The 55345-nt window shown below is 63.7% G+C and carries 51 protein-coding genes, 1 other RNA gene and 4 pseudogenes (2 of these 56 cut by a window edge); 28 read left to right on the plus strand and 28 right to left on the minus strand.

Annotated features, from left to right (window positions below):
- Window positions 1–584 carry the 3' portion of an ATP-dependent RecD-like DNA helicase gene (locus MTHMO_RS03800; protein WP_202213601.1) on the plus strand. It extends 1633 nt beyond the left edge of the window, so only the last 584 of its 2217 coding nucleotides appear in the window; its start codon lies off the left edge, out of view; its stop codon occupies window positions 582–584.
- Here the strand turns inward: MTHMO_RS03800 and queA are convergent.
- Window positions 557–1606: a tRNA preQ1(34) S-adenosylmethionine ribosyltransferase-isomerase QueA gene (gene queA, locus MTHMO_RS03805; RefSeq protein ID WP_237394747.1), complete on the minus strand. Its 1050-nt coding sequence runs from the start codon at window positions 1604–1606 to the stop codon at window positions 557–559. The genes MTHMO_RS03800 and queA overlap by 28 nt on opposite strands.
- Window positions 1603–2454, minus strand: a complete 852-nt coding sequence (locus MTHMO_RS03810) for a hypothetical protein (protein ID WP_202213602.1) — start codon at window positions 2452–2454, stop codon at window positions 1603–1605. The genes queA and MTHMO_RS03810 overlap by 4 nt, the downstream gene beginning before the upstream one ends.
- 77 nt (window positions 2455–2531) lie before the next feature.
- Here MTHMO_RS03810 and MTHMO_RS03815 point away from each other — a divergent pair, with 77 nt between their 5' ends.
- Together MTHMO_RS03815 and MTHMO_RS03820 are read left to right on the plus strand one after the other, a co-directional pair.
- Window positions 2532–3443, plus strand: a complete 912-nt coding sequence (locus tag MTHMO_RS03815) for a GntR family transcriptional regulator (protein ID WP_370568215.1) — start codon at window positions 2532–2534, stop codon at window positions 3441–3443.
- Window positions 3440–3946, plus strand: coding sequence for a DoxX family protein (locus tag MTHMO_RS03820; RefSeq protein WP_202213603.1), 507 nt, complete (start codon window positions 3440–3442; stop codon window positions 3944–3946). Before MTHMO_RS03815 ends, MTHMO_RS03820 begins: the two co-directional genes overlap by 4 nt.
- A 6-nt stretch (window positions 3947–3952) precedes the next feature.
- Here the strand turns inward: MTHMO_RS03820 and MTHMO_RS03825 are convergent, their stop codons facing one another.
- Complete coding sequence (locus MTHMO_RS03825; RefSeq protein ID WP_202213604.1) at window positions 3953–5680, minus strand: NADPH-dependent assimilatory sulfite reductase hemoprotein subunit; 1728 nt, start codon at window positions 5678–5680, stop codon at window positions 3953–3955.
- Window positions 5681–5780: 100 nt separating this feature from the next.
- Complete coding sequence (locus tag MTHMO_RS03830; protein ID WP_202213605.1) at window positions 5781–6350, minus strand: thioredoxin family protein; 570 nt, start codon at window positions 6348–6350, stop codon at window positions 5781–5783.
- Window positions 6351–6520: 170 nt separating this feature from the next.
- Between MTHMO_RS03830 and MTHMO_RS03835 the strand changes: the two genes are divergently transcribed.
- Together MTHMO_RS03835 and MTHMO_RS03840 are read left to right on the plus strand one after the other, a co-directional pair.
- Window positions 6521–7348 (plus strand): MOSC domain-containing protein, encoded by an 828-nt coding sequence (locus MTHMO_RS03835; RefSeq protein WP_202213606.1) that lies wholly within the window; start codon window positions 6521–6523, stop codon window positions 7346–7348.
- 119 nt (window positions 7349–7467) lie between these two features.
- The gene (locus MTHMO_RS03840) at window positions 7468–7641 is read left to right on the plus strand and encodes a hypothetical protein (RefSeq protein ID WP_202213607.1); all 174 of its coding nucleotides are present in this window, start codon (window positions 7468–7470) and stop codon (window positions 7639–7641) included.
- 361 nt (window positions 7642–8002) lie between these two features.
- Here MTHMO_RS03840 and MTHMO_RS03845 read toward each other — a convergent pair whose 3' ends face one another.
- Window positions 8003–9553: an IS1182 family transposase gene (locus MTHMO_RS03845; RefSeq protein ID WP_370568216.1), complete on the minus strand. Its 1551-nt coding sequence runs from the start codon at window positions 9551–9553 to the stop codon at window positions 8003–8005.
- Between the two features lie 475 nt (window positions 9554–10028).
- On the opposite strand from MTHMO_RS03845, the gene MTHMO_RS03850 reads away from it, so the two are divergent.
- The gene (locus MTHMO_RS03850) at window positions 10029–11180 is read left to right on the plus strand and encodes an NAD-dependent formate dehydrogenase (RefSeq protein ID WP_202213608.1); all 1152 of its coding nucleotides are present in this window, start codon (window positions 10029–10031) and stop codon (window positions 11178–11180) included.
- Here the strand turns inward: MTHMO_RS03850 and MTHMO_RS03855 are convergent.
- On the minus strand, window positions 11177–12202 hold the full coding sequence (locus MTHMO_RS03855) for a LysR family transcriptional regulator (RefSeq protein WP_202213609.1): 1026 nt from the start codon (window positions 12200–12202) through the stop codon (window positions 11177–11179). The genes MTHMO_RS03850 and MTHMO_RS03855 overlap by 4 nt on opposite strands.
- Window positions 12203–12360: 158 nt before the next feature.
- On the opposite strand from MTHMO_RS03855, the pseudogene MTHMO_RS03860 reads away from it, so the two are divergent.
- The 4 genes and pseudogenes from MTHMO_RS03860 to katG all read left to right on the plus strand — a co-directional run.
- Window positions 12361–12687: pseudogene (locus tag MTHMO_RS03860) on the plus strand (catalase-peroxidase); the annotation flags it as partial.
- A 57-nt stretch (window positions 12688–12744) separates the two neighbouring features.
- Window positions 12745–13306, plus strand: a pseudogene (locus MTHMO_RS03865) (IS607 family transposase).
- Window positions 13299–14927: an IS200/IS605 family accessory protein TnpB-related protein gene (locus MTHMO_RS03870; RefSeq protein ID WP_202213610.1), complete on the plus strand. Its 1629-nt coding sequence runs from the start codon at window positions 13299–13301 to the stop codon at window positions 14925–14927. The pseudogene MTHMO_RS03865 and the gene MTHMO_RS03870 overlap by 8 nt, the downstream one beginning before the upstream one ends.
- A gap of 33 nt (window positions 14928–14960) precedes the next feature.
- Window positions 14961–16817, plus strand: a pseudogene (gene katG / locus MTHMO_RS03875) (catalase/peroxidase HPI); the annotation flags it as partial.
- Window positions 16818–17037: 220 nt separating this feature from the next.
- Here the strand turns inward: katG and MTHMO_RS03880 are convergent.
- The 7 genes from MTHMO_RS03880 to MTHMO_RS03910 form a co-directional block, all read right to left on the minus strand.
- The gene (locus MTHMO_RS03880) at window positions 17038–17385 is read right to left on the minus strand and encodes a hypothetical protein (RefSeq protein WP_202213611.1); all 348 of its coding nucleotides are present in this window, start codon (window positions 17383–17385) and stop codon (window positions 17038–17040) included.
- A 104-nt stretch (window positions 17386–17489) separates the two neighbouring features.
- On the minus strand, window positions 17490–18089 hold the full coding sequence (locus MTHMO_RS03885) for a cytochrome c (RefSeq protein ID WP_202213612.1): 600 nt from the start codon (window positions 18087–18089) through the stop codon (window positions 17490–17492).
- A gap of 113 nt (window positions 18090–18202) precedes the next feature.
- Window positions 18203–19468 carry an HlyD family secretion protein gene (locus MTHMO_RS03890; protein WP_202213613.1) on the minus strand — a complete coding sequence of 422 codons (1266 nt, stop codon included), beginning with the start codon at window positions 19466–19468 and terminating at the stop codon, window positions 18203–18205.
- Window positions 19469–19483: 15 nt separating this feature from the next.
- A complete protein-coding gene (locus tag MTHMO_RS03895; protein WP_202213614.1) occupies window positions 19484–20950 on the minus strand; it encodes an efflux transporter outer membrane subunit in 1467 nt (488 codons plus the stop codon).
- A complete protein-coding gene (locus MTHMO_RS03900) occupies window positions 20947–22503 on the minus strand; it encodes an MFS transporter (RefSeq protein ID WP_202213615.1) in 1557 nt (518 codons plus the stop codon). The genes MTHMO_RS03895 and MTHMO_RS03900 overlap by 4 nt, the downstream gene beginning before the upstream one ends.
- A gap of 132 nt (window positions 22504–22635) precedes the next feature.
- Complete coding sequence (locus MTHMO_RS03905) at window positions 22636–24492, minus strand: sigma 54-interacting transcriptional regulator (RefSeq protein ID WP_202213616.1); 1857 nt, start codon at window positions 24490–24492, stop codon at window positions 22636–22638.
- Between the two features lie 15 nt (window positions 24493–24507).
- Window positions 24508–24852 carry a hypothetical protein gene (locus MTHMO_RS03910; RefSeq protein ID WP_202213617.1) on the minus strand — a complete coding sequence of 115 codons (345 nt, stop codon included), beginning with the start codon at window positions 24850–24852 and terminating at the stop codon, window positions 24508–24510.
- Between the two features lie 322 nt (window positions 24853–25174).
- Between MTHMO_RS03910 and MTHMO_RS03915 the strand changes: the two genes are divergently transcribed.
- From MTHMO_RS03915 to MTHMO_RS03930, 4 genes are all read left to right on the plus strand, one after another.
- On the plus strand, window positions 25175–26131 hold the full coding sequence (locus tag MTHMO_RS03915) for an NnrS family protein (protein ID WP_202213618.1): 957 nt from the start codon (window positions 25175–25177) through the stop codon (window positions 26129–26131).
- Complete coding sequence (locus MTHMO_RS11095) at window positions 26062–26436, plus strand: NnrS family protein (protein ID WP_202213619.1); 375 nt, start codon at window positions 26062–26064, stop codon at window positions 26434–26436. The genes MTHMO_RS03915 and MTHMO_RS11095 overlap by 70 nt, the downstream gene beginning before the upstream one ends.
- A 73-nt stretch (window positions 26437–26509) precedes the next feature.
- A complete protein-coding gene (locus MTHMO_RS03925; RefSeq protein ID WP_237394748.1) occupies window positions 26510–27541 on the plus strand; it encodes a multicopper oxidase domain-containing protein in 1032 nt (343 codons plus the stop codon).
- Window positions 27522–28028 (plus strand): hypothetical protein, encoded by a 507-nt coding sequence (locus MTHMO_RS03930; protein WP_202213621.1) that lies wholly within the window; start codon window positions 27522–27524, stop codon window positions 28026–28028. Before MTHMO_RS03925 ends, MTHMO_RS03930 begins: the two co-directional genes overlap by 20 nt.
- Before the next feature lie 17 nt (window positions 28029–28045).
- Here the strand turns inward: MTHMO_RS03930 and MTHMO_RS03935 are convergent, their stop codons facing one another.
- The gene (locus tag MTHMO_RS03935; protein ID WP_202213622.1) at window positions 28046–28606 is read right to left on the minus strand and encodes a DUF3455 domain-containing protein; all 561 of its coding nucleotides are present in this window, start codon (window positions 28604–28606) and stop codon (window positions 28046–28048) included.
- Between the two features lie 274 nt (window positions 28607–28880).
- Here MTHMO_RS03935 and MTHMO_RS03940 point away from each other — a divergent pair, with 274 nt between their 5' ends.
- Complete coding sequence (locus MTHMO_RS03940; protein ID WP_237394749.1) at window positions 28881–29273, plus strand: hypothetical protein; 393 nt, start codon at window positions 28881–28883, stop codon at window positions 29271–29273.
- Window positions 29274–29350: 77 nt separating this feature from the next.
- On the opposite strand, the gene MTHMO_RS03945 is transcribed toward MTHMO_RS03940, so the two are convergent.
- The 3 genes from MTHMO_RS03945 to MTHMO_RS03955 form a co-directional block, all read right to left on the minus strand.
- Window positions 29351–29917 (minus strand): hypothetical protein, encoded by a 567-nt coding sequence (locus MTHMO_RS03945; protein WP_202213624.1) that lies wholly within the window; start codon window positions 29915–29917, stop codon window positions 29351–29353.
- A 110-nt stretch (window positions 29918–30027) separates the two neighbouring features.
- Window positions 30028–30204 (minus strand): hypothetical protein, encoded by a 177-nt coding sequence (locus MTHMO_RS03950; protein WP_202213625.1) that lies wholly within the window; start codon window positions 30202–30204, stop codon window positions 30028–30030.
- 60 nt (window positions 30205–30264) lie between these two features.
- Window positions 30265–30897 carry a class I SAM-dependent methyltransferase gene (locus tag MTHMO_RS03955; RefSeq protein WP_202213626.1) on the minus strand — a complete coding sequence of 211 codons (633 nt, stop codon included), beginning with the start codon at window positions 30895–30897 and terminating at the stop codon, window positions 30265–30267.
- 477 nt (window positions 30898–31374) lie between these two features.
- On the opposite strand from MTHMO_RS03955, the gene amoC (MTHMO_RS03960) reads away from it, so the two are divergent.
- The 8 genes from amoC (MTHMO_RS03960) to MTHMO_RS03995 all read left to right on the plus strand — a co-directional run bounded on the left by amoC (MTHMO_RS03960) (window position 31375) and on the right by MTHMO_RS03995 (window position 38814).
- Entirely contained in the window at window positions 31375–32217 is an 843-nt protein-coding gene (gene amoC, locus MTHMO_RS03960; RefSeq protein ID WP_202213627.1) for a bacterial ammonia monooxygenase, subunit AmoC, read from the plus strand.
- A gap of 100 nt (window positions 32218–32317) precedes the next feature.
- Window positions 32318–33082, plus strand: a complete 765-nt coding sequence (amoA, locus tag MTHMO_RS03965; RefSeq protein ID WP_202213628.1) for a bacterial ammonia monooxygenase, subunit AmoA — start codon at window positions 32318–32320, stop codon at window positions 33080–33082.
- Between the two features lie 24 nt (window positions 33083–33106).
- Window positions 33107–34357, plus strand: coding sequence for a bacterial ammonia monooxygenase, subunit AmoB (gene amoB, locus MTHMO_RS03970; protein WP_202213629.1), 1251 nt, complete (start codon window positions 33107–33109; stop codon window positions 34355–34357).
- Window positions 34358–34714: 357 nt separating this feature from the next.
- Window positions 34715–35557 carry a bacterial ammonia monooxygenase, subunit AmoC gene (gene amoC / locus MTHMO_RS03975; RefSeq protein WP_202213630.1) on the plus strand — a complete coding sequence of 281 codons (843 nt, stop codon included), beginning with the start codon at window positions 34715–34717 and terminating at the stop codon, window positions 35555–35557.
- Between the two features lie 101 nt (window positions 35558–35658).
- Window positions 35659–36423, plus strand: a complete 765-nt coding sequence (gene amoA, locus MTHMO_RS03980) for a bacterial ammonia monooxygenase, subunit AmoA (protein ID WP_202213631.1) — start codon at window positions 35659–35661, stop codon at window positions 36421–36423.
- Between the two features lie 24 nt (window positions 36424–36447).
- Entirely contained in the window at window positions 36448–37698 is a 1251-nt protein-coding gene (amoB, locus tag MTHMO_RS03985) for a bacterial ammonia monooxygenase, subunit AmoB (RefSeq protein WP_202213632.1), read from the plus strand.
- A 267-nt stretch (window positions 37699–37965) separates the two neighbouring features.
- Complete coding sequence (locus MTHMO_RS03990) at window positions 37966–38574, plus strand: hypothetical protein (RefSeq protein ID WP_202213633.1); 609 nt, start codon at window positions 37966–37968, stop codon at window positions 38572–38574.
- 42 nt (window positions 38575–38616) lie between these two features.
- Complete coding sequence (locus tag MTHMO_RS03995; protein WP_202213634.1) at window positions 38617–38814, plus strand: hypothetical protein; 198 nt, start codon at window positions 38617–38619, stop codon at window positions 38812–38814.
- A gap of 56 nt (window positions 38815–38870) precedes the next feature.
- Here MTHMO_RS03995 and MTHMO_RS04000 read toward each other — a convergent pair whose 3' ends face one another.
- The 4 genes from MTHMO_RS04000 to MTHMO_RS04015 all read right to left on the minus strand — a co-directional run bounded on the left by MTHMO_RS04000 (window position 38871) and on the right by MTHMO_RS04015 (window position 42647).
- The gene (locus MTHMO_RS04000; RefSeq protein ID WP_202213635.1) at window positions 38871–39032 is read right to left on the minus strand and encodes a hypothetical protein; all 162 of its coding nucleotides are present in this window, start codon (window positions 39030–39032) and stop codon (window positions 38871–38873) included.
- A gap of 607 nt (window positions 39033–39639) precedes the next feature.
- Window positions 39640–40086: a DUF3347 domain-containing protein gene (locus MTHMO_RS04005; RefSeq protein ID WP_237394750.1), complete on the minus strand. Its 447-nt coding sequence runs from the start codon at window positions 40084–40086 to the stop codon at window positions 39640–39642.
- A gap of 171 nt (window positions 40087–40257) precedes the next feature.
- Window positions 40258–41943, minus strand: a complete 1686-nt coding sequence (locus MTHMO_RS04010) for a multicopper oxidase family protein (protein ID WP_202213637.1) — start codon at window positions 41941–41943, stop codon at window positions 40258–40260.
- An 80-nt stretch (window positions 41944–42023) separates the two neighbouring features.
- Window positions 42024–42647 carry a hypothetical protein gene (locus tag MTHMO_RS04015; protein ID WP_202213638.1) on the minus strand — a complete coding sequence of 208 codons (624 nt, stop codon included), beginning with the start codon at window positions 42645–42647 and terminating at the stop codon, window positions 42024–42026.
- 384 nt (window positions 42648–43031) lie between these two features.
- Between MTHMO_RS04015 and MTHMO_RS04020 the strand changes: the two genes are divergently transcribed.
- Window positions 43032–43661 carry a hypothetical protein gene (locus tag MTHMO_RS04020; RefSeq protein WP_202213639.1) on the plus strand — a complete coding sequence of 210 codons (630 nt, stop codon included), beginning with the start codon at window positions 43032–43034 and terminating at the stop codon, window positions 43659–43661.
- A 21-nt stretch (window positions 43662–43682) separates the two neighbouring features.
- Window positions 43683–44180: a universal stress protein gene (locus tag MTHMO_RS04025; protein ID WP_202213640.1), complete on the plus strand. Its 498-nt coding sequence runs from the start codon at window positions 43683–43685 to the stop codon at window positions 44178–44180.
- A gap of 78 nt (window positions 44181–44258) precedes the next feature.
- Here the strand turns inward: MTHMO_RS04025 and recR are convergent, their stop codons facing one another.
- From recR to MTHMO_RS04050, 5 genes are all read right to left on the minus strand, one after another.
- Window positions 44259–44858: a recombination mediator RecR gene (gene recR, locus MTHMO_RS04030; RefSeq protein WP_202213641.1), complete on the minus strand. Its 600-nt coding sequence runs from the start codon at window positions 44856–44858 to the stop codon at window positions 44259–44261.
- Window positions 44859–44879: 21 nt separating this feature from the next.
- On the minus strand, window positions 44880–45188 hold the full coding sequence (locus tag MTHMO_RS04035; RefSeq protein ID WP_202213642.1) for a YbaB/EbfC family nucleoid-associated protein: 309 nt from the start codon (window positions 45186–45188) through the stop codon (window positions 44880–44882).
- Window positions 45185–46924: a DNA polymerase III subunit gamma/tau gene (gene dnaX, locus MTHMO_RS04040; RefSeq protein WP_202213643.1), complete on the minus strand. Its 1740-nt coding sequence runs from the start codon at window positions 46922–46924 to the stop codon at window positions 45185–45187. Before dnaX ends, MTHMO_RS04035 begins: the two co-directional genes overlap by 4 nt.
- Before the next feature lie 22 nt (window positions 46925–46946).
- An RNA gene (ffs, locus tag MTHMO_RS04045) (signal recognition particle sRNA small type) lies at window positions 46947–47041 on the minus strand.
- A gap of 604 nt (window positions 47042–47645) precedes the next feature.
- Window positions 47646–49835, minus strand: coding sequence for a serine hydroxymethyltransferase (locus MTHMO_RS04050; RefSeq protein ID WP_202213644.1), 2190 nt, complete (start codon window positions 49833–49835; stop codon window positions 47646–47648).
- A gap of 357 nt (window positions 49836–50192) precedes the next feature.
- Here MTHMO_RS04050 and MTHMO_RS04055 point away from each other — a divergent pair.
- Both MTHMO_RS04055 and MTHMO_RS04060 read left to right on the plus strand, forming a co-directional pair.
- A pseudogene (locus tag MTHMO_RS04055) lies at window positions 50193–50755 on the plus strand (IS607 family transposase).
- Window positions 50748–52376, plus strand: a complete 1629-nt coding sequence (locus MTHMO_RS04060; protein ID WP_202213645.1) for a transposase — start codon at window positions 50748–50750, stop codon at window positions 52374–52376. The pseudogene MTHMO_RS04055 and the gene MTHMO_RS04060 overlap by 8 nt, the downstream one beginning before the upstream one ends.
- 314 nt (window positions 52377–52690) lie before the next feature.
- On the opposite strand, the gene MTHMO_RS04065 is transcribed toward MTHMO_RS04060, so the two are convergent.
- Together MTHMO_RS04065 and MTHMO_RS04070 are read right to left on the minus strand one after the other, a co-directional pair.
- Window positions 52691–53266 carry a septal ring lytic transglycosylase RlpA family protein gene (locus tag MTHMO_RS04065; protein ID WP_237394752.1) on the minus strand — a complete coding sequence of 192 codons (576 nt, stop codon included), beginning with the start codon at window positions 53264–53266 and terminating at the stop codon, window positions 52691–52693.
- A 49-nt stretch (window positions 53267–53315) separates the two neighbouring features.
- Window positions 53316–54845: a GIY-YIG nuclease family protein gene (locus MTHMO_RS04070; RefSeq protein WP_370568220.1), complete on the minus strand. Its 1530-nt coding sequence runs from the start codon at window positions 54843–54845 to the stop codon at window positions 53316–53318.
- Window positions 54846–54881: 36 nt separating this feature from the next.
- Between MTHMO_RS04070 and MTHMO_RS04075 the strand changes: the two genes are divergently transcribed.
- Window positions 54882–55345, plus strand: the 5' portion of a protein-coding gene (locus tag MTHMO_RS04075; RefSeq protein WP_202213646.1) for a protein-disulfide reductase DsbD. Its footprint extends 1723 nt past the window's final position; only the first 464 of its 2187 coding nucleotides appear in the window; it begins with the start codon at window positions 54882–54884; its stop codon lies off the right edge, out of view.

The raw sequence follows: 55345 nt of genomic DNA on the forward strand, positions 1-55345 counted from the left end.
TGGATCCCTTGCGCGACATCCAGGTCCTCTGTCCGATGAACCGGGGCAGCCTGGGTGTTTTCGAACTCAACGCCCGTCTCCAGGAGGAGCTCAACCCGTTGCGGGCGGGCGAGCGGGAGGTCGAGCGTTTCGGCTGGCGGTTCCGCGTGCGCGACAAGGTCCTCCAGACAAAGAACAACTACCAGAAAGAGGTCTTCAACGGGGACATCGGCGAGGTGGCAGGAATCGATCCGGAGGAGCAGCTGGTGCGGGTCCGTTTCGATGGGCGGGAGATCGCCTACGAGTTCGGCGAGCTCGACGAGCTGTCGCCCGCCTATGCGGTCACGATCCACAAATCCCAGGGATCGGAATTCCCCGCCGTGGTGATCCCGCTGGCGATGCAGCACTACCTGCTGCTCCAGCGGAACCTCGTCTACACGGCCCTGACCCGTGCCCGACGGCTCGCCGTCTTGGTGGGGCAGTGGCGGGCGCTGGCCGCCGCGATCAAGAACGACCGGATCGAACGCCGCTTCTCCCGTCTGCTGCCGCGGCTGCGCCGGGCCTGCGGGGCTCCGGATCAGAGGATAAGCATCGCATCGCCGTAGCTGTAGAAGCGGTAGCCCTGCGCGACGGCCTCCCGGTAGGCCGCTTGGATGAGATCGAGCCCGGCGAAGGCGCAGACAAGCAGGAAGAGGCTCGAGCGGGGGAGGTGGAAGTTGGTGAGCAGGGCGTCGGTTCGGCGGAAGGTGTAGGGGGGGCGGAGGAAGAGGTCGGTCGTTCCGCTCTGCTCGCGAAGATCGGGGGCGCTTTCGAGAACCCGAGCTACCGTCGTGCCGACCGCGACAAGCCGGCGGGCGTTCCGTGCCGCCTCCGCCAACCCCGGGGGGATGGCGAAGCGTTCCGGATGGAGGCGTCCGCTCTTCCACTCCTCGGGACCGAGCGGGCGGAAGGTTCCGGGACCGACGTGGAGGGTGACGAAGGCGTGCGGAAGGCCAGAGAGAAGCTCCGGGGTGAAGTGGAGCCCCGCGGTCGGGGCGGCCACCGAGCCGGGGCAGCGGGCGAAAACAGTCTGATAACGCTCGCGGTCCGAGAGCGGAGGAGGCGGGAAGGCGGGTCGCCGCTTCCGGATGTACGGGGGCAGCGGAGGATTCCCGAACCGGTCGAGGGAAAACGGGCGGGAGAACCGGACGAGGCGTTCCCCGCGCGGCCGGATCTCGACCACTTCCGCCTCGAGCCGCTCTTCCTCGGGGGTGCCGGGATCGGCGACGAAGAGGAGCGTCCGGCCCGGCGAAGCCTTTTTGGCGGGTTCGGCGAGCGCAGTCCAGAGAGCGGGTTCCCGCTCCTCGAGGAGGAGCAGAGAGAGGCGCGGCTGCGCGCAGGAGAGAAAAGCCGGAATCACCCGGGAGTCGTTGAGCAGCAGCAGATCGTCCGGAGCGAGGAGATCCGGGAGATCCCGGATCCGGTGGTGGGTGATCGAGCCGCTGCGCCGCTCGAGGAGCATCAGCCGGGCGTCGGCTCGGTCGGGCGTGGGGAAAAGAGCGATCCGCTCTTCGGGCAGATCGAAGGAAAACGGAGCGAGCTCCGGGAGCGAGCGGTCGGCGGGGCGTTCCACGGAGGTGCGGATCAAGGCACGATCGTGGGCTTGTCTGCTTCGAAGGAGTAGCGCTCGACCTGGATCCAGCGGCCGTCTTCTTTCTCGGGGGCTTTGTGGATCTTAACCTGGTCGACGACGAGCTTCCCGTCCTTTTCGGCCAGCCAGAAGTCGATGTCGTAGATCTTCTCGGGCTCGCCCTTCTCCCGGAAGTCGGTGCAGGCGAAATAGTCCTTGTCGGGGATGCGCCGGACCGGGTTGTGGATCTCGACGAACTCCAAGGGGATCTCCTGTCCGGTCTTCTCGTCCCGGATCCGCAGGACCCCGCCGCCTTCGCGGATCTTGTCGGCGATATATTCATGGATGGCCGCCTTGACCTCCCACGCCCGCTTATACTCGGTCTGCCCGGGGTGCTCGCTCACCGGGAGCCACCACCAGGGGACCGGAAGCCGACTTACCAGCGTCCAGCCGTTTCCCTCCTTCCGCGGAATCTTATGAATTCGGATGTCCATAAGGACGAGCTTCTTTCCGCGGGGCTTGAACCAGAAGTCGAGCTCGTAGGGTTTCGGCGGATCGAAACCCTTTTCGTGGAAGTCGACCGCCGCGAAGTAGCCGTAGCCCGCGATCGTCCGGACGAGCCGGATCCGGTCGAAAAGCAAGGGAATCGAGCGGTTTTCCACCGGATCCGGGAAAAGGAAGACGCCCTGGTGCTCCCGGCTCTTGTCCTCGATGTATTGCCGGGCTTCCGCTTCGACCTCTTTATGGGTGAAGACCTCTTCCTCTCCCTGCGCCGCCGCTCGCCCCGCGAAGGAAAGGAAGACACCCAGGAAAACGGAGGTAAGGGAAATGCGGAGGGGGAATAAGCGGGACACTGCGGTCGACATTGCGAAAAATATTGTAATCACATTTGGCTATGTCAAGATTTCCTACGGGGAACTTTCCCTATCGGGAAATGGATGGCATGAAGAGAAAGGTGTCACGAGGACGGGCGATGACGGGAAAGAAGCGGGTGCAGGCGCGGGCCAGGGCGTCGCGGCCCTTGCCTCGCCATGAAGAGGTGACCCTCTGGTTGCGGGATCAGATCCAATCGCGCTGCTACGCGCAGGGAGACCGGCTCCCGTCGGAAAAGGAGCTGCAGGAGCGATTCCGGGTGAGCCGGATCACCGTCCGGCGGGCGCTCCAGACCCTGGAAGCCGACGGCCTGATCTACCGGCGGCAGGGGGTCGGGTCGTTTGCGGCCGAGGGTCGGCTCCGGCAAGGGCTGGTTCGGCTGACCGACTTTTCGGAGGACATGGTGCAAGCGGGGCTGCGGCCGAGCTCCCGTGTCCTTTTCTACGGCCGGGAAGCGGCAGGTGCACAAGTCGCCAGCTGCCTCGGTCTGCGGGAAGGCGAGCCCTGCGTCCGGCTCGATCGGTTGCGGCTCGGGGACGGGCAGCCGATCGCGCTCGATCAAACCTGGCTTCCGACGGAATACGGGAGAAGGCTGGAAGGACAAGATCTGACGGTGAAGACGATCTACCGGATTCTCGGAGCGGAGTACGGGATTCCGGTGCTGCGCGGACACTACCGGATCGAAGCGGTCGAAGCCGATCCGGCAGTGGCCGAAGCCTTGGGCATCGAGGCGCGCCGACCCCTGCTGCTGATCAGCCGTCTCTCGTACACGACCGGGAACAAGCCGATCTACTTCCAGAAACGCTACTATCGTCCGGACCGGGTTGTCTACGAGGTGGAGCTCGAAAGAGCGAGCCGGCACGATGGAGGCCTGGTGCCGGTAGGGATGCCGCTGCGAAGCTTCGCCCCCGTCTTTCCGCATGCGGGAGGGGAAAGCAAGGGTAAAGATCTGCCCGAAGAGGGCAAGGAGGAGAATGGATGAAGCATGCGGATCGCTGGCTGGCGGTGTTGCGGATCGCGCTGGGTCTTCTCTTCTTGGAAAGCGGGATCCACAAGCTGAGCTGGGGCTCCCGGGAAAGGGGGCTGCCGTTCCCCGTCGTGTCCGAACGGTGGCGCCAGGCCTTGCCCCACCGGCTTTTGGAGTTCGCGGAGAAGAACCCGCTACCTTGGTATCGATCTTTTCTCTACCATGCGGCGATTCCGAACGCGGGCCTGCTCGCCGCCTTGGTCGCCTGGGGGGAGTTCCTGATCGGCCTCTCGCTGGCGATCGGCCTCTTGAGCCGTGCCGCTTCGTTCGCCGGCGGCTTCCTGATGGCTAACTACTTTGTCGCCAACTCCTGGATGGGCCTCTGCCAGCGGAACCTCGATCTCTCGCTCCTGGTCGTCTTCCTGGTCCTCGGATTTGCGGACGCGGGGCGGCGCTGGGGCCTGGACGGTTGGCTCTTCGGTATCGGCAAGCGCGGCGAGAGGCCGGGGGTTGGATGAGCCGGATCAGGCGGATGCCACCGCTCCGGCCGCCGCTTCCTCGTGAAACTGATCGGGAGTAGGGAGGGGGCCGCGCGGCCGGGTCCGGGCCCAATATTGGCTGAAGCTCTCCTCGGGAAGGCGCTCTCGGGCGAATGCTGCGAGGTAGCCATGGACCAGTCCCGGGATCTCTTCGAGGCTTACGCTCCGTCTTTCCAGGCTGGCGAGACGATCGCCGGCGAGGCTGCCGCCCGCATAGAAGGCATACTTCCCGGGCGAGCGGCCGACGAAGGAAAGATCGGCGTTGTAGGGTCGCGAGCAGCCGTTGGGGCATCCGCTCATCCGGATCAAGATAGGCTCCTCCCGAAGCCCGAGTTCTTCGAGGGAGCGGTCGATCTTCTCCATCAGGGAGGAGAAGACCCGCTCGCTTTCCGCGAGGGCGAGTCCGCAGGTGGGAAGGGCCACGCAGGCATGCGCCGTGCGCCGCGCCGCGGTCCTCGGCGGAGAGGTAGGGACGCCGTGCCGGGCAAAGAGCTCCTCGAGCTGGGCCTTTTGTTCGCGCCCGATGCCGACCAAGAAGAGGTTGCCGTTGGCTGTCAGGCGGATCGGAAGGCCGAAATCGGCTGCCGCCTGCCGGAGCGCGCTGCGGAGGCGGGGTCCTCCTTCCCGATCGAGGATGCGGCCGTTTTCGACGAAGAGGCCGAGAAAGAGCTTGCCGTCCCCCTGCTCGTGCCAGCCCAAGGGATCGGCGACCGTGGTGAAGGAAAACGGGCGGGGCGGCTCCGGAGCGAAGGAGAGGCGGGAGGCAACCTCTCGGCGGAGCCAGTCAATGCCCCGATCGAGGAGGAGATACTTGAGGCGGGCTCGCTTGCGGTCTTCTCGGTTGCCGTAGTCCCGCTGAGTGGTCACGACGGCCACCGCCGCTTCCTGTACCCGTTCCTTGGGTACGTAGAAGAGAGGTTCGGCGAGGTGGGGCTGTGTCTGCCGCAGGCCGTGGGTCATTCCATGGCTGCCTCCGACCAGGAGGGTGTACCCCTCCACCTCCTGTCCTCTCGGATGGGCGACAAGGCCGAGGTCGTTCGAGAAGACGTCGACGTCGTTGCGCGGCGGGAGGGCGATTGCGATCTTGAATTTCCGCGGGAGATAGGTCGCCCCGTAGATCGGCTCTTCTTCCTCGGCGGAGCCGCCGTCTCCGATCGGCAGAGGCTCCCCGTCGATCCATACCTCGCTGTAGGCATGGCTCCGGGAAAGGAAGAGCCGGCCCAGTTCGGCGGCGAGCTCCTGGAGCTCGCGATGGATCGTGTCCGCGGTCGGAACGGGTGTCGCAAGCGTGTTGCGGACTACGTCCCCGCACGCCCCCCAGGTAAGGATGCCCGAAGAGATGATTTCGGCGATGGCCCGCCGGAGGTCGATCTTTCGTACCCCGTGGAGCTGGATCCCCTGGCGGGTCGTGATCCGCAGCGTCCCGTTACCGACCGTGCCCGCGAGGTGGTCGAGCACCAAGTACTGCGCGGCGCTCAGCCGGCCGCCGGGAGTTTTGGTCCGGATCATGAAGATCCAGTCCTTGTCGAGGCCGGCCTTTCGCCGTTCGGCTCTCGTATCCCGATTATCCTGCTGGTAGCTCCCGTGGAACTTGAGGATCTGGGCGTCGGTGTCCGAAAAATGGGTGGCGGTCGCGTCGCGAAGCGCGGCGGCAAGGGTTCCCCGGAGCCTTCGGCTCTGTTCCTTGATCTGTTCTACCGGGTTCGAAGACATGCGCCTATTACTCCATAGAGTTACTGTGCAATGCAACGAAAAAAGCCCCTAGGTCGCGGATTTTCGATCTTTTGCTTCCGGCCGGATGCCCGATCTGCGATCAATAATCGGGCTCGTTCCCCGGCTTCCACTTGATGCTGCAGCCGATGCTGGGCCGCTGCTCCGCCGGAGGGGGCTTGCCTGCGAGGACCGCTTCGATGGCGGCTCGGAGCTCGGCGCCCGTGACCGGTATGGAATTTCCGGGACGGCTCGAGTCGTACTGGCCGCGATAGACCAGGCGCTGGTCCCGATCGAACAGGAAGAAATCCGGAGTGCAGGCTGCCCGATAGGCCTTGGCGACCTCCTGCGTTTCGTCGAAAAGGTAGGGGAAGGTGTAGCCTACCTCCTTGGCAACCTTGGCCATCTGCTCAGGGGCGTCGTCGGGATAGCGGACGGGATCGTTGGGATTGATGCCGACCGCGGCCAGCCCGCGGCGTTGGTACTCGGCGACGAGCTTGGCTAAGTGGTGTTGGATATGTTTTACGTAGGGGCAGTGGTTGCAGAGGAAGATCACCAGCAGTGCGGGAGATCCGGCGAAATCGGAAAGAGAGATCCGCTTCCCGGTGGCGTCCGGAAGCGAAAAGGGAGGGGCTTGCGTTCCGAGCGGAGCCATTACAGATGTAGCAGCCATGGCAAGATTGTAAGAGGTACGTCGTGGAGGACAAATCCTTTTTGGGATCGACCAGGGCCGTCAAGGGCGAGCGGTTCTGCTTGCGGGGCTTTCGGTCTTGGGGATAGCTTAGCCGCCGAGATGGGGAGGGAAGCAACGCAATACCAGGGAATCGTCTTACGGAGAACGCCATGAACCCGGGAGGGAAGAGAGTAGGAGAGGTCATCAGTCTGCGGCGCTATCCGGTGAAGTCGATGAAAGGCGAGGAATTGGCGGCCGCTCGCGTCGGCATGCAGGGGATCGTCGGCGACCGCCATTTCGCCTTCCGCGACGTCGAGACCGGAAAGATCGTCAGCGCCAAATACCCGGCCAAGTGGGGGAAGATCTTCGACCTGCCGGTCTCTTGGATTCGCTCTCCGGAGGAGTCGAAGGAGCCCGTCGTCCGTTTCCAGCTTCCGGGAGGAGAGTGGCGGCGGAGCGATGATCCGTCGGCGGCCGAGCCTCTCTCGGCCCTCTTCGGCCGGAAGGTCACCCTGCTCTCCTCCGCGATCGATGGAGCATGCCTTGAGGAGTATTGGCCCGACATCGAAGGGCTCGCCCACCGGGAGGCGACCACGGATGAGAAGATGCCGGCCGGCACCTTTTTCGACGCCGCACCGATCCACCTCATTACGACGGCGACCCTCCGGGCCCTCCGGGAGCTCTATCCGGAAGGCCTCTTCGAAACGCGCCGCTTCCGGCCCAATTTCCTGATCGCGTTGCCGGACGGAGAGCGCGGCTTTGTCGAGAACCTCTGGATCGGGAAGCGGCTCCGGATCGGAGATTCCCTGCGGCTCGAGGTGACGATGGGCTGCGGCCGCTGCGTGATGACGACCCTGGCCCAAGGGGATCTCCCCCAGGATCCAGGCATCCTCAAGACGGCGGCGCGCCATAACCGCGCAGAGGTCGGCGTCTACGCGAAGGTTCTCTCCGAGGGCCGGGTGTGGCGGGGGGCACCGGTCGTCATCGAAGAAGGATAAGCGGCAATTCTTCGGCGGCCTGCGCCGCTCGGTCCGTCCGGGTGCCCCGGGACCTTGCTCCCGATGCACCGGAACATTGCGCTTGCACCGGCGCTGCTCGCCCCGTAAAGAAAGGGGCTATGAAATCCTTGAGCGTTCTCTCCCTGCTGTCGGTTCTGCTCTTCGGCGTCGCGGGCACCCTTCACGCCGACTCGATGCTCGCCAAGAAGAAGGCCCAGTGCGCATGCGCGGAAAAGTGTGCCAAGAAAAAGGCTTGCGCGGTCCATAAGCACGAAGACTGCGATTGTTCGTAATCGGCCGGTGCGCCAGGATCCCGGAGCGGGCGGCTGCTGAGCCGCCCGCGCTTTTTTTCCCCTTGGTTTCTCTTGAGCTTGGCGTTACCGCCGGCGCAAGTCGGCTCCCCTCTCGCAACGGGGGAGCACGCGCGGCCTGATCCGGTTGTCGGGGCGTCGCGGCCGAAGAAGGCGCCGGATGCTAGCGGCCATTTCTCACAAGCTTTCTCCTACGGCTTGCAAAACGGGCTCGTCTGCTTCGCTCCCGCTTGGTTTTCCATCCTCGCAGTATGTCTTCATACAGCTCCGGTGGAAAACCTGCGCCCCTCGCACCCAAGCCCATTTGCGGCGCCTCGGCTACGAAATTTGTGAGAAATGGCCGCTAGCAGCTTGTCGGGGTTAATGCGAGAGAGCCGCAATGGTTGCGAAACCTCCCTTCCGGGGTGGCAAGAATTTTCCTGCCGAAGCCCAAAAGCGCAGAAGTCGAGACCGCAACCAGCGCGCCGAGGAGGGTGGAGAGCGAGGCGATGCTGGGAGATCCGGTAATCCCTCCTTGGCTAGGCCCGATTCGGCGTCCTCCCATAAGCTTCCAAAGGCGCTTGAAGTTGTACGCCAAGCAGACCAACGACCATTCGCCCTGGACTTTGGCTTGCCCGCGGAGCCGAAACGCTCGGAAGCCCATCACCGATTTAATGATGCCGAAGACTGGTTCGACGGTCTGCTTGCGTCGAGCATAAAGGCGGCGGCCGTCCGGGCTGGCGAGCTTTTCGATCATCTTCCGTCTCCACGGGGCGGTATATTCAACAGGCTTCTCCCGACGACGATCGGCGGGTCGGAACTCGTATCGCCGACGACATTCCAGAGCTTCAGCCCTCATCGCACAGTAGACTTCGATTCCCTCCGCCTGCAGAGCCTCGACCTGTTCGCCATTGGCATAACCGGTGTCCACCAGCACTGCACGGACCCGACCGGCTTCCGTAGGAATGGCCCGCACGTCGGCTTCCAACTCGCCGATGTCGTTGGCGCAGACGCTCACCCGAGCCGAAAGCACCAAGGCACTCCCGTCCGCATCCACGGCCGCCTGCGCATTGTAGCTCTGTTCAAAGGCTTCGTTTCGGCTCCTGCGCATCAGCCGGCTCTCGGGATCGGTCAGGTTGGCTTGCTCCTCCGCCCCAGGCTTCTCCTCCGGAGGGTGGATATGCCGCCCTTTGGCACTCCCCTTGCGCGCTTCCCGTTCTTTTCCCTTCCGCTCGTAATCCGCACGCTCCCGCTCCGCTCGCTCCTTGGCCCGTTCCTCCAGCCGGCGTTGCGCTTCCTCCAGCTTTGCCTGGAGCCGCTCCCGCCGACCAATCTCCTCAGGTAGCTTGCCCGGATCCGCTTCCTCTCTCCGGTCCGCTTCCTCCGCCCTCTTCAAGAGATCTGCCACATCCGCCCGCAGAAGCTCCACCAGTTCTCCGGCCCGCTCGTAGGTCACATTCCGATGCTTGCTCGCGTTGGCCCGAATCTTCGTCCCGTCGACACTCACCCCCCCGACCTTCAAAAGCTTCATCTCCCGGGCCAACTCCAAGACCTTCAAAAAGCAGTCCGCCACCGCAGCAAAGTTCTCCCGCCGAAACCGGCAGATCGTGTCGTGATCCGGATGGGTGTTCGCACAAAGATAACGCACCGCCACATCCCGCCGCGTCGCCGCCTCGATCCGTCGACTCGAAAAGATCCCGTTGGCGTAGCAATAAATCAAAAGCGAGAGCATCATCGACGGCGGATACTGTGCGTCCCCAGTCCCGCGTACGTTCACCCGAAAGCCCCGCAGATCCATCCTCTCCACCGCCTCGATGACAAAATGCACCAAGTCGTCCTCCTCCACCCAATCTCGCAGGTCCTCGGGCAAAAGCATCGGCGTCATCCGATCCACCGTCACAAATCGCTCAGCCATGCCCTCTTTTACCATATTCCAGAAGGAAAAGGAAAGTCCGACAGGCTGCTAGGCGCCATTTTTCCGCTTGGTTTTTCCTGCCCGCAGTATTCTTCCTGCAGCTCCGGTCGAAAACCTGCGCCGCGCCTTCCCACTCAAGCCTATTTGCGGCGCCTCGGCTACGAAGTGTGTGAGAAATGGCGGCTCGCTGCGCGGATCGGCCGCGCGTCGCCGGCACGACGGTGTACGAGCGGATCGCAAGCATCCTGCGGGACCCGGTCGCTTGACCGGCCGGTTCCCTGTCGGCCGCCGCTTCCGGGCAAGAAAAGGCTTCCGAAAAGGGATTCTCCGTCTCGGCGCCCATAACCAGGCGCAATCGGATCATAAGAAAACGTTATTTCCATGATCATCGCCTAAGCGGTTATGCTTCAAAAGCGGCCTTGCTCAATACGTGAGAGCGGCCTTTGTTTCGAAACGATGATGGAGAGGAAAAGACATGAAGATCCTATGCGTTCTCTACGATGATCCCGTAAACGGGTATCCCCCGAAGTATGCCCGGGATTCGATCCCGGTGATCAAGCGCTATCCCGACGGCCAAACGACCCCCAGCCCCGAGCGGATCGATTTCCGGCCGGGCGAGCTCCTGGGCTGCGTTTCCGGGGAGCTGGGCCTCCGCCGGTTTCTCGAGGAACGGGGCCATACCCTGGTCGTGACTTCGGACAAGGATGGGCCGAACTCGCGCTTCGAGCGGGAGCTCCCCGATAGCGACGTGGTCATCTCGCAGCCTTTTTGGCCCGCTTACCTGACCCGCGAGCGGATCGAGAAAGCGGCGAAGCTCAAGCTGGCGATCACGGCGGGAATCGGTTCCGACCATGTCGACCTGAAGGCGGCCAACGAAAGAAAGATTACGGTGGCGGAGGTCACCTACAGCAACAGCATCAGCGTCGCCGAGCATGTGGTGATGATGATTCTCTCCCTGGTCCGGAACTACCTCCCCTCCCACGACTGGGTGCGGCGCGGCGGCTGGAACATCGCCGACTGCGTGGAGCGGGCCTACGACCTCGAAGGGATGCAGGTGGGGACGGTCGCGGCGGGCCGGATCGGCCTAGCCGTCCTGCGGCGCCTCAAGCCCTTCGACGTCGGCCTCCATTACACCGATCGCCACCGGCTGCCGCCGGAGGTCGAGGCGGAGCTGGGCCTCACTTACCATCCCGACGCGGCTTCGATGGTCCCCCACTGCGACGTCGTCACGATCAACTGCCCCCTCCATCCGGAGACCGAGCATCTCTTCAACGACGCGCTTTTGTCCAAGATGAAGCGGGGCTCCTATATTGTGAACACGGCGCGTGCCAAGATCTGCGACCGGGACGCCATCGTCCGGGCCTTGGAGAGCGGCCGGCTTGCCGGCTACGCCGGGGACGTCTGGTTTCCGCAGCCGCCTCCGAAGGATCATCCCTGGAGGACGATGCCTCATGAGGGGATGACCCCGCATGTTTCCGGGACGACTCTCTCGGCCCAGGCTCGCTATGCGGCGGGAGTCCGGGAGATCCTGGAATGCTGGTTCGACGGGAAGCCGATCCGCAAGGAGTACCTGATCGCCGAAGGGGGCAGCCTGGCCGGGGTGGGCGCACACTCCTACAGCGTCTAGCCGCTGCTCGAAGCCGGAAGGCCGCCGCGGGCTAGCGGATCGCGGCTCCCCTGGAGCAGATCGAGGAACGCGGCGGCCGCGGCGGAGCGCTTGGTCGGAGGGGCAGCGAGGACGGCAAGGCGCCACCACAATCCCTCGGGGGGGTTGATCCGCAGCGCCGCAAGCTCGGGATATTCCTCCCGGAGCACGCTGGCGGCCACGAAGCCGATCCCGAGCCCTGCCCGGGCGGCTTCGATGACACCCTGGGCGCTGGGTAGCTCGACATGGCCCGGCGGCTCGATCCGCAGCCTTGCGAAGGCCCGCTCGACGGCCCGGCGGACGCCGGAATCGGCCTCCCGCCAGAGCACCTTTTCCCTTTTGAGGTCACGCAGCGCGACCCCTCGAGGGAAGTCGCGCGCCAGCCGACTTTCCCGGCGGGCCACGACCAGAATCTCTTCGCGGATCCAAGGTATCCGGACGTAGTCCGGCGGAGGGCGTCCGCAAAGCGGCTCTTCGACGAATACCAGATCGAAATCCTCCGCGCGACCGGCGATCTCCCGGGAGGAGCCGATCTCCATCTCCACCCGAATGCCCGGGTAATGGTCCTGAAAAGCAACCAAAGGACAGGGCAGGTAGTGGCTTCCGATCGTGACGGTCAGGGCGATCCGGAGCCGGCCCTCGATCCGGCTCTGCAGCCGCTGGACGAATTCGCGGGCGGCCGCGACCCCTTCGGCGACCCGAAAGGCATGCTTGCGCAGCTCTTCCCCGGCGGGTGTAAGACGGAGGCGGCCCTGCTCGAAACGGCACAATGGATCGCCGACCGCTTCCCGCAGCTTCCGCAACTGAGCCGAAACCGCCGCTTGGACCACATGGAGGCGGCGGGCGGCCAGGCTGACGCTGCCCAGCTCGGCCACGAGCGCAAAGGCCACCAGCTGGCTGGGATGAAGATCGGGAAGGCCGGAAGCTACCCTATTGGCGATCTTGCTCGCCGCGCGTCGCTTGCCGCTGTGCGAATCCGGGATGATCTCCACGCGGGATCGCATCGTATGCTCCGACTCCTCCCGGAAGCAATCGAAAGGAGCGAGCATCCTGGGCCGGCCGGAGCTTCGCACCGATGGCAAAGGGATTGGGGTTGTCCGTCTAAGCGATTCCAGCTAGCAATCTCTTCAGTGTGCCCGATCACCGTAACGCAAAGGAATCCATGACGACCGAATCGAGCTGTCCGTTCCACCGCACCGCCACGACGGGCGGCCTTAAGACCAGCGAAGATTGGTGGCCCGACCGGCTCAATCTCCGGATCCTGCGCCAGAACTCCCCGTTATCGGACCCGATGGGCCCGGGCTTCGATTACGCGAAGGAGTTCCGGAGTCTTGATCTGGATTCGGTGAAAGCCGATCTCCGCGCGCTAATGACGGACTCGCAAGATTGGTGGCCGGCCGATTTCGGCCATTACGGACCGCTCTTTGTCCGCATGGCCTGGCACAGCGCCGGCACCTACCGCGTGGGCGACGGCCGCGGCGGCGCGGGGCTGCCAGCAGCTAAAAAATATATGGACACATAGCAAGTTTAATGGCAGTATGTCCGAGTGAAGTTGAGTGTCTGGGCCAAGCGGCAGGGCGTCTGCTACAAGACGGCCTGGCGGATGTGGAAGGAGGGGCGTTTGCCCGTTCCGGCCGAGCAGTTGCCGACCGGAACGGTGATCGTGCATGCGGAGCCCTCGCAACCCAATGGGGTCGCCCTTTACGCACGGGTATCGAGCTCCGATCAGAAAGCGGATCTGGACCGGCAATTGGCTCGGCTGACCGAGTTCGCGCTGAGCAAACGGTTGCCGATCGTCAAGGCCCTCAAGGAGGTCGGCTCCGGAATGAACGGCCATCGGAAAGGCATGATCGGGCTCTTGCGTGATCCGAAGGTTGGCGTCATTCTGGTGGAGCATCGGGACCGGCTGATGCGCTTCGGCTTGGAGTACGTGGAAGCGGCTTCTGTACGCGCAGAGCCGATCGGTTCTAGTGGTCGATCCGGACGAGATGACCGACGATATCGTGCGCGACCTGCACGAGGTCATAGTTTCGATGTGTGCCAGGCTTTACGGGAAGCGATCCGCCCAGAACCGCGCCAAGAAGGCGCTGGAAGCGATCCATGAGTAAGCTCCCGGTTGTCACCTACCAGACCCGTTTGCGGCTCACACCCGAGCAGTCGGCGTCGCTTGATGTCTATGCGGAACTCTACGGGCGGGCGCAGCGGACTCTTTTCGCCAAGATGCGGGCTGGCGCATCCATAAACGAGCTCAAGCGGTCGTTCCTGCGCCGGTTCGGCCTCACCGCCCGGCAGTTCAACGCCATTCGGGTCGAGCTCGAAGGCAAGATCGCCTCGATCCGGGAAAGGCGGCCTGAGTTGATCGAGGAGTTACAAGCACGAATCAAGAGAGGCCAGAAAGCAATCATCAGGCTTGAGAAGAAAGCGCCTGGATCGAACACCCTGCATCAGAAAAAGCGTCGGCTTGCCATCCTCCAGGCCAAACTCGCCGCTCTGAGCGCCGATCAGGAGTCCGGCCGGGTCCGGCTCTGTTTCGGTTCCCGCCGCCTCTTCCGCAAGCAGTTTGCCCTGGAAGAGAACGGATACGCCAGCCACGCCGATTGGAAGAAGGATTGGCAGGCGGAGCGGAGCAGCCAGTTCTTTGTTCTTGGATCAAAGGACGAGACATTGGGCAACCAGTCCTGCCAGGCGGTAGCCGAACCGGACGGCGGCCTACGGCTGCGGTTGCGGCTGCCGAACGGATTGGGGGAACCAAGCAAGCATCTGGTGATTGAGGGTGTTCGCTTCGCCTACGGCCAGGAAGCGATCCTCCAGGCCCTCTCCGTCGGCCGGGTCGTGACCGCACAAACCAAGACGGGGAAGCTCGTCCGCAAGCGGGAGGGATCCGCCGTAAGCTACCGCTTCGTGCGGGACCGGAAGGGCTGGCGGGTGTTCGTGAGCGTCGAGGCGCAACCGGTTGCCCTGGCGACACGCCGCCTTGCCGGAGCGATCGGCGTTGACATTAACCCGGATCATCTTGCCTTGGCCGAAACGGATCGCTTTGGGAATCTCGTGGGAATCCGCCGGATCGGATTGCATCTCTATGGGAAGAGCGAGGAGCAGGCGAAAGCCGCGATCGGCGATGCGTGCCGACAGATCGCCCGGGCCTGCGCCGAATCGGGCAAGCCGCTCGTGATCGAGCGATTGGATCTTCGCAAGCGGAGGGCCGAACTCGAGTCGGTCGATCCCGTCCGGGCTCGCTCGCTCTCATCCTTCGCCTACGCCAAGACGATCTCCATGCTCAAGGCGGCTGCCTTTCGCGCCGGTGTGGAAATGATCGAAGTCGACCCGGCCTACACTTCCGTGATTGGCGCGGTCAACCACGCGCGCCGTCACGGCATCGGTTCTCACCAGGGCGCGGCCTACGCCATCGCCCGGAGAGGATTGGGCCTATCCGAGCGCCCGTCCGTGCGGGAGGCCGTCGTGCCGACCCGCAATGGCGGCCACGTCACCTTCGCCCTACCCGCGAGGAATCGGACGAAGCATGTGTGGTCGTTCTGGTCGGACGTTCGGAAGGGGCTCAAAGCGGCGCATGCAGCGCATGCCCGGTCGGGAGGCAACCGCTTGCCTCCCGCGCCTCTGCTCCCGAAAGCGCGGGCATTGGGCGCTACCCGGACTTTGTCGGCGAAACCCCGGCACGCGAATCGTCGGCAACACTGTTCGGCCGACGTCGTGGACGATCTTCCCTGGTAGGGGAATGGTTGTCTATGGTTTTAGGAACGGTCCGGGCAGCAGCGTTTTGCGCCGCTCAACAGCTGGCCGGACAACGTCCTTCTCGACAAGGCGCGCCGGCTCCTCTGGCCGGTCAAGAAGAAGTATGGTCGGAGGATCTCCTGGGCCGACCTGATCATTCTCGCCGGCAACGTGGCCCTCGAGTCGATGGGCCTCAAGACCTTCGGCTTCGGCGGCGGGCGCGTGGACGCTTGGGAACCGGATGAGTCGGTCTACTGGGGCTCGGAGGGCAAATGGCTGGAAGACAAGCGCCACTCCGATAACCGGGCGCTGGAGAATCCACTGGCCGCCGTGCAGATGGGGCTGATCTACGTAAACCCGGAAGGCCCGGACGGCAAGCCGGACCCTGTGGCGGCGGCGGTCGACATCCGTGAGACTTTCGCGCGTATGGCGATGAACGATGAGGAGACGGTGGCCCTGATCGCGGGCGGCCACACCTTCGGCAAGGCGCACGGAGCCGGGCCGGCCTCTTTCGTCGGTCCCGAGCCGGAGGCGGCGGACATTACCGAGCAAGGTCTCGGCTGGCGAAGCCGCTTCCGGAGCGGCAAGGGCGCCGACGCGATCGGCAGCGGTTTGGAGGTCATCTGGAGCAGGACCCCCACGCGGTGGAGCGGCGATTTCTTCCACTTTCTCTTCGAATACGAGTGGGAGCTGACCAAAAGCCCGACCGACGCTTGGCAATGGGTTGCAAAGGATGCGCCGGAGGTCGTCCCGGACCCGTTCGATTCCGGCAAAAAGCGCCGCCCGACCATGCTGACCACCGACCTTTCGCTCCGGTTCGACCCGGCGTACGAGAAGATCTCGCGCTTCTACTACGAGCATCCGGATGCCTTCGCCGATGCCTTCGCGCGCGCCTGGTTCAAGCTTACCCATCGGGACATGGGCCCGCGCGCCCGTTACTTAGGCCCCGAGCTTCCGAAAGAGGATCTGCTTTGGCAGGACCCGATCCCCGCCGTCGATCATCCCTTGATCGAAGCCGAGGACGTTGCGGCGCTCAAGCTCAAGATCTTGGCTTCGGGATTGTCGGTGCGGGAGCTCGTCTCCACCGCCTGGGCGTCGGCCTCGACCTTCCGCGGCTCGGACAAGCGGGGCGGCGCCAACGGCGCCCGGATCCGCCTGAGCCCGCAGAAGGATTGGGAGGCCAATGAACCGGCGCAGCTCTCCAGGGTGTTGGCAGTCCTGGAAGGAATCCGGGACGAATTCAACGCACGGGCGACGGCGGGCAAGAAGGTGTCGCTTGCCGACCTGATCGTGCTCGGCGGATGCGCCGGTGTGGAGCATGCGGCGAACAAGGCGGGCTATGCGGTCAGCGTGCCGTTTGCGCCCGGCCGTATGGACGCCCTGGCGGAGCAGACCGACGCCGAATCCTTTGCCATGCTTGAGCCGCAGGCGGACGGCTTTCGGAACTTCCGCAAGGCGAAGCTGGCCGTCCGCGGCGAGGCGATGCTCGTCGATCGGGCGCAGTTGCTCACGCTCACCGCCCCGGAAATGACTGTGCTCGTCGGCGGGATGCGGGCGATGGATACCAACGTGGGCGCGACCCGCCACGGGGTCTTTACGCATCGACCGGGGGCACTATCGAACGACTTTTTCGTCAATCTGCTCGACATGGGAACGGAATGGAAGGCGGTGGACGACAACGAGGAGCTTTTCCAAGGACGAGACCGGAAAACGGGTCACCTCCGGTGGACTGCTACACGCGTGGATTTGATCTTCGGCTCGCATTCCGAGCTGCGGGCTCTGGCCGAGGTTTACGGCAGCGCCGATGCGGAAGAGAAGTTCGTGAACGACTTCGTCGCCGCCTGGAACAAGGTGATGAACCTCGACCGGTTCGACCTGTCGCGCTCTTGAAGCGGCCCTAGCGGCCATTTCTCACAAGCTTTCTCCTACGGCTTGCAAAACGGGCTCGTCTGCTTCGTTGGGCTTGGTTTTCCATCCTCGCAGTATGTCTTCATACAGCTCCGGTGGAAAACCTGCGCCCGCCTCGCACCCAAGCCCATTTGCGGCGCCTCGGCTACGAAATTTGTGAGAAATGGCCGCTAGCCGGTCCTCTTTGGATCGGCTTGCGCCTTTATGGGCTCGCTTTAGCCTTCTCGCCTTCCCCCTTGGGGTTGCCAATCTGGACGGTGTTCGCCTGGAGCTTATCGCCCGCCTTGCGGGCGTGAATCACCACGCGCTCCCCGGGGAGGAGATCGGCGGCCGTGGCGGGCTCCTTCGCCTTCCCTTTGGAGATCTGCGAACGGTCGGTCAGCTCGACGGGAACCGACTTGCCGTCGCGCGACTTCACCGTGACCACGTTCCCTTCCACGGAAGCCACCACCCCGATGACGTGGATCTCATTGCCGTGGGCGAAGCTCGAAACCACGCCCGAACCCAAGAGCAAGCAGGAAAGCAGAACTCCAACCGCGCTGTGCCTCATTGACCGATCCTCCCGTTTTTCGATTGTTCCGCCGTGCGCCCGCCTTCTGCGCCCTTGCGGAAGGTCGACTGCGACCGGAAGCCTACCGGCTGCCCGAGCTCCGTTCAAGGAGAGCTTTTCTCCTCTCCTTCCAGGAAGCGCTCTTCCTCTTCCTCCTCTTGGCGCTCCTTCGGGCCCTTCGGGTTGAGCTTCTCCATCTGGACTTCCTCCTCGCGCGTGAGCTTCGGCAGGTGCCGGAGGAAGAGCACGAGCTTCCAGCTCTCCGCATCGTGGCCTTCTTCCCCCCAAGCGGGCATTCCGGTGAGCCGGATTCCGTTATGGATGATGTAGTAGAGCTCTCCGTCGGTGAGGCGCTGGGTCTCCTCCTTCCGCATATCGGGAGGCCGCGGATAGAGGTTCTTGCCCATCTCGGTCTGGCCGCTTCCGTTGTTGGCGTGGCATTGGGCGCAATGGTCGGCGTAGTGCTCCATTCCCTGCCGTATCCATTCGGGGGTCGGGGGGAAAGGATTCTGCCGGTAGCGTTCTTCCGCGGGGATCGAGAGCCGGTAGATCCGCTTGGCCAGGAAGGCTTCCCAGGCGGGCGGGGCTTCGCGGGCTCCGAATCCCTGGCGGATCGCGAGAACAATCCCCAGGAGGGTGAGGGCGCCAAGGAGGGCGAGCCCGCCGATCAATGTTCTCCAGAGAAAAACGACCTTCCGCAGCATGCCGACCTCCTCTTTGGGTGCAGAAACAATAGGAAGCTTTCCCGGGCGGGGTCCAGGCAAGAACGCTTTCCCGGAGCTGCCCGCGCGCGGGCCGGCCGGCGCTCTTGGATCCGTCAGGGGACTGCCGGGTGTCCCGCGGGCATGCGGTTGGCTTCGATGATTCTCTGAATTGCTTCGGCGGCGCCGCGCAGCTCGACCTCTTCGTCGTAGACCGAAGTGGTGTAGTCGGAGCGATAAGCGCTAGGCGGAATCTCGGTTATGGGCTCCAGGACCGAGCGGCCGCGCCGCCACACGTCGATCCTGGTCACGCAGGATAGGCCCGGGCGTAGCGGATGCTTGCGAAGCTCGTCGGGGTCGATCCGTATGCGGACCGGTACGCGTTCGACGATGTGGATATAGTTGCCCGTAGCGTTTTCCGGCGGCAGCAGCCCCAGGTTGTTCCCCGCGCTCGGGACAATGCCTTCCACGACGCCGCGGTAGCGGACTTTGCGATGGTAAAGATCGACCGTGATCCGGGCGGGCTGGCCCGGCCGGACGTGGGTCAATTCCACCTCCCGGTAGTTGGCCTCGACCCAAAGATAATCCAAGGGAATGATGAAGAGCAGCGTCTTCTCGGGGAGGACCTCATCGCCGGGCTGGACCGCCCGCTTGGCGACGTAGCCCGAAACCGGGGCGACGACGTTGCGCCGGATGTGATCGAGATAGGCGCTGCGGTAGAGGGCGGCCGCGCGGAGGACCTCCGGGTTGGTGGCGACCGTCGTACCGTGAACCCGCGCTTCGACGCTGGCAAGCTGGTCTTGGAGATCCCGGAGAACCGACTCGGCCTCGCGAAGCTGCCACTGGGTATCCTCGACGAGCTGGTAGGAGACCGCTCCTTCGGCGACCACGCTCTGGTAGCGGGCGAGGTCGGAGCGCGCGCGGTAGACGACTGCCTGCTGAGCCGCGATCCGGCTTCGGAGAGTGGCCGCCTGCCGGAAGAGCGTTTCGACCCGGCGGACCGCGTCGGCCAGCTCCGCTTCGGCGTGCTGGAGCGCCACCTTGGTCTTCACTCCGTCGAGGCGGACGAGGACCTCTCCCTTTCGGACGTACCGGGTCGAATCGGTACGAACCTCGGTGACGGTGCCGGCCACTTGGGCCTTGAGCGGCACTAGGTTCCCGGTCACGTAGGCGTCGTTGGTGATGATCCAGAAGCGTCCCCAGAAAAGCCAGTAGAGGAAAACGGCGGCCGCCAGCGCCCCGAAGATCGCCGTAAGGAGGCGCAACCGGCGGGAGCGCGCTTCGACCAGGGTGGGAAATCTCCCGCGCCGCGCCTCATCCGGAGGGGGGAAGAAGCGTCTCCAGAGAAGGACGAGGCGTTCCCAAAATCGAGGGCGGGGCATGGAGGAACCTGCTGGCTACTGGGTGGTCTGTGTCTGGTAGCCTCCGCCAAGGACCTCGTGAAGGGCTACGACCGACTCGAGGTGGGATGCGGTTAAGGAGGAAAGCCGGAGCTCCTGCTCCTGGGCCGCCAAGGAAGCCTCGATCAGATCCATCCGGGTGACGAGTCCCGCCTGGTAGCGGGAGTCGGTGAGTCGGGTGAACCGGTGGGCGGCAGAAAGAGCCGTATCCTGCGTCGTGAGGTTTTCCACGCTCTCCTTCCATTGCGCCAGCGCATCGGCCACGGACCGGGCGGCGTCGAGCACCGCGGCGTTGTACCGCTCGACGGCGATATTGTACTCCTCTTGCTCGGCGACCAGCCGGGCGGTGAGCTGCCCCCGCTCGAAGAGCGGTAGGGTGATCGCCGGTCCGACCATATACATAAACGCCTGCGCGGGAGCAAGGAGGACGGTGGCCATGTTCAGGCTCTGGAAGCCGGCGAAGCCCACCAGGTTCACGTTCGGGTAGAAAGCGGTCTTGGCCACCTTGACCCGCTGGGCGGCCAACTCGACGCGCCAAAGCGCGACGGCGACATCCGGGCGGCGGCTTAAGAGCTCGAGCGGAACCGTCGACGGCAGCGGAAAGCGCCTCGGGAAGGAGGCGGGCGCGATCCGGATGGTCCTCCCCCAGTCGGGCCCTTTGCCGGCCAGGGTGGCGATCTCATCCCGCAAGACCGTTTCTTCCCGCTCGAGGATCCGCTCCCGCTGCCGAGCTGCCGCAAGCCGCTGCTCCAAGCTATAGACCGGCAGCAGGGTGTCGATGCCGGCCTTGCGATGGCGGGAGCGGGCCAGGGCGAGGTCCTCCCGGAGCTGAGCGACCATCTTTTGGACGATCTCCTTCTCTTCCACACGGGAAAGAAGCTCGATGTAACGGCGTGCGATCGTAGTCGACAGGGAGAGCTGGGCGACGGCGAACTCGGCCATGGCGGCGCGCGCCTCGCCTACGGCCGCGCGGATGCGCGCGCGGTCCTCGCCCCACAAGTCGACGTGATAGGTGAAAAAGGCGGGGCTGTAGTCGGCGAACGCGAAGGAGCGGCCTCCGAAGGGCCCGAAGAAGCTCGAGCCGGGGATCTGCCAGATGCCGAGGGTGTCGTTCAAGAGCCAAGGCCGCCCTTCGAGCCCGGGAAGCAGCCGTCCCCGCTCGTGAGCGGCGATAGCCCAGGAAGAGCGGATTCTGTCGGCGGCCGCCCGCAGTCCCGGATTTCCGGAAAGCGCTTCGTCCAGGATCCGGTCAAGCTCGGAGGAGTGTAAGTCTTTCCACCAGAGAGGGCGGGTCCATTCCGGAGAGGGGCGGACGGGCCCCGCGGCAGCCAACGTCTTCTCCATCGGCGGAAGCGGCATCTTTTGCGCCACCGGGGTGCCCTTAGGGAGGAAGGCGCACCCCGTCAGGGCCATGGCTCCGGAGAGAAGCGGTGCGGCACGGAAAGAAAAGAGGAATCGAATCATGGGTTTCCGCTTTCCTGAAGCCAGCGGCGGGCCAGGCGCACGACGGGGACCAGCGCCAGCATGGCGGCCATCACCAGAAAGCCCCAGGCTGCGAAGCGGAAGGCATCCTCGAGGCTAAGAATGTTGGCGTGGAGGAGCAGGCGGTGGTTGAGCAGCCATCCCAAGCCTTGCTCTTCCCCGAGTCCCGATTGGTGCAGGCGGTCGAGAACCTCGTCGGTCATGGGTCCGAATGGGGGGAAGGTCTCGGTGAGGCGCTTCTGGTCAAAGGCGGTTCTCCGGTAGAGGATCGACACGAACCCGTCGATGCCCAATCCGCTGGCCAGAGCCCGGAAGGAGGCGCTGAGCTCAAGGGCGTAAGCCTGCTTGCGCGGAGAGAGTCCGGCCACCATCAATCCGCCCAGCGGGCGCAAAAGCGTGCCCAGGCAGAGTCCCTCGAGGACTTGGGTGCCGAGGATCGGGAAGAACCAAGAGCGACGCTCGAAATAGTCGTAGTAGCTGAAGAGCCAGCAATAGAGGGAGAAGAGGAGGAGGTTTCCGCAGGCGAAGAGGCGGAGGTGGTGCGCCTTGGGCGGCAGCTGGCTGAAGAGTCCGGCAGCGGGTAGAGAAAGGAAGAGAAGGGGAACAAAGATTTGGGCGGCGAGGAACGAGGTGAAGCCGCCGAAGCTCGGGAGCTGGACGCGGACGAGCAGAGTCGTCCAGAGGCCGAAGAAAAAGAAGAAGGCGACGGTCATCGTCAGGATGCCGACGCTGAAGCCTGGCCGCAGGAAGAGGCGCAGGTCGATCAGGGGATAGCGTTCGCCGAGCTCCCAGACGACGAAGTAGGCGATGGCGATCAGCCCGCCTAGCAGGAGCCCGACGACCAAGGGAGAGTTGTACCAATCGTAATCGTCGCCCATGTTGAGGGCGGACTGGATCGAGAGGATTCCCGATCCCAGAAGGAGAGCCCCGATCCGATCCCAGGGCCGGCTGGGACGGACGTCCGGCCGTCCGGCCAGAAGCACGCAAATCTCGCCGGCCAGGAGCAGGAGCGGAGCATTCACCAAGAACCAGCTCCGCCAACCCCACCGTTCCTCCATCAAGGCTCCAGCGACCGGGCTCAGCGAGTACGGAGCGAGCCCGGCCATGCTCCAGAAAGCGGCCACGACGGGCCTCCGCTCCTCCGGATGTTGCTCGAGCAGGATCGTCTGGGCGAGCGGGACTGCGACGCCCGACCCAAAACCTTGCAGGATCCTTCCCCCCAGAAACGGGAGGAAGGTGGGGGCGGCGGCGCAGAGGAGGCTCCCGGCGGCGGCCGTCCATATCGACCCGCGAAAAACCTCCAGATAGCCGAAGCGCGCGGAAAGGGCCGGGCCGAGGACGAGGCCGAACGCTTGGGCCGCGAAAAAGTCCCCCATCGTCCACGGCCCGTGGCTGGGGCTTACTCCGAAGGCCCCCATCGCATGCGGATTGATGGCGTTGTAGGAACCGGCGTTGAAAAGCGCCAGAAAATAGGCCGCGATCGATGCGCCCGAGAGCAGTAGGGATTGACGCGGGGAAAGCGGCTCTCCGTTCATGGGTCTGGCACTCCTTGCAGCGGCGAGGCAGCGAGCTACAAGCAGATGAAATGCCAACCCACGCGCTCTCTGGGGCGGCGAAGGATAGGCTGTCCAAAGTTCTCAAATTTCGTGAATGTCACCAAAAATAGATTATTTGGATCCTGGAGAGGAGGGGAGGAGGCCGAGCTTTCTCATCCGGTATCGGAGGGTATTCGGGTGAAGGCCCAGACGGGTAGCCGCCCCCAGCGGGCCGGAGATACGCCAGCGGCTCTGCTCGAGAGCTTCGCGGATCTGCTGCTGCTCGATTTTCTGGAGGCGGCGAGCGAGGGGAGCAGGCGAAGCGGCAGGCGGGGCGAAGGAAGAGGGATTCTCGAGGGGATCGATCTCCACCAAAGGACCGGTGGAGAGGATCACGGCCCGCTCGATAATGTTCTGCAGCTCCCGAACGTTCCCGGGCCAGGAATAGGCCGCGAGTCGTTCCAGCGCGCCGGCGCCCAAGGCGACGGCGGGCTTCCCCAGCTTAGCCGAGAAGCGCCGGAGGAAAGCGTGGGCCAGAAGGGGAATATCTCGGGGTCGCTCCCGCAGGGGAGGGATTTCGATCGGGAAGACGTGGATCCGGTAGAAGAGGTCGGAGCGGAAGCGCCCCTTCCGGACGTCCTCTTCAAGGCGGCGGTTGGTCGCGGCGATGAGGCGCACGTCGGTCCGCAGTGTCCGGGTGCCGCCGACCCGCTCGAATTTTCCGTCTTGAAGGACGCGGAGAAGCTTGGCTTGCGTCGAAAGCGGGAGCTCCCCGATCTCATCGAGGAAAAGCGTCCCTTGATCCGCGAGCTCGAATCTTCCCTTGCGCTCCTGTACCGCTCCGGTAAACGCACCTTTCTCATGGCCGAAGAGCTCGCTTTCGACCAGCTCCGAAGGGAGCGCGGCGCAATTGACGCTAACGAGGATCGCCCCGCTGCGCCGGCTTTTGCGGTGAATGGCACGCGCTAAAAGCTCCTTGCCGGTGCCCGTCTCCCCTTGGAGCAGGACCGTGGCGTCGGTCGGAGCGACCTGCTCGATTTGCCGGAGAACCGCGCGCCCGTTGGGGGATTCCGTGAGAAACTCTCCGATCTCCTCTTCCCGGGAGAGCTTCTCCTGCAGATACTCGTTCTCGAGCCGCAGGCGTTGAATCGCTTTCTCGGCGCCGCGGAGCGCGCCCACGTCGCGGACGCTCAAGGTGAAGAGCGGGTGGCCGCCGACGCGGGTTGCCGTCAGGGTGGCTTGAATCGGAAACTCTTCCCTACCTTCCCGGAGGCCGTGGAGCCCCTCCGGGATCCAGATCGGCTCCGGATCGCTCTCGGCACCGCAGAGGGTCAAAAACCGGCAAAAGACCGGGCGGCATCGCGGGGAGAGAAAGAAATCGACAGGCCGCCCGAGCGCATCGGCCCGGCCGATGCCGAAGAGGCGCTCGGCCGCCCTGTTGAAGAGTTGAAGGCGGAGATCCTCCCGAAAGCAGAGGAGCGCATCCATCGAAGAGCCCAGGATGGCGGACAGACGCGCCTCGCTCTCCGCCAGGCGTTCCTCGGAAAGGCGCGGAGCGGTCCGGTCCCTGTGGGTCTGGACGGCCGCCACGACCTTTCCGGACGGATCGGAAAGGAGCACCGCCTGGGTCGCCAGGTAGCGCCGTTCCCCGGAAGGGAACGAGCACCAGTGATCGATGCGGATGTTGTCCGTGGAAAAGCGAGTCGGAATCGCTGCCGGGTAAAGCTCGGAAAGGCGGTCGAGCTCCTGGTCGAGAAGAAGATCGGCCAGCGTAGGTAGGCGCTCGGGAGAAAAGGCTTCCCGATGCCGATCGGTGTGCAGAACCTCCTCGGCGCAGAGGCCGGTCATGCGCGCGCACGCCCGGTTCCAGAAGAGGACCCGGTGGCCGGGATCGAGGATGAAGAGAGCTTCCGGAAGCTGGTCGAGAAGGAGGTCGGTCCAGGGGAAGGGAAGGGTGCTCGAAGAAAAGCTCCGATCGGATCTGCTCATCCCCATCCGCCCGGATCAACCGCGGCCGCCCGCCGTTTCCCGCGCGCCATAACCAAGGTCCATCGCTCTCCCCGGCGACCATACTCCACCGGGGGGCTCCCGCTCCAGCCCGAATCTCCTGGAGCGGCTGTCCGTGCTCGATGCCGTAGCGAAAAGCTCCGGGTGCCGTACCTCCAGGAGAATGCGTCCGGCACCACTCCCGGAAAGAGGCGTGCGTTCCTGCCGGATGGCCTTCGGCCGGCGATGGTGGATGTCCCGCCGGCGGGAAGCTTCACCAGTGCCCCCGGTGCGGAAGGTGAGGCCGACCGAAACGAAGAGGATCGCCAGGAGCGTCAACGCTACGATATGGACGCCGAGCATCGGCAGCAAGGCGAGGGAGAACCCGAAGCAGAGCGTGTGTGGCAGAGCCGGCGGTCAAACCGACCAAAGCGAGCTCGCCCATGTCGATCGGCTCGCATGGCGAGGCATTCCGTTTTTGCTTGTCGACGGCCTTTCTTTCTTTGCGTGCGAGAAGGCTTGGCAAAGCAAGGGCCGGCCACCAATCTTCTCCTAAATACAGCCGGGGCCGGCGCTCGGCCGGCGGGCGAAGGGACGTCGTCGCCGGGCCGGGGAAAGCGGGGCCCCGGACGGGAGGAAGCAAGGGCATAGGCGACGCCGAGCGGACCGCCGCGGCGAAGACAGTATGGAAACGGATGCGACCCCCGAGCTGACCGGACCACTTCCGCCGGCCGCCTACCTCCGCCGCTGTGTCCGGGAGCCCTATCGGCTCCTCTTTCCGCTGGGCACGGTCTTCGGGTTCCTCGGAGTGGCGGTCTGGCCGCTGGCGGCTTTGGGATGGGCGCCCTGCCCGCCGGCGCAAAGCCATCCCCGGCTCATGATCGAAGGATTCGTCGGTTCCTTCCTTATCGGATTCCTTGGAACCTCGGTGCCCCGCCTCCTCGAGATCCAGCCGCTGAGCGGAAACCTGCTCCTGCTTCTCTCCGTCACGCTCTTCACGGGAAGCATCTTCCAGCTCCTCGGCGGACAGTGGGCGGGGGACCTGCTCTTCTGCTTCGCTCTCCTTCTACCCATGACCTTTTTTGCTTTGCGCTTTCGCGAACGGAAGGGCAGCGCGCCTCCGAGCTTGCTCCTGGTGCTCTTGGGCGCGGCAGGAGGGGTGGCCGGAGCCTTCCTGCAGGCGGAGAAGGCGGCCGGAACCCGGATGAGCCCGCTCCTGCAACAGTTCAGCGCGCTGCTGCTTTTTCAAGGGCTGCCTCTCTTTTCGCTTCTTGGCTTAAGCGCCTTCTTCCTGCCGCGGCTCTACGGCGGGGAGGGCGAAAACATCGACCCGGCCGCGTGCCGACGTTCGGGTCGAGGGCTTGGGCCGGCGCTGCTCGCCGCGGGGGCGGGACTGCTGATCCTCGCCAGCTTCTTTCTGGAAGCGGCGGGGCAGCGCCTCGGGGAGGGCTTCTCCGGGTGGGAACGGCCGCGGGGTATCTCGCGCTCAGCTTACCTTCCGCGCCCGAGCTTCTCGGCCGGGGAACCGTCGCTGCCGCCGCCCGGCTGGCCCTTGCGCTTTCCCTGCCGGGCTTGCTCCTCGGCGCCTTTTTCGCCCCGGCGGGCTTTCTCCACCTTTTCTTCCTGGGCGGCGCCGGCTTGATGATCCTGGCCATCGGCGTCCGCGTCGTCTACGGCCTGAGCGGGAGAGGCTTTCTCCTCCGATTCCGCTTCATCCCGTTCGAGTTCGCCATCCTCGGAGTGATGGCGGCGCTGGTCGCCCGGATCGCCGCCGACTATCTTTCTTCCTGGAAGTCCCCGCTGCTTTCCGTCTCTGCCGTTCTCTGGTTGGCATCCCTGGCCCTTTGGATGGTGGTCGTGCTCCCCTTCGTCCTCTGCCCGGATAGGGAAGAGACGGCTGCCGGAGATGGAGGAGCCGCGTCCTCGGCCCGGAGTGAGCAGGAGTAGCGGTGCGGGGCGGGAAGAGGTTTCCCGCAGAAGCATGCTTGGGAAACGGGCAGGCCGCATTATGGTAAGAACCGTGAAGGGAGAAGGGACGCCCCCAAGGTCTTCCTGGCCGGCCGCCGGGATTCTCCGGCTATTCCTGGGCCTCCTCCTTGCCGGGCTGCCGGTCATCTGCAGGGCTGGGGAGAGCGCGGCAGCCGATATCAGCCGCGACCCCTCGGACCTTCCCGGCCCTCTGCCGCGCCGGGGCCCGAAGCTCCTCCGGATCGATCTGTTGGCCCTGGAAACCGAAGGTAGGCTTACCGATGGGTCTACCTTTCGATATTGGACTTTCGGCGGGAAGGTCCCGGGCCCCTTTTTGCGTGTCCGCGTCGGGGACACCCTGGAAGTCCACCTCCGTAACGATCCCGGTTGCCGGATGGTCCATTCGATCGATCTTCACGCGGCGTGGGGCGATTCGGGCGGCGCGATGCTCAGCCAGACCTTGCCGGGCGGGGAGAAGACGTTCACCTTTCGGGCGCTCAATCCGGGGCTCTACCTTTACCACTGCGGGACGCCCGTGGTGGCGCAGCACATCGCCAACGGGATGTACGGCCTCATCCTGGTCGAGCCTCCCGGCGGGCTGCCGAAGGTGGATCGGGAGTTCTACATCATGGAAGGGGAAATCTACACTTCGGGAGGCTTCGGCGCATCCGGCTTCCAGGAACCCGACTTCAGGAAGATCCTGGAGGCGCGGCCGGATTACTTCGTCTTCAACGGCTCGGTCGGCGCTCTGGTCCGGCACCCTTTGCGAGCCAAGGTCGGCCGGCGGATCCGGATCTTCTTCGGCAATGCCGGACCGAGCACTTCCGCCAACCTTCACGCCCTAGGGGCCATCTTCGAAAAGGTCTACGAGGACGGAAGCCTGGCAAGCCCTCCCATGGAGAACAGCTGCTCGATCTTCGCTCCATCGGGAGGAGCGGGATTCGTCGAGTTTGTTCCCAAGGTTCCCGGAAGCTATCCGCTGGTCGACCACTTTTTCTTCAAGCAGGAAAAGGGGCTAGGCGGGAGTCTGGTGGTCGAGGGGCCGGCCGATCCCTCGATTATTCATGAAGGGGCCGTCCGATAGCCTGAGGAAACGCCGCCTGCGGCCGTTTCTTCGACTCGGGATCTGGATCTCCGTCTTTGCCGCCTTCGCCTTCCCTCTCCGGGCGGGGAGCGTACGGTGGGTGGCCGAGGAGAAGCCCATCCCGGGGCCGGTATTCACCTTGGGCCCTCCCGCCTCGTCCTTCGAAAAGCATGAGGGGGTCTCCTTCTACGCCGCCGCGCCTCCCTTTCCTTGGAAGGTTCTCGGGAAGCTCTACTACCGGGGCGCGACCGAGATCTGGGCATCTCCCTTGGGGCGGGGCCGGCTCTGCGCGGCGGCTCACGAGCACCGGTGCGATACCTTGATGCTCGTCAACCGGAACCTTACCTATCTGGGGAGCCCCGGCAATCCGCGCGACATTCCTCTCTCTTCCGGGATGAGCGGATGGCGCCCGATGGAGGAGTTCGGTCCTGCGCACCCGCATTACCGGGTCGACGCCGTCTTCCTCGCCGGCCGGCGGGAACGGTAGGCGTTGGAGGCCGTTCTTCAATGCGGGGCCGGGCTCGATCCGGGCTCCGGCGCCAGGAAGAGATAGATGGCCCGGTAGGGAACCCGGGCGATCTCGCCCGCCCGGGTAGGCGGCGTCGCCGGCGCGGCTCCGCCCAAGGTGTCGATCCGAAGGGCGCGGGTCACGGCGGAGAGCACCCCGGCGGGGCCGGTGCTTTTGACCGGGACCACCAGCCAAGGGACATCCGCCGCAGTGCGGCCCGGCACCTGGGCTAGCGGGGGCCCCGCCCCCTCGATGCGGCTTCCGTCCGCCGCCTCCCAGCAGGGACCGCGAAAATGGCGGCCGATCTTATTCCCCGCGGGATCCTCGAGGGTCGCCTCCGGTTCTTGGAAGACCCAGCGGAGAGCGCCGGGAGACCCTGCGGGCCCCTGCGCCTTGTAAATCTGGACGCCCGTCGCGCGGGCGACCCACACGAGCCGGGCGGAGTGCGGCAGCGGAAGGCTCGGCTGCGGGGGAAGTTGCGCGGCCCGGGAAAGCGGGGCGATAGGGAAAAACAGACCGAGCCCGGCCAAGAGAAGCCGGTACAGGCGCTTGGGCATCGAGACTTCCTTTTTGGCCGAAACCTTTTTTTTCTCCGTTGAGGAAAGCGAAAGAAGCGCCGCGGTGTCAAGCCGTTCGCCGCCGCAACGATCCCTTTCTGATCCTCGACGCGCTCATTTTCGCCGACAGGCAAAGCCGTGCGTTTACAACTTTTTCTTTCTAAGACAAGGAGTTCTGTTACAATTAAATGCAAGTCAAGCCGTTCCTTTCGCAACGGAAGGGAGCGATCACAACAGCTGATGGGAGGCAGAAAACATGAAAAACATGAAAAAAATGACGTTGCTCGTGGCTGCTATCGTGCTGCTGGGATTCGGGGCGGGCGTCCGCCCACTCCATGCGCAAGAGCACCATGAGACCTCGATGGAGCTCCACCATATGCACTTGGTCATCAACCATGCGGTGGAGATGGCGACCGAGGGCTGCAACCTCGCTATGCTGGGAGAGATGAACATGGCCCCCGGTGTCGACGAACAGGCGGTCGAGCATGGGAGAGGGATGATGCGGGAAGGCAAGGCGCTCATAAAGAGCGTGTTGCAAAGCAAGGCGATGACCAAGCTCCACGAAAAGGGAGCAGGGGAAAGCAAGGAGATGGCCTATACCCACAAATTAGCGGAGGCTGCGCTCGCCTACATCGACCGGCTGGAGGAGATGCATTCGGTTCGATAAGGCCGTCGGCCGGAATGGGAAAGAAGGGGCTCGGGCGTCCTGTCCGGCGACGGACGGCGCTCGGGCCTCTGCCGTTCTCACCGCCGCGGCTTTTTCAGGGTAAGCGCCGAAAGGTCCTGCTCGGCCGTCTTCAAGTTCTCCCGGTCGAGGGTGTCCATCTGGTGGCGGCAGTAGAGCATGCAGCGCAGGACGATCACTTGGCGCATCAGGCTCCGGGTCAGGGCCAGCTTCTTTTGCCACGTCTGAAATTCGGGCGCCGTGCCTGCGTTCTCCGCCAGGGCTCCTCCCTGCGTGGGGAAGTGCGCTTCGCCGGGCAGAGTCTCGAAGAGAATGATCGTGGGCGGATGGAAGAGAGGGTGGAAGTGTCGCCCGTCGTCGATCAGGCGAACCTCCCATCGCGCCGCGACCCGGGACTGCTCCGGCTCCGGGACGACCGTCAGCCTTTCGATCTTTTCTCCGGGATAAAGATCCTTTTCGATTAGTGCCCGAATCTGGGCCTCAGGGGAACCGCGACCCGTCGGCGGAAAGGAGGACGGGCCGGCTTGCGAGCAGGAAAGGGTCCCCAAGAGGCAGAAAACCGCAAGGAGGGCGCGTGCTCCATTGAACCGGAGGCGCTCCGCACGAAATTCCAGCGGGCCGGCCATAGGGACTCCTTCGTTTCCACGCCCATCGTCATTGTCGCTCCGCGGCGCAATATAAGCCCGTTTCCGCCTGACGCAATTCCTCCGGCGGAGTTTGCCGCTGCCGCCGGCCGTCAATGCCCGTGAATGTTGACGGTATCGTGGTTGAGGACCGAGTAGAAGAGGTAGAGGAAAAATAAGGAGGCCAGCGCTACAACCCAATAGAAGGCCTTGTTGCCGGACTTGGCCTCCTTCGGCGGTTTGTCGCGCTCCGATTCACCCCGGTTCCCGGAAAATGTGTTGCCGCTCATAATAACACCATTCAACGCGAATGCGCCGGCGGCAACCGATTTTTCGATTCGAAGGCTGCCTTACCGCCGGGCCCGCACGAAGAAGATCGGGACCACCCCCCGTACACCCGCGGAACTTTCCGCCTGGCACGTTTCTCCCAGAGGGCCTGTCTCCACTTCGGCGAAGCCCGCCGCGCGGAAGAGGGAAGCTACCTCGGCGGGGGAGAACCCCGGCCAGCGGTCGTAGTACTCGGTCAGGAAGAAATCGAAATTATGGCGCTCGAAATCGGTAAGGACCGCTCTACCGCCGGGCTTCAGGATCCGACGGAGCTCGCGGATCATCTCTTCGGGGCTCTCGACGTGGTGGAGCACCATGTTGGCGAAGGCGCAATCGAGCGTGCCCGACTCGATCGGCAACGCTTCGGTCTCTCCCGCCAGGCAGCGGAAGCCTGCCCTCCCGCCGAACTTCTTCTCCAGCTGGGCGAGCATGGCCGCGGAGCGGTCGACGGCGATGACCTCCAGGCCGCGTGCCAAAAGAGCTTCGGTGAGAAACCCGGTCCCGGCGCCGATATCCGCCGCGCGTTCCCCAGGGCGGACCGCCGCCAGATCGAGCGCCTTTTCCCGAACCTCGTCTCGAAAGTATCCCTTTCGAAGCGTGTCCCATTCCGCGGCGACCTCTTCGAAGTAGCGCGCAGACGACCTACTTCCGCTCATGAAAGGAAGGATAAGCGCACCGTCCCGCTTCCTTCTAGCCAAAACCGTATCCGCATCAGGGAAGCCCTGTAGCCGGATAGGGGAAACAGGGCAGGAGATGTCCGCGGAAGAGTGGAGGCCGGGGTGGAAACGGCAGGCGACGGCCGAACGGGGAAAAGTCGTAAACAGGCGCTTTCCGAATTCGTCGATACCAGAGGATATTCGCTATCGGCCTAAGGGGGCGGGCCTAGGCTTCTTTCGCGGGAATGCCTCCACAGGAAGAGATGAAAAGTACCTAATCATTGATGAGGGAATGCCTTATATGAAATACAGGAAAATTACTTGCCAACGGGGGCTTTTGTACTACGATCTCCGCTAGAAGGTCGTTAGGGGCAAACCCCGATGATCTTCTGCCTCCTAACCCCGGAGGTTAGGGGCCGTGCCCCGGGTGATGCATCCGGGGCATGGGAAAGAGCAGAAAGGGAGAAAGAAAAAGATATGGCACAAACACAAACGACGACGGCAACGGCTGTCGCGCGCCCGCCGGTCTCCGCCTTTTCGTGGAAAAGCGCGGGGATCGCGATCGGCGCGCTGGTGGTCTTTGACGTCCTGATCAACGTCTACGAGAGGCTCTACGCGTTTTCGAAGGGTCTCGACTACACGTCGCCGGAATACAACACCTACTGGATGGGCATGCTCTTTGCGGAGCTTGTCATGGAAGCGGTCACGGCGGCTGCGCTCTGGGGCTGGCTCTGGATGACGCGGGATCGGGCGCTCGATCGCCTCTCTCCGGCGGAGGAGCTCAAGCGGTATTGGGCCTTGGGACTCTTCGTCCTGACCTATACCTACGCGGCGTACGCCGGCGCGAGCTACTTCACGGAGCAGGACGGGACGTGGCACCAGACGGTGATTCGGGATACCGACTTCACCCCGAGCCACGTGATCGAGTTCTACCAGAGCTATCCCATCTACATCATCTTCGGTGTGGGCTCGCTGGTTTATGCGATGACCCGACTGCCGCAGTTCGCGAAGGCGTTTTCCTTGCCTTATGCGGTGCTGGTGGGCAGCCCGTTGATGATCTTCCCGAACGTCGGGCTCAACGAGTTCGGCCACACCCGGTGGTTCATGGAGGAGCTTTTCGTGGCTCCGCTCCACTGGGGCTTCGTGACGTTCGGATGGGGTGCGCTGGCGATCCTCGGGACCTGGCTGCAGATCTGCCCGCGGGTGATGGCGCTCATCAACCACATCTACTACGGGAAGCCGATCCAGAGCCCGGCCGAGGTGATGCGGGATCCGCAGAGCTCCTGCAATCCTGCCGCTTGCGCGGCCTGCGCGGTGTAGGTCCGGAAACGGGAGAAACGGAAGAAAGAAAAACACGCAAGCAAGGTGAGGGGCGGGATTGGCAACCCGCCCCCACTCTTGCCGAGGGGGAAAGCAACCAATGCAATATTCGCAAGTAGACGCGGAGGCGAAGGCGATCGCGCGCAAGTTCGACTGGGTGGTGATCCTGTCGACCTTTCTGGCGCTGATCGCCGGCTTCCATGTCCACCAGATGCTGGTGGCCGGAGACTGGTCGTTCTGGATCGACTGGAAGGATCGGAACTGGTGGCCGATCGTGGCTCCGATTCTGGAGATCACCTTCCCGGCGGCGGTGCAGGCGGTCTTCTGGACGAAGTTCCGGATGCCGATCGGAGCGACGTTCTGCTGCCTGGGCCTGCTCTTTGGACAGTGGATGAACCGGTACATCAACTTCAACGGTTGGACCCACTATCCGCTCAACTTCGTCTTTCCGGAGACGTTCATTCCGCAGGCGGTCGTGCTCGACGTGGTGCTGATGCTGACCGGCAACTGGATTGTGACGGCCCTGGTGGGCGGCGAGCTCTGGGGCTGGCTCTTCTATCCGACCAACTGGGTGATGATCGCACCCTATCACCTGCCGGTTGAGTATCAGGGCGCGCTGATGAGCATCGCGGATGTGATCAACTACATGTACGTCCGCACCTCGACGCCGGAGTATCTCCGGATCGTGGAGACGGGAACGTTGCGGAGCTTCGCGGGAGGGGTGACCGGTGTGGCCGCCTTCTTCTCGGGGTTCGTCTCGGTCTGCATGTACGTGCCGTGGTGGCTGATGGGCGCTCATTTCTTCGGCAGCACGAAGTTCTTCAAGACCTATGAGGCGGCTGCGGTGGAGGTGAAGCGCGCCTAAGCCTAAAGAGGAGGAAGGAAGACGATGAGAAAAGGCGTAATGCGGGTGATCGGAAGAGCGGGGGCGCTGGTCCTGCTGGGGATGCTCCTGGCGGGACCGGCGACGAGCCGGCTCTGGGCCTTGGGCGAGAAATCGCAGGAGGCCTTCCTTCGGATGCGGACGGTGATCTTCTACGACACCAAGTTTTCCGGAAGGAAGTTCAAGGTCGGGGACGAGATGACGGTGACGGGGAAGTTCCAGATTTTGCCGATCTGGCCGAAGGAGATCGCCTTTACGGGGATCTCGTGGCTGAACTTCTTCGTTCCGGGGCCGCAGTTCCTGCGGGTCGGCTCATGGATCAACAACCGGTTCATGTCCTGCTCGCAGCTGCTGGAGCTGGGCGGTACCTACGAGTACAAGACGATCACCAGGGCGCGGTACCCAGGCCACTGGCCGGTCGGGGTGATGCTGAGCATGAAGGATGCGGGGCCCTTGATCGGGCCGTCGATCTACGTCGACGTGGAAGGAAGCCATGCGGGCTTCACCAACCCGATCAAGACGCTCGTGGGCACCACGGTCGACCTGGAAACCTACGGGGTGGCCCGGATGCTCATGTGGACCCTGGTGACCACCTTGATCGGGGTGGCTTGGCTCGGGTTCTGGCTGGGGAGGCCTTTTGTCTCTCGGCTGGGCATCGTGGCGGCCGGAAGGGCCAAGGAGCTGATCAGCGGTGCGGACAAGACCGTGGCGGTGATCTTTGCCCTTGGGACCATCGGCCTGATCGCGATCGCCAACGCGATGACTGCGGCGCAGTTCCCGCACACGATTCCGATCCAGGAGACGATCATCAAGAACGAGCCGCTTCCGCCCGAGCCGACCCACGTGGAGGCGAAGGTGCTGGACGCGACCTACGATGTGCCGAGCCGCACGCTCTCCTTCCGGCTCGAGGTGCATAACACGGGGGATCGTCCCTTGGTGCTCAAGGAGTTCACCACGGCCAACGTCCGCTTCTTCAACGAGCAGGTTCCGGGGAACGTCTGGAATCCTGACTTTCCGGAAGTGTACGGGGGCCCGATGAAGATCACTCCTTCGGAGCCGGTGGCGCCCGGGGAGACCAAGGTGCTCGAAGTGGTGCTGGCGAGCGCGGAGTGGGAGAACCAGCGGCTGACGATGTACCACGAGACGACGAACCGTTTCGGGGGCCTGCTCTTCTTCAGCGACCCAAGCGGAGCGCGGAGCATCATCGCCGTCGCCGATCAGCTCGTCATTCCGCGTTTCGGCGCGACGCAGATGTAAGCAGCGGTTCCTGCAAAAGAGCCGACTTCCGGCGCGCCCTTCTTCCTCCCGATCCGGGAGAAGAGGGGCGCGCCCTTCTCTTTTGAGCGGGAGGCGATCCCGACGGCTGCAGGCCGTCCGGTGATTCACTTATGCTCACTCATCAACACCATTGCCACTGTAATGGGTAAAACACCGTATTCGGCTATAGTAGTTTCCCTGATTGTGACCATGCGGCTCCCTTTGTTACGGTTGCTGCTCGAGGACCGATTGGCGAAATGCCGACCGGCCTTTGTCGGCATCCCGGGAGGATGACGGCCCCAACCCAGGTGGTGCATCTGGGGCATGGGAAGTGCAGAAAGGGAGAAAGAAAAAGATATGGCACAAACACAAACGACGACGGCAACGGCTGTCGCGCGCCCGCCGGTCTCCGCCTTTTCGTGGAAAAGCGCGGGGATCGCGATCGGCGCGCTGGTGGTCTTTGACGTCCTGATCAACGTCTACGAGAGGCTCTACGCGTTTTCGAAGGGTCTCGACTACACGTCGCCGGAATACAACAGCTACTGGATGGGCATGCTCTTTGCGGAGCTTGTCATGGAAGCGGTCACGGCCGGTGCGCTGTGGGGCTGGCTCTGGATGACGCGGGATCGGGCGCTCGATCGCCTCTCTCCGGCGGAGGAGCTCAAGCGGTATTGGGCCTTGGGACTCTTCGTCCTGACCTATACCTACGCGGCGTACGCCGGCGCGAGCTACTTCACGGAGCAGGACGGGACGTGGCACCAGACGGTGATTCGGGATACCGACTTCACCCCGAGCCACGTGATCGAGTTCTACCAGAGCTATCCCATCTACATCATCTTCGGTGTGGGCTCGCTGGTTTATGCGATGACCCGACTGCCGCAGTTCGCGAAGGCGTTTTCCTTGCCTTATGCGGTGCTGGTGGGCAGCCCGTTGATGATCTTCCCGAATGTCGGGCTCAACGAGTTCGGCCACACCCGGTGGTTCATGGAGGAGCTTTTCGTGGCTCCGCTCCACTGGGGCTTCGTGACGTTCGGATGGGGTGCGCTGGCGATCCTCGGGACCTGGCTGCAGATCTGCCCGCGGGTGATGGCGCTCATCAACCACATCTACTACGGGAAGCCGATCCAGAGCCCGGCCGAGGTGATGCGGGATCCGCAGAGCTCCTGCAATCCTGCCGCTTGCGCGGCCTGCGCGGTGTAGGTCCGGAAACGGGAGAAACGGAAGAAAGAAAAAACACGCAAGCAAGGTGAGGGGCGGGATTGGCAACCCGCCCCCACTCTTGCCGAGGGGGAAAGCAACCAATGCAATATTCGCAAGTAGACGCGGAGGCGAAGGCGATTGCCCGGAAGTTCGACTGGGTGGTGATCCTGTCGACCTTTCTGGCGCTGATCGCCGGCTTCCATGTCCACCAGATGCTGGTGGCCGGAGACTGGTCGTTCTGGATCGACTGGAAGGATCGGAACTGGTGGCCGATCGTGGCTCCGATTCTGGAGATCACCTTCCCGGCGGCGGTGCAGGCGGTCTTCTGGACGAAGTTCCGGATGCCGATCGGAGCGACGTTCTGCTGCCTGGGCCTGCTCTTTGGACAGTGGATGAACCGGTACATCAACTTCTACGGTTGGACCCACTATCCGCTCAACTTCGTCTTTCCGGAGACGTTCATGCCGCAGGCGGTCGTGCTCGACGTGGTGCTGATGCTGACCGGCAACTGGATCGTGACGGCCCTGGTGGGCGGCGAGCTCTGGGGCTGGCTCTTCTATCCGACCAACTGGGTGATGATCGCACCCTATCACCTGCCGGTCGAGTATCAGGGCTCGCTGATGAGCATCGCGGATGTGATCAACTACATGTACGTCCGCACCTCGACGCCGGAGTATCTCCGGATCGTGGAGACGGGAACGATGCGGAGCTTCGCGGGAGGGGTGACCGGTGTGGCCGCCTTCTTCTCGGGGTTCGTCTCGGTCTGCATGTACGTGCCGTGGTGGCTGATGGGCGCTCATTTCTTCGGCAGCACGAAGTTCTTCAAGACCTATGAGGCGGCTGCGGCGGAGGTGAAGCGCGCCTAAGCCTAAAGAGGAGGAAGGAAGACGATGAGAAAAGGCGTAATGCGGGTGATGGGAAGAGCGGGAGCGCTGGTCCTGCTGGGGATGCTCCTGGCGGGACCGGCGACGAGCCGGCTCTGGGCCTTGGGCGAGAAATCGCAGGAGGCCTTCCTTCGGATGCGGACGGTGATCTTCTACGACACCAAGTTTTCCGGAAGGAAGTTCAAGGTCGGGGACGAGATGACGGTGACGGGGAAGTTCCAGCTTCTGCCGATCTGGCCGAAGGAGATCGCCTTTACGGGGATCTCGTGGCTGAACTTTTTCGTTCCGGGGCCGCAGTTCCTGCGGGTCGGCTCATGGATCAACAACCGGTTCATGTCCTGCTCGCAGCTGCTGGAGCTGGGCGGTACCTACGAGTACAAGACGATCACCAGGGCGCGGTATCCGGGCCACTGGCCGGTCGGGGTGATGCTGAGCATGAAGGATGCGGGGCCCTTGATCGGGCCGTCGATCTACGTCGACGTGGAAGGAAGCCATGCGGGCTTCACCAACCCGATCAAGACGCTCGTGGGCACCACGGTCGACCTGGAAGACTACGGAGTGAACCGGATGCTCATGTGGACCCTGGTGACCACCTTGATCGGGGTGGCTTGGCTCGGGTTCTGGCTGGGGAGGCCTTTTGTCTCTCGGCTGGGCATCGTGGCGGCCGGAAGGGCCAAGGAGCTGATCAGCGGTGCGGACAAGACCGTGGCGGTGATCTTTGCCCTTGGGACCATCGGCCTGATCGCGATCGCCAACGCGATGACTGCGGCGCAGTTCCCGCACACGATTCCGATCCAGGAGACGATCATCAAGAACGAGCCGCTTCCGCCCGAGCCGACCCACGTGGAGGCGAAGGTGCTGGACGCGACCTACGATGTGCCGAGCCGCACGCTCTCCTTCCGGCTCGAGGTGCATAACACGGGGGATCGTCCCTTGGTGCTCAAGGAGTTCACCACGGCCAACGTCCGCTTCTTCAACGAGCAGGTTCCGGGGAACGTCTGGAATCCTGACTTTCCGGAAGTGTACGGGGGCCCGATGAAGATCACTCCTTCGGAGCCGGTGGCGCCCGGGGAGACCAAGGTGCTCGAAGTGGTGCTGGCGAGCGCGGAGTGGGAGAACCAGCGGCTGACGATGTACCACGAGACGACGAACCGTTTCGGGGGCCTGCTCTTCTTCAGCGACCCAAGCGGAGCGCGGAGCATCATCGCCGTCGCCGATCAGCTCGTCATTCCGCGTTTCGGCGCGACGCAGATGTAAGCAGCGGTTCCTGCAAAAGAGCCGACTTCCGGCGCGCCCTTCTTCCTCCCGATCCGGGAGAAGAGGGGCGCGCCCTTTTTTCTTTTGGCTGCCAGGCATGCGTGATGCGCCATAAATAAGCAGGAGCATTCGAGAAAGCGGGAAAACCGAATACGTCGCGATTGCCACACTGCGCGTCGATGGATTAGCTTCGGTAGCGGATCGACCCGGTCCGCGGCAGCATCCATGCGCCTGGGACCGGAGCGGAAAAAACAGAGGAGGAGTGCGATGGAACGGAGAAGACCTGGGAAGCAGAGAGGAGAGCGCAAGCTGGCGGCGGCGCGGAGAGGGAAGTGCGGTGCTGCTTCCCGTACGGCGGAGGGAATTCTTGCGCTCCTGCTTGCTCCTTGCGCGGCGTTCGCAGCGCAGGTGCTTTCGATCGAGGGAGTCGGCATGGTTACATCCAACTACGCAGTGGAACTTTCCGAAGGCGATGTGTTGGAAGCGGGGCGGTTTATCCGCACGAACAGTTTTGCCACTTGCACACTTGGTTGGACGGGTAGCTCGGACAAGGTGGTCCTCGAGCCGTCGAGCAACGCCGAATTGGTGGGGGAAAGTCCAATCCGCTTTCGGCTCGAGACGGGCAAGATTCGCTTTACCGGCAAGGATGTGGAGGTGGCTACGGCTCTGGCGACGGCGACCAGCAAGCGGGCAGGGAGCTATGCGGTCTCGCTTCGGGAAGGGAAGGAGATCGTCGAGGTGGCCGATGGAGAGGCGGCGGTCGTGACCGCCGCGAAGAAGGAGTCATACGAGCTCCATGGCGGAGAGGAGCTGACGATCGGCGGCGACGGCTCGGCGGAGAAAGGGCCGATCGCCGCTCCGAACGCGGCGAAGTAGCGTCTGGGGATCGGCTGCGCCGCCACGGAGCGCGAAGCACCGATGAGCGAGAGGCTTTGGCGCGTCCTTATAAGCGGAGGCGGCGGTCTGCTGCTCTTTCTGTTGGCCGCATACGGGCTGCGGGCGGCCTATAGCTGGAAGCACGAACCGGGGCGGCTCCGCGGCGATCTTGCGGTCGTGCTGGCCCTTTGCTTCTTGCTCGCCTTCCTGGCGTTCCTCGCGCGAACCCACCACCCGTAATCGGCCGCGAACCATTCTCCGAACGCGTCCGGCCGGTCACGGGCGCGACCGGTCGCCTACCATTGGGCGGGCGTGAAGAAGCCCAATCCGCTTGTCAAGTCGTAGGCTAACCGCATGGCCGTAAGGGCGATCACGATGAAAAGAAAGATCAGAAGATGGCGGAAATTGGTGTCGCTTCCGTCTCCTTCCGGCGGAGGCCACTTGGGATTGGCAACCATGATAGGTAGCGTAGCAAAGTTTCCCGGGTTGAAAATGCAAGAATGATGCCCGTGGAGAAGAAAGTCGGCCTACCAGGGAGGCTTTGGCCCGGGCGAGAGGAAAGGATCTCCCCGAGACGATCCTCGACCGGTTTCGTGCCTTTCGGAGCCGGTTCCGTTTACCGCATTCCATTCCCTTTGTCGCTGTCCAAGAGAACAAATTTCTTGCGTGTCTTGCCGTTATCCGGCAAACTCCGGCAACTCGAACAAGGGCTGCAGCGCCGACACTCGATGTGGGGAACAAAGAGGAAGGCGTGCAACCGGAAGAGGAGGAGAGATAGATATTATGGTGGGAGCAACCTGGCTTGTTCTTTGCTGGTTGTTGATTTTCGTTGCGGCTTACGCGATTAAGGGCGATGCGCCCTCGCAAAATAGGTAGCAACGATTGAGCAGGCGGTCTGCCCGAATTCGGTAGGAAAGCCGGAAGCGGGCAGACCGCCTGCGGTTTATGTTCGGGAGCAATTCCCGAATCAATCGGCTGCGATTCGACTCGCTCGCCGGCATGCTTTTCTTTCGATACGGCGACGGGATTTCTCCGGCGCTCTTCTTCTGACAGCCGGCCTCGACGTTAGAACGTTTGCGTCACGTCGCCGCAGAGGAGCATCGCCGACCCGTAATACGGGTTCTTGATCTCCTTGTCGGCTTGGATCCAGCTCGCTTGCGCCATCGGGCAGGTGCAGAGGAAGTAGCGGCCCGTTTGGACCTTGTGCTCCTGAAAGAGCGCGATCAGCCGGTCGCTGACGTCCTTGTACGCCAGCCGCGCGGTGTCGAGATCGTTCGCCCGCGAGAGCCGATCAAGATCTCCGGAGAGCTCCTTCGGGAAAAAGCCGCCTCCCGAACGTTCGACGAGTCCTTTCATAGCGGCAGCCTCGGTATCGACCCCCTTGAGCGAATCGGCCGCGAGGGCCTTTCCGATAGCGAGGTAGGGAGGCATAACGGAATCGAGCTCCGGAGGGAGGGGAGCGGCCGCGGCTAGGGAGGCCCAACCCGCCGCGACCCAGAGGATCGCGAGCATTCGATGACTTCCTCTACTTCCCGTCATACACTCCTCTCTGCGCACGTTACCCGTATCTTTGGACCGGATCCGCATCGGACGCGGGCAAGCCTTAGCCGTTAGCCGTCCGCCTCCCCGAGGCCGGCCATGAAAGAGTAACGGCGCGACCGGCGAGAGGCAAGGTTCGCCGCGCTAGGGAGCGACGGCGAAGGAAAACATCATCCCGCTGTGGAGATGCTCCAGGATATGGCAGTGGGCCATCCAGGTCCCGGGATTGCTCATGTCGACCAGGATATCCATGGTGTCGCCGGCGCCGACCAGCACCGTATCCTTCCAAGCCTTGTTGGGGTTCTCCTCTCCGTTCGTGTTGAGCACCAGAAAACGCTGCCCATGCAGATGGAAAGGATGCTGCATCGGGTGAAGGGAGTGAATGTCGTTGATGATCCGGATCTTCGCAAAGCTTCCCTGCTTGAAGGTCCAATCGACGTTCCCGCCCATGTCCCCCATGCCCTTGGCCATCTTCTGTCCGAGCACCTTGCCCGTATCGAGGTCGACGATCTGCCAGTGCACCTCGCGGGAAGTCGAGGCCTTGTTCTGGTTGTACATATGGTCTTCCCATTCGACCTTGGCGCCGGTTTTGGCCAAAATGGTCAAGAGCCCCGGAAAAGCCGCACCCGCCTTCGGGGCGGCGGAAGGAGTGCTGCCGGGTTCGGCAAGGCCCTTGGCAGCCTGCTTCGAGACCGCTACCAAGAACCGGATTGTCTTGTCCGGCGGGGTATCGCGAAAACGGGTCGCCAGCGCTTCCATCTCCTCGATGGTCGACTTGTTTTCCCGTAGGGTCGCGAACTCCTGGGCGTAGGACGGGGTCACGCCTTCGGTCCCGACATGAAAGGTCACGAGCTCGTAGGTGCGGGCGCCGACCAAGGGATCGACGGCATGGTGGATGAGCTTGTACTCGCCCTCTTTCGGAAAGTAGCACTCGATGATCTGGCGTTCGGAGGGGGAGACGACGACCGCGTCCGCCCACTGTTCCCGTTCGTAGCGCCCTCCGTCGGTGCCGACCAGCTTCATCTGGACGCCCGGGGTCTGAATCCGAAAGGGTCGGGCGGATGCGGCGTCGACCAGGTAGAGACGCACAACCTCTCCTTTCTTGACGTCGATGTCGATGTGAGGCTTGCCGTTGACGAGCGGAATGTTCCCGTACCGCCCCATGAACGCGAAGTTGACGTAGTCCGAATGGTATTCGGGAACGGCGCCGTCCTTGATCAGGATATCGGAGAAGACGAGCGGGATCTCCCGGTTGGCGGGACCCCAGTAGTCCTTATCGGCGGGCTCGACCATGTAGACCCCGTAGAGCCCGAGCTCCTGCTCGAAATCGTCCCGGAAGTGGGGGTGGTACCAGTAGACTCCCGGATCAGGGAAGCGGAAATGATAGACATAGCTCGAGCCTGGGAGGATCGCCGGCTGGGTGACGTCGGGAACGCCGTCCTGCGCGTTGTCTTGACGCACCCCGTGCGAGTGGATGGTAGTGGGGACCCCGGTCCGGTTATCGAAGGTGACAGTGATATGGGCACCCTGCGGAACCCAGAGGAAAGGCCCGGGAACCGATCCGTTGTAGGCGAGCTGCTTGACCTTGGTTCCGGCGATGGTCTCCTGAACCTTGACCGCGGAAAGGGAGAAGCTTTCCCCGTCCTTCAGGTGGACGACCTCGAAGGGTTTTGCGGCCGGGTAGGCGTCCGGATCGACCGAAAAATCATAAGCCTTGGCAGGTCCGGGCCGCTTCTGCAGGAGCAGCAGGCTTGCGGCCGCAGCGGCCGCCAGCGCACCGAGCAGAAACAGCCTTCCGGACCTCCTTTTCTTTCCGACCGGTTGCAACATCGTGATCCTCTTCGTCGCGGAGTTTTTTTACTTTTAATGATTAACAATAATCCATCGGATTCGTTGACGCGAGGGGAGCTTCACGAGGCGCTCGCCTGGATCCCATGGGATCCAGCGAAGCTCCTGCGGCGGGCCATCCGGCGATAAACCAGGAAGCCTGCGCCGGAAGCCACGAGCAGGCCCGCCGCGCCAAGGCCTACCCAGACGATTCCCATTCCGATTGTGATCGGGAACCGGAAGATCAGCGGCTTGCTGTCCGGACCGGTCTTTCCGACCAGGGTGAGCTCGACCATGTATTGCCCTCGGTTCGGCAGATCAAGGTCCAGGGAGGCGACCCCGCTGGTATACACCTGGGCGGGGAAGTACGCCACGACCTTGCCGTCGGAAGAAAGCACGCGGCATTCGATCGGGATCTTCCGAAGCTGCGGAGTCACCAGGTCGAGCACAAGGCTCATCTTCCCGGTCGTCGGGACATTCCGGCAGTACGACTTGAAATTTCCCATGCCGCCCATTCCGGCCATGCCGCCCTGGCTGTAGACATAGACGTCCATGTGGATCGCGTAGCCTCCCTGCTGCATCATGCCGCATTCGAGCCCGCCGCTTCCGCTTCCTCCGTGCGCCCAGGACGGGCGCGGCTGCGCGCTCCACGTGAGGGCGAGAAAAAACGCCAGGATCCGCGCCGAGATTAGCCGCATCGTTCGCATCCAGTGCTCCTTTTGCTGAATTTGGTTGAGTGCTCCCCGTTGCCGACCGCCGCCCTACGTGAGCAGCGAACCGAAAAAGCAGTTGATTCTTATAAAGACAAATACTGGCAATTTCACCGCGACTGCAAGAAGAAGTTCTCCCGGGCTCGCCCTCTCCAAGGGGTAGGGGAGTCCCCGATAGGCGAATTGCCGCCGTTGCTATCCCGGACGCCGATCTTCACCCCCCGGGAATCGGCCGCAGTTTCCGAAAGGCGGTTCCGGTCGCCGCCGTGCCGATCGGAGCCAATCTCTCCCCCGGATCTCCGCAAGGTTTTTCTTTTTTCTTTTGCTCCCCTCTGTCTGTCCAAGTACGCTTAGCTAAAGAACGTGAGCAACCGGCGCACTATGGAGCAAAGTCTCCCGGCGGGAGCGGATAGGAGGCTGCGGGAGATTCTTGCCTGGATGATGCGCCTCCTGTTTTGTCTCCTGGTCGGTTGCGTTTTTCTGCCGAGCGCATCTTTCGCCCATCGCCACCGGCCAAAAGGCCCCATCGACTGCGGAGTCGTCAGCGTGGACGGCTATACCGCCCACCTCGACATCTGCAAGTACGAACCGTTGAAGACGTACGAAAGCTATTGCGAAAATGTCCCTAAGACCGGGGAGGCGACCTTGGTCCTCGATCTTATGAGTCACCCGCTCTGGAAGGTTCCCGTTGCTTTGACGGTCATCCGGGAGGCGAGCCGGGAGATTGTGGCGCAAGCCCCGCCGCATGTGTATAAAGAAGGGATCGCGTCGTTGCGTGTCTACTTTTCCTCCCCGGGCCGTTATATCCTGGAGGTCAAGCCGCAAGGGATCGTGGACGCTGCGCACCAACCGGTCGTGCTTCGCTTCCCGATCGCCGTAGGCTTGCCGACGCCGAAGAATTTCGCCTCGCTCGGCGTCGGAGAGATCGTTGCCTTGGGAATTTTGGGCTTTCTCGGCTACCGGTTCTGGCGCAAGCGGATGATGGAGAGAGCCAGAAGGCCGCGGCTCTAACGGGCGGACAACGGAGGGGGCGTGTATAAGAAAATTCTGGTGGCCTACGATCGTTCGGAAGGAGCGAGGGTTGCGCTTGATGAAGGTCTCTGCCTGGCGAGGTCGCTCGGCAGCGAGTGCAAGGTGCTCTGGATCGTCCCGCCGGTACCCTACTTCTTCTTCGACATCGGCCGCGAGATCGAGATGCAGCAGGAGCGCGAGGAGGCGTTCTTCGCGGAAATAGAAAAGGACGTCGAAGCGGCCTGTCGGAGATGGAGCTATACCGCGACGCTCGCTCGCAGGGCTGGCAGCCCGGCGTTGGAGATCGTCCGCTTCGCCGAGGAAGACGGGTTCGAGATGATCGTCCTCGGCCACAGCGGCCACTTCGGGGTCTGGGGACGGGCTCTAGGTAGCGTTGCCTCCCGCGTGAGCGAGGAAGCGAGTTGCTCCGTCTTGATCGCACGGCTGCCGCAGCCGGCCGAGGAGAGCATCCAAGTCCCGGCCGGCTCCCGGGAGAAAGCCAAAACTACGCCCGCCTGATCGGAATGGTAGGCCGCCGGCTTGCCGTAAGGAAATCCGTAGCGGCGCCTCGGCTACGAAATTTGTGAGAAATGGCCGCTAGATCTCGCGCCGCCCGGCCAGTGCGTAGCTGAGCGTGACACTGTCGGCGAACTCGAGTCCGCCTCCGGCGGGGAGGCCGGTGGCCAGGCTCGAAATGCGCGGCCCTGTCTTTTTTAGAAGCTCGCCCAAGTAGAGGGAGGTCGCCTCTCCTTCGGCATCGGTGCCGAGCGCGAGGATGATCTCCCGAGGGTGCTCGCGCTCGATGCGGGCGAGGAGCGGGCCGGTCGGAAGCTGTTCGGGTCCGATCCCTTCCAGGGGGGAGAGCCTATGGCCCAGGACGTGATAGACGCCGCGGAAGGCCGATGCCCGCTCGATGCGCAGGACGTCCCCGGGCGAGGCGACCAGGCACCAGAGGAGAGGGTCCCGGGCCGGATCGCGGCAGAGCTCGCAGAGATCTTCCTCGGCATAAAAGCCGCATCGGACACAGGGATGCACGCGTGTCCCCGCCGCGTGGAGCGCACGGGCAAGCCGCTCCTTCGTTCCTTTTCTCTCCTCCATCAAAAAGAGCACGAGCCGCTCGGCGGAACGCGGACCGATCGAGGGGAGCTCGCGTAAGGCCGCCAGCAGTTCGCGAAGCGTCTGGGGATAGTCGGCCATGGGGGGCGCCTCGCTTGCGCTTCAGGGGAAGCCGGGCATGCCGAAGCCGGCTCCGAGCTTTTGCATTTCCGAGGCGCTCGCCTCCCGGGCTTGCTGGAGAGCTTCCCGGACGGTGGCGAGGACCAGCTCGGCGAGCATCTGGGCATCACCTTCGGCGACAAGCTCGGGAGCGATCCAAAGGTCGAGGAGCTCCCCTCCGCCGCTGGCAACCGCGCGAAGCCTTCCGCCGGCGCCTTCGACCGCGAATCGCCGCCCGGCGAGATCTTCCTGCAATTTTTGGGCCTGTTCCTGCAGCTGGCGGGCCCGTTTGAGCATCTTGTTCAGGTTCATATCGTTTCCGATTGGGGAGGAGTGGCGGAAAGGATCCGGGCTTCGAAGACCCGGAGGGCTTCCTGGATGAGAGGGTCGTTCCGAAATTCTTCCTCGGTGAGCCGCTCCTGCGGGCCGATAGCCTTTTCCGTCCTCGCCGGCGGCTCCCGGCGTTCCTTCGGCTCCGGTGCGAGCGGAGGGTCGATGAGCAGGAAAGAGACGGTCACCGCTTCCCCGAGAAGCTCCCGGAGCGTATCTTCCAAGATCGGGCGGTTCCCGGGATCGGTGAAGTAGGCGGCCTTCTGGCGGAAATCCTTAGGAAGCGCGACCTCGAAGATCGATCCCCGTTTCTCGAGGAAACGGCTCTTCCGAATCGACTCCGCTTCCAAGGGCCGATTCCGGGCGAAACAGTCGACGGCCCGCCGCCAGGCTTCCTCCGGGGGAAGGACGAGAGCGGTCGCCGCGAGCCCGGAGCCGGACTTCGGAGCCGCGGGCTCCATGGGGACATCCTTTTGTGCGCCGGGAGCGGTAGAGGGAGCCGGCGATGGGGTCGGCCCCGGGGTGACGGAAACCGATTCCTTCGGGGTTCCAAGAGGCTCGGAAAAAGCGGCCGGAGGCGAGGGAGGAGCGGAACCCGATAGCTCTCGGAGAAGACGCTCGAGAGATACCTTTTCCTTATGGTGGGTAAGCTCGAGGATGCCGACTTCGAGGAGGAGGTCGCGGTTAGCGGCGACGCGCAAGCGCCCCTCCCATTGGGTCAAGTCTTCCAGAATGGAGAGCGTCGTCTCGGGCGGCAGGATTTTAGACAGCGCTTCGACCTCGGCAAGCTCCGAAGTCGGGAGTTCTTCCCGGAGAAGGGAAGGAGCCGCCTGATAGACGGCTACGTTCCGGAAAAGGTGGACGAGCTCGCGGGAGAGAACCATCGCTTCCTTTCCGGATTCGAGCAGATCGCGCACGAGGCGGAGGGCCTCGCCGGCGGCTCCTTCGGCGATCCGGCGCGCGAGCATGGAGATGGGGCCGCTGCCCGCCATGCCGAACATCTCGAGAACCACCCTCTCCGAAATCTCGCCGCTGTAAAAGCCGACGAGCTGGTCGAGGGAGCCCTCGGCGTCGCGGAGCGAACCCTCCGCGTTCCGCGCCAGCAGGGCTAGGGCGCTCGGATCGGCCGTAAGGCCCTCGGCGGCGCAGAGAGATGCGAGATGGCTCGCGATCTCTTTTTCGGAAATCCGCCGGAAATCGAACCGTTGGCATCGGGAGAGAACGGTGGCCGGTACCTTATGCGGCTCCGTCGTGGCAAAGATGAACTTCACGTGGGACGGCGGCTCCTCCAGGGTCTTGAGGAGGGCGTTGAACGCGGCCTGGGTGAGCATATGGACTTCGTCGATGACGTAGATCTTGAAACGGCACTGAGCCGGAGCGAAGCGGGCGCTCTCCCGGAGCTCGCGCACCTGCTCGACGCCGTTGTTGGAGGCTCCGTCGATTTCGAGGACATCGAGGCAGCGGCCCGCGTCGATCTCGGCGCAGATGGGATCGGACGGATCGAAATCCACGCTCGGGCCGCCGGTCCACTCGAGTGCCTTTGCCAAGATCCGCGCGGTGGAAGTCTTCCCGGTCCCGCGGGGGCCGGCGAAGAGGTATGCCTGAGCGACCCGTCCCTGCCGGATGGCGCCGGCCAAGGTCCGCACGACATGAGGCTGGCCGACGATCTCGGCGAAGCGGCGCGGCCGGTATTTCCTGGAGAAAACTTCGTAGGCCATGTGGCGGATCGCCCGACGTTGGGCGCACCAGGAGCAGCGACAACAGCGGTCAAGTTACCGGTGCTTCCTTTCGGACCTGGCGGGGTTACCTTGCCGGCAGCTCCGCCGCTCCTGGCGGAATTGATCTTATGCGGCCGGCGACCGGATGCAACCTATTCTGATGCCGGAAGCCGGAGAAGCGATGCATTCTGCCCGGCTGCCCGCCGGAACAATCCGCCTACGGATTCTTCGGCGCGGTGGAACCTTGGCCGGAGCTTTCGCTCGGTGCCGTCGACTCGCCGGAAGAAGCAGGCGGCGCGCCTTCTCCGGCGGGGGAAGCGGAGGATGCTCCGCCGGATGAGGAGGCCTCCGGGTTGGGCTTGGCTGCTTCTCCGGATGAACCGGAAGCAGTCGGCGTGGACGGCGCACCCGTGCCCGGCGCCTCCGGAGCCGGAGGGGCGCCTTCCTCCAGGCCGGCTTCCGCCTCCGGACCATCGGAGGCATTCTTCTTGGGCTCCGATTGGGATTGCGGCTGCCCGCCCTTTTTCGGAGCATAGAAATCGCAGCCGATAAGGGCCGTCATGGTCAAAAGGCCGAGAGCCAAAGCGAGAAGAAGGGAGAAGGTCGGTTTTTTGGCGGAGTGCATAACCGGTTGGTGAATCGGTTTCCCGATTAAGCGCTTCCGCATTCCGCTTGTCAATCGACTCTCGAACCGGAAAGGAAGTTTCCGCACGGGTCCCGGCTAGGAGGGAAGCGGAAACTCCCGGGTGGCGGACAAGACCTCTTCCCGTATCTTCTCGAGGGCGGCGGCGTCGTGGCGATGGGACAAGGCTCGATGGATCCATTCGCCGATGTCCAACATCTCGTTTTCCCGCATGCCCCTGGTGGTGACCGCCGGGGTTCCGAGGCGGATCCCGCCTGCTTGGTAGGGGGGGAGTGTGTCGAAAGGAACCGCGTTCTTGTTGACCGTGATCCCCACCCGGTCCAGAAGCTCCTGGGCCTCCTTCCCCGTAATCCCTTGGGGGCGAAGATCGATCAGAAGAAGATGGTTCTCGGTGCTTCCCGTGACGAGGCGGTAGCCATGGCGCTTGAGCGATTCGGCCAGCGCGCGGGCGTTGCGCACGACTTGATTCTGGTAGGCCTGAAACTCGGGCTGGAGCGCCTCCTTCAGACAGACCGCTTTCGCGGCGATCACGTGCATGAGAGGCCCGCCTTGAATGCCCGGGAAGACCTGGGAGTCGACCTCCTTCGCAAAGGGGGCCCGGCAGAAGATCAGGCCGCCTCGAGGGCCGCGGAGGGTCTTGTGCGTGGTTGTGGTGACGAAGTCCGCGTAGGGAATCGGGGAAGGATGCAGGCCGGCGGCCACTAGCCCCGCGATATGGGCCATGTCGACGAAGAGAAGGGCCCCGACCGAATCGGCGATCCGTCGCAGGGCGGCGAAGTCGATGACGGCGGGATACGAAGAGGCTCCCGCGACGATCATCCGCGGCCGATGGGCTTCCGCCGCCTTGGCGAGCCCGTCGTAGTCGATCCGTTCGTCCTCCGGGCGGACGCCGTAGTGGGCGACGTGGAAGAACCGCCCCGAGAAGTTCATCTTGAAGCCATGGGTGAGATGGCCGCCGTGGGCCAAATCCATGCTTACGATCGTGTCGCCGGGCTGAAGGCAGGAGAAATAGACGGCCATGTTGGCCTGGCTCCCCGAATGGGGCTGGACGTTGACATGTTCGGCGCCGAAGAGCTCCTTGGCCCGTTCGATGGCCAGCCGCTCGATTCCGTCCACGTTCTCGCAGCCGCCGTACCATCGCCTGCCCGGATAGCCTTCGGCATACTTGTTGGTGAGGCAGCTCCCCTGCGCCTCCATGACGGCGCGGCTGGTGAAGTTTTCGGACGCGATCAGCTCGAGATTCTCGCTCTGCCTCCGGCTTTCCCGCTCGATGAGCGCGTAGATCTCGGGATCGGCGGCCGGAAGGGCGGCAGCCGGTATCGCCTGGGCCGAGCGGGCCGGAAGCTTGCTCAGGAGCTCGATTTTCCTCATCGGCCGGTCGTGCCTGGCCGGATCCGGCTCGGTGAGCAGCCATGCGTGCAGAATGGCCGGGAGCTCGGCAGCGGCGACGGCATCGGATCCCAGGCAGAGGACGTTGGCCGAATAGCGGCGGCGGGCTGCGGCGGCTTCCTCAGGGCTTGCAACACGCACCGCCCGGATGCCGGGAATCCGGTTGGCGGCGATCTCCATCCCCATTCCGTCCTGGGAAAACAGAAGACCTAAGGATGCTTTCCCTTGGACGATCGAGCGGGCAACCCGCTCCGCATAGTCGGGGTAGTCCACGGGCAGCTCGTTCATCGTCCCGCAATCCTCGAAAAGGATCTGGCTCCCCTTGAGCCAATCGCGCGCCGCCTGCTTGAGAGCCAAGCCGTAATGATCCGAGCCGAGGGCGATCCGCACCCGCTCGCTTTCCTCGGAGTGGGGAGATCGCTCCGACTCGAGCACGAACGAAAGAATCTTCGGCATTGCCTGGCGCATCTGCTCCCGGCAGAGGCGGTAGATTTCGATGGGGCTGCCGATCGGGTCCGGGATCTCGCGGGAGGAAAGAGGAAGGTCGGGATCGAACTCGAGCAGCAGATAGGTCTTCTCGGCGGCGGAGGGATAGAGCAGGAGGATCGAGTCGAGATGGGCGTAGCTCATGCAGAAGATGAAGTCGGCGCGGCGTACCAGCTCCGCAGAGATCGGCTTGCTGCGTATGCCCGATATGTCGATGCCGATCTCCTGCATGACGTCGATCGCTTGCTGGCTCGGCATGATCCCGCTCACCGCGCCGATACCTGCGGAATCGACCCGGATATCATGACGGCCCTGCACCAGATCTTGAAGCAATCCCTGCGCCATGGGGCTCCGGCAGACGTTTCCGGTGCAGACAAACAGAACGTTCTTCATGGATGGAACGACGACAGAATCATCCGGCCGGGCGGTGCCGGGCCTTCCGAAGGAGATGGATAAGTTGCTGGGTCAATTCAATGAGTGCGTAAGCATACTCATCCCGCTTTGTGAGTGGAAACGATTTTTTCTCCTCGGGCGAATTGGCCGAATCGGCTCGTTAAAAAAAACACTGGAGGACCGCAGAGGCCGTGAAGATGAGTCAACGGGTTGCAGAAGAGGGGTTCGGGCGGATGCGTGAGCGATATGCCGGGAGCGGAGGAAGGGGCGGATGGTCGAGGAGTTCCGCAAGCGGTGGGGTTGCCAGCAGCTAAACAATATATGGACACATAGCCAGTTTAATGGCAGTATGTCCAAGTGAAGTTGAGTGTCTGGGCCAAGCGGCAGGGCAGTTGCTACAAGACAGCTTGGCGGATGTGGAAGGAAGGGCGTTTGCCCGTCCCGGCCGAGCAGTTGCCGACCGGAACGGTGATCGTGCATGCGGAGCCCTCACAACCCAATGGGGTCGCCCTTTACGCACGGGTATCGAGCTCCGATCAGAAAGCGGATCTGGACCGGCAATTGGCTCGGCTGACCGAGTTCGCGCTCAAGCAAACGGTTGCCGATCGTCAAGGCCGTCAAGGAGGTCGGCTCCGGAATGAACGGCCATCGGAAGGGCCTGATCGAGCTGCTCCGTGATCCCAATATCGGCGTCATCCTGGTCGAGCATCGCGACCGGCTGATGTGCTTCGGCTTGGAGTACGTGGAAGCGGCTTCTGTACGCGCAGAGCCGATCGGTTCTAGTGGTCGATCCGGACGAGATGACCGACGATATCGTGCGCGACCTGCATGAGGTCATCGTTTCGATGTGTGCCAGGCTTTACGGGAAGCGATCCGCCCGGAACCGCGCCGAGAAGGCGCTCAAAGCGATCCATGAGTAAGCGCCCTGTTTTCACCTACCAGACCCGGTTGAGGTTGACGCATGAGCAGACTTCGTGTCTTGACGCCTATGCGGCGCTCTACGGGCGGGCGCAGCGGACTCTTTTGGCCAGGATGCGGGCGGGCGTTTCCATAAACGAACTCAAGCGGTCGTTTCTGCGCCGGTTCGGCCTCACCGCCCGGCAGTTCAACGCCATTCGGGTCGAGCTCGAGGGCAAGATCGCCTCGATCCGGGAAAGGCGGCCCGAGTTGATCGAGGAAGCCAAATGGCGGATCCGGAAAGCGGAAGAGGCGGTCGGCCGACTGGAGAAGAAGCATCCGGGATCGAATGTCGTGCACCAGAAAAAGCGGCGGCTTGCCGTCCTGCGGGCGAAGCTCGAGGCGCTTCTGGCCGATCAGGAGTCCGGCCGGGTCCGGCTCTGTTTCGGTTCCCGACGCCTCTTCCGGAAGCAGTTTTCCCGGGAAGAGAACGGCTATGCGGACCATGCCGCATGGAAGAAGGATTGGCAGGCGGAGCGGAGCAGCCAGTTCTTCGTGCTCGGATCGAAGGACGAGGCCTCGGGCAACCAGTCCTGCCAAGCCGCAGTCGCTCCGGACGGCGGCCTGCGGCTGCGGTTGCGGCTGCCGTACGGATGGGGAAGCACGAGCAAACACCTGGTGCTCGAGGGCGTGCGCTTGGCCTACGGCCAGGAGGAAATCCTCCAGGCCCTCTCCGCCGGCCGGGTCGTGACCGGAACAACCAAGACCGGGAAGCTCGTCCGCAAGCCGGAGGGAGCTGCCGTAAGCTACCGCTTCGTGCGGGACCGGAAGGGGTGGCGGGTATTCGCAAGCGTCGAGGCGCAACCGGTTGCCCTGGTGACACGCCGCCTTGCCGGAGCGATCGGCGTTGACAGCAACCCGGATCATCTTGCCTTGGCCGAAACGGATCGCTTCGGGAATCTCGTGGAAATCCGCCGGATCGGATTGCATCTCTATGGGAAGAGCGAGGAGCAAGTGAAAGCCGCGATCGGCGATGCGTGCCGGCAGATCGCCCGGGCCTGCGCCGAATCGGGCAAGCCGCTCGTGATCGAGCGATTGGATCTTCGCAAGCGGAGGGCCGAGCTGGAGGCGGTCGATGGCGTCCGGGCTCGCTCGCTCTCTTCCTTCGCCTACGCCAAGACGATCTCCATGCTCAAGGCGGCTTCCTTTCGTGCCGGAGTCGAACGGATCGAAGTCGACCCGGCCTACACTTCCGTGATCGGCGCGGTCAACCACGCGCGCCGTCATGGCATCGGTTCTCACCAGGGCGCGGCCTACGCCATCGCCCGGAGAGGATTGGGCCTATCCGAGCGCCCGTCCGTGCGGGAGGCGGTCGTGCCGACCCGCAATGGCGGCCATCTCACCTTCGCCCTACCCGCGAGGAATCGGGCGAAGCATGTATGGTCGTTCTGGGCGGACGTTCGGAAGGGGCTCAAAGCGGCGCATGCAGCGCATGCCCGGTCGGGAGGCAACCATCTGCCTCCCGCGCCTCTGCTCCCGAAATCGCGGGCATTGGGCGCTACCCGGGCTTTGCCGGCGAAACCCCGGCACGCGAACCGTCGGCAGCACTGTTCGGCCGACGTCCTGGACGATCTTCCCTGGTAGGGGAATGGTTGTCTATGGTTTTAGGAACGGCTATTCCCCCAAAGCATGGAATCCGGCCTTGATCCGGCAGGCGGCAGAACCGATGGCCGGGAAGGGGCCGGCGGTGCCCCTGTGGCTTGCCTGCCGCCGAAACACGCTAAGCCGCTGGAGGAGGCCCATTGCCGGAGGAGTCCTGCGACGCGATCGATCGGCCTGGAACCTCATCCGCTGCGTGAGGGCCGAGCGACTTTGGCCACAGAACCGGGCGGTTCCCTGAAGAGCCGCCTTCCGCTATCATCGAAGTTTGCGGCGATGGATAGTAAGGGAGTATCCGATTAGGAGGGGAAAGCCCCTCGCGGCTCCGGTTGCACACGCGTCTGAGAACGGCAGCGGATTCCCCGCGGCGGCGATGCGGGCAGAGTCTTTGGAACGGGCCGACGAAGAAAAAGTTGCCGAGGGAACGAGGGAAGGATCCGGAGCTCAACCGGGGCCAAGCCGTCGGAGAGCATGCCGAGCCGGTCGGCGGCAGCCCGCGAGAGATCGATGATCCGCCCTTTTTTGAACGGGCCCCGGTCATTGATGCGGACGACCGCCGTCCTGCCGGTTTTGAGGTTGCGGACCGCCACGATGGTCCCGAACGGCAGGGTCGGATGGGCGGCGGTCATCGCGTTCGCCCGGAAGCGTTCCCCGGAGGAGGTGATGCGCGACTCCCCGTACCAGCAGGCGATTCCTTTGGCGCGGAAGGCGGAAGCCGCCGGGCTCGGAACCGGCTTCGCTTTCGAGACGGAAGCGGGCGATGCGAAGAGGAGGGCCGCCGAGAAGAAGCGGAAGCCTGCTTGTCGGGAGAGGAACGCCGAAGCCACTCTAGCATTGGGAACCATATCGATGATGGCCAATACGCTAAGGAGCAAGGCTTCCTACCGTCAATAAAAAACGCATTAAGGCAACGGGGGCGAAGAATCAGGAGCTCGTGCGGTTCTCCTCCAAGGCCCCGCTAACCGGCTGAAGATCTCCGGCCAGATAGCGGCTCACCGCTTCGGCCAGCTTGCGGCCGATGCCCTTGACTTCGGCGATCTCGTCGACGGAAGCCTTGCGGAGCCGCTCGACCGAACCGAACCTCTGCAGCAGGAGGCGCTTGCGGTTGCGGCTGATCCCGGGGCAATCGTCGAGGACGCTCTCCCGGACCCGCTGGCGGAGCAGGAGCTGATGATAGGCATTGGCGAAGCGGTGCGCCTCGTCGCGTAGCCTCTGGAGGAGGCGGATCGCTCCCGAATCCTTCGGTAGCTGGAGCGGAAGCGGCTGGTCCGGTCGATAGATCTCCTCGTTCTCCTTGGCGAGTCCAATGATCGGAACGTCGCCCAACCCGAGGGCGAGAAGCTCCCGCCGCGCGGAAGAAAGCTGGCCGGCCCCTCCGTCGATGACAATCAGGTCGGGGGGGCGCATCCCCTCGTCCAAAACCCGGCGATAGCGCCGGGATACCGCTTCGGCGATGCTTGCGAAGTCGTCTTGGCCAGCTACGGTGCGGATCCGGTATCGGCGGTAGCTTCCCCGCGCCGGCTTCCCGTCCTCGAAGGCGACCATCGAGGCGACCTTGTGCAAGGTCGAAATGTTCGAGATGTCGAAGCACTCCATGAGTTGCGGAGGAGCGGGGAGCCCTAAGGCGGCTGCGAGTTCCTGCAAGTCCCGGCCCGGGTCGATCGCCGGCTCGTAGGCGCGGAGGAAGCGTTTGACGGGCCGGATCGTCTGCTGCAGATCCTCCCAGAGGTTCCGCAGCTCGGCCGCTCGTTCGAAGTCGAGCCTGGCGGCCGCCTCCTCCATCTTCTTGCGGATTTCGTCGGCGGTCTCCCGGGACTTCCCCTCGAGGAAGGCGCAGGCGGCCTCGACCCGTCGTCGATACTCCTCCTGGGTCACGGTCCCGAGGCAGGGAGCGCAGCAGTTCTTGATGATCCGGTCGAGGCAGTGTTTATAATCCCGTTCGCCGGGGACCAACGGAGAGCAGGAACGGAGGCCGAAGACCTTTTTCATCCAATTGATCGTCGTCCGCAGCGCGCCGGAGGAGGCGAAGGGGCCGAAGTAGCGGCAGCCGTCGTCCTTGCGCAGACGCGTGATCTGGAAGCGGGGAAAAGGCTCCCGTAGGTTCGTCTTCACCAGGAGGAAGCGCTTGTCGTCCCGGAAGCTGACGTTGTAGCGCGGACGATAGTCCTTGATGAGCTTCCCCTCGAGCAGGATCGCCTCGGCTTCCGAGCGTACGGTGTGGTACTCGATGTGCCGGGCGACATCGAGCATCGCCCGTACCTTGCGATCGGCCGCGCCTCGCCGCGAAGGATGGAAATATTGCGTGACCCGCTTGCGGAGGTTGCGCGCCTTTCCCACGTAGATGACGCGGTCGAACCGGTCGCGGAAGAGGTATACACCGGGCGCTTGCGGGAATTCGCGCGCCGCCTTTTCAAGCTCGGATCGGTAAACGCTCATCCGAATCGACTCTACCATGGCATGTTTTCGGGCGTACGCCTACTATAGGTAACTATGCTCGAATGGGAGAGAGGAGCTTGGCTTTTTGCGCTCGCGCTCGTTGCGGCGTCCTGGACGGGCGGGCCTTCACCCGTCCAGGCTGCGGAATCCCTTCCGGCCCGCAGCCGGCATGTCGAAGCCACGCTGCTCTCGGAGACCGACTCTCTATCTCCGGGGGTACCGGTCCTCCTGGCGGTGCGCCTCCGGATGGATCCGGGGTGGCACACCTATTGGCGGAATCCCGGAGATGCCGGATCCCCGACCCGCATCGACTGGAACCTGCCCTCAGGCTTCGAAGCAGGACCGATCCAGTGGCCGGTGCCGCAGATCATTTCGGTTCCTCCCCTGACCAGCTATGGCTACGAAGGGGAAGCTTGGCTCTTGATCACCGTGACCCCTCCGGCGTCGCTGCCGGTCGGGCAGACCCTCGCCCTCTCGGCGAAGGTGAGCTGGGTAGAGTGCGCCCAGAGCTGCCTCCC

This window comes from Methylacidimicrobium sp. AP8 (assembly GCF_903064525.1).
In the GTDB taxonomy this organism is placed as follows: Bacteria; Verrucomicrobiota; Verrucomicrobiia; order Methylacidiphilales; family Methylacidiphilaceae; genus Methylacidimicrobium.

Excerpts from the sequence above, each read along its gene's own strand:
- MTHMO_RS03810 (WP_202213602.1), bottom strand. The coding sequence starts at position 2,454 with ATGTCGACCGCAGTGTCCCGCTTATTCCCCCTCCGCATTTCCCTTACC.
- MTHMO_RS03815 (WP_370568215.1), top strand. The coding sequence starts at position 2,532 with ATGAAGAGAAAGGTGTCACGAGGACGGGCGATGACGGGAAAGAAGCGG.
- MTHMO_RS03820 (WP_202213603.1), top strand. The coding sequence starts at position 3,440 with ATGAAGCATGCGGATCGCTGGCTGGCGGTGTTGCGGATCGCGCTGGGT.
- MTHMO_RS03825 (WP_202213604.1), bottom strand. The coding sequence starts at position 5,680 with ATGTCTTCGAACCCGGTAGAACAGATCAAGGAACAGAGCCGAAGGCTC.
- MTHMO_RS03830 (WP_202213605.1), bottom strand. The coding sequence starts at position 6,350 with ATGGCTGCTACATCTGTAATGGCTCCGCTCGGAACGCAAGCCCCTCCC.
- MTHMO_RS03835 (WP_202213606.1), top strand. The coding sequence starts at position 6,521 with ATGAACCCGGGAGGGAAGAGAGTAGGAGAGGTCATCAGTCTGCGGCGC.
- MTHMO_RS03840 (WP_202213607.1), top strand. The coding sequence starts at position 7,468 with ATGAAATCCTTGAGCGTTCTCTCCCTGCTGTCGGTTCTGCTCTTCGGC.
- MTHMO_RS03845 (WP_370568216.1), bottom strand. The coding sequence starts at position 9,553 with ATGGCTGAGCGATTTGTGACGGTGGATCGGATGACGCCGATGCTTTTG.
- MTHMO_RS03850 (WP_202213608.1), top strand. The coding sequence starts at position 10,029 with ATGAAGATCCTATGCGTTCTCTACGATGATCCCGTAAACGGGTATCCC.
- MTHMO_RS03855 (WP_202213609.1), bottom strand. The coding sequence starts at position 12,202 with ATGCGATCCCGCGTGGAGATCATCCCGGATTCGCACAGCGGCAAGCGA.
- MTHMO_RS03870 (WP_202213610.1), top strand. The coding sequence starts at position 13,299 with ATGAGTAAGCTCCCGGTTGTCACCTACCAGACCCGTTTGCGGCTCACA.
- MTHMO_RS03880 (WP_202213611.1), bottom strand. The coding sequence starts at position 17,385 with ATGAGGCACAGCGCGGTTGGAGTTCTGCTTTCCTGCTTGCTCTTGGGT.
- MTHMO_RS03885 (WP_202213612.1), bottom strand. The coding sequence starts at position 18,089 with ATGCTGCGGAAGGTCGTTTTTCTCTGGAGAACATTGATCGGCGGGCTC.
- MTHMO_RS03890 (WP_202213613.1), bottom strand. The coding sequence starts at position 19,468 with ATGCCCCGCCCTCGATTTTGGGAACGCCTCGTCCTTCTCTGGAGACGC.
- MTHMO_RS03895 (WP_202213614.1), bottom strand. The coding sequence starts at position 20,950 with ATGATTCGATTCCTCTTTTCTTTCCGTGCCGCACCGCTTCTCTCCGGA.
- MTHMO_RS03900 (WP_202213615.1), bottom strand. The coding sequence starts at position 22,503 with ATGAACGGAGAGCCGCTTTCCCCGCGTCAATCCCTACTGCTCTCGGGC.
- MTHMO_RS03905 (WP_202213616.1), bottom strand. The coding sequence starts at position 24,492 with ATGAGCAGATCCGATCGGAGCTTTTCTTCGAGCACCCTTCCCTTCCCC.
- MTHMO_RS03910 (WP_202213617.1), bottom strand. The coding sequence starts at position 24,852 with ATGCTCGGCGTCCATATCGTAGCGTTGACGCTCCTGGCGATCCTCTTC.
- MTHMO_RS03915 (WP_202213618.1), top strand. The coding sequence starts at position 25,175 with ATGGAAACGGATGCGACCCCCGAGCTGACCGGACCACTTCCGCCGGCC.
- MTHMO_RS03930 (WP_202213621.1), top strand. The coding sequence starts at position 27,522 with ATGAAGGGGCCGTCCGATAGCCTGAGGAAACGCCGCCTGCGGCCGTTT.
- MTHMO_RS03935 (WP_202213622.1), bottom strand. The coding sequence starts at position 28,606 with ATGCCCAAGCGCCTGTACCGGCTTCTCTTGGCCGGGCTCGGTCTGTTT.
- MTHMO_RS03940 (WP_237394749.1), top strand. The coding sequence starts at position 28,881 with ATGACGTTGCTCGTGGCTGCTATCGTGCTGCTGGGATTCGGGGCGGGC.
- MTHMO_RS03945 (WP_202213624.1), bottom strand. The coding sequence starts at position 29,917 with ATGGCCGGCCCGCTGGAATTTCGTGCGGAGCGCCTCCGGTTCAATGGA.
- MTHMO_RS03950 (WP_202213625.1), bottom strand. The coding sequence starts at position 30,204 with ATGAGCGGCAACACATTTTCCGGGAACCGGGGTGAATCGGAGCGCGAC.
- MTHMO_RS03955 (WP_202213626.1), bottom strand. The coding sequence starts at position 30,897 with ATGAGCGGAAGTAGGTCGTCTGCGCGCTACTTCGAAGAGGTCGCCGCG.
- amoC (WP_202213627.1), top strand. The coding sequence starts at position 31,375 with ATGGCACAAACACAAACGACGACGGCAACGGCTGTCGCGCGCCCGCCG.
- amoA (WP_202213628.1), top strand. The coding sequence starts at position 32,318 with ATGCAATATTCGCAAGTAGACGCGGAGGCGAAGGCGATCGCGCGCAAG.
- amoB (WP_202213629.1), top strand. The coding sequence starts at position 33,107 with ATGAGAAAAGGCGTAATGCGGGTGATCGGAAGAGCGGGGGCGCTGGTC.
- amoC (WP_202213630.1), top strand. The coding sequence starts at position 34,715 with ATGGCACAAACACAAACGACGACGGCAACGGCTGTCGCGCGCCCGCCG.
- amoA (WP_202213631.1), top strand. The coding sequence starts at position 35,659 with ATGCAATATTCGCAAGTAGACGCGGAGGCGAAGGCGATTGCCCGGAAG.
- amoB (WP_202213632.1), top strand. The coding sequence starts at position 36,448 with ATGAGAAAAGGCGTAATGCGGGTGATGGGAAGAGCGGGAGCGCTGGTC.
- MTHMO_RS03990 (WP_202213633.1), top strand. The coding sequence starts at position 37,966 with ATGGAACGGAGAAGACCTGGGAAGCAGAGAGGAGAGCGCAAGCTGGCG.
- MTHMO_RS03995 (WP_202213634.1), top strand. The coding sequence starts at position 38,617 with ATGAGCGAGAGGCTTTGGCGCGTCCTTATAAGCGGAGGCGGCGGTCTG.
- MTHMO_RS04000 (WP_202213635.1), bottom strand. The coding sequence starts at position 39,032 with ATGGTTGCCAATCCCAAGTGGCCTCCGCCGGAAGGAGACGGAAGCGAC.
- MTHMO_RS04005 (WP_237394750.1), bottom strand. The coding sequence starts at position 40,086 with ATGCTCGCGATCCTCTGGGTCGCGGCGGGTTGGGCCTCCCTAGCCGCG.
- MTHMO_RS04010 (WP_202213637.1), bottom strand. The coding sequence starts at position 41,943 with ATGTTGCAACCGGTCGGAAAGAAAAGGAGGTCCGGAAGGCTGTTTCTG.
- MTHMO_RS04015 (WP_202213638.1), bottom strand. The coding sequence starts at position 42,647 with ATGCGAACGATGCGGCTAATCTCGGCGCGGATCCTGGCGTTTTTTCTC.
- MTHMO_RS04020 (WP_202213639.1), top strand. The coding sequence starts at position 43,032 with ATGGAGCAAAGTCTCCCGGCGGGAGCGGATAGGAGGCTGCGGGAGATT.
- recR (WP_202213641.1), bottom strand. The coding sequence starts at position 44,858 with ATGGCCGACTATCCCCAGACGCTTCGCGAACTGCTGGCGGCCTTACGC.
- MTHMO_RS04035 (WP_202213642.1), bottom strand. The coding sequence starts at position 45,188 with ATGAACCTGAACAAGATGCTCAAACGGGCCCGCCAGCTGCAGGAACAG.
- dnaX (WP_202213643.1), bottom strand. The coding sequence starts at position 46,924 with ATGGCCTACGAAGTTTTCTCCAGGAAATACCGGCCGCGCCGCTTCGCC.
- MTHMO_RS04050 (WP_202213644.1), bottom strand. The coding sequence starts at position 49,835 with ATGAAGAACGTTCTGTTTGTCTGCACCGGAAACGTCTGCCGGAGCCCC.
- MTHMO_RS04060 (WP_202213645.1), top strand. The coding sequence starts at position 50,748 with ATGAGTAAGCGCCCTGTTTTCACCTACCAGACCCGGTTGAGGTTGACG.
- MTHMO_RS04070 (WP_370568220.1), bottom strand. The coding sequence starts at position 54,845 with ATGGTAGAGTCGATTCGGATGAGCGTTTACCGATCCGAGCTTGAAAAG.